The following is a 57,671-nucleotide window of genomic DNA, read 5'->3' on the forward strand; positions in this document are numbered from 1 at the left end:
CCGCGCCTTGTTATCCAGACTCGCGCTGCCTTCTTCAAAACGGAAATTCACTGTCAGACGCTGGGCGTGACGGCTGAGGGATTGATAACCCTCGGGCATCAGCGCATTCGGCGCGACGCTCATGGCATGCACGGTCTGGCTGATAAAACCGTTTGCCGCGACAATCGCCTGGCCCTGACGACTTTGCGCAAACGTCACCAAGGCCTGCGCCCATGGATTGCTGCTGGCGGGTGGCAGATAGAAGAACAAGCGCCGCGACAGTGGATAGTCTTCTGTGGCGATCAGGCTGTTCAGCGGCAACATCGATTGCGACGCGCCATCGGCGATGGCCACGGCTTTGGCCTGACGCACGTAAGGCAAACCGATGAAACCGATGCCCTGCGGATCCGCGCTGACGGCGTCGGACAATTGCTCGCTGGACTCAAACCTTTTCGCCGCGCTGTTCAGACTTTTCCCACGCCGGCTAAGGACCAGTTCTTTAAACGTGTCGTAGGTGCCGGATTGATCATCGCGCGCATATAAATGAATCGCACCGCCACGCCCGCCGAGGTCTTCCCAGGTTTTCACCTCGCCGGCGAAGATCCGCGCCAGTTGCTCGGTGTCGAGTTGCTGCAGTGGATTGTCGGGATGAAGAATGATCGCCAGGCCATCAATGGCGATGACTTGTTCGGCGGCAGGACTTTTCAGATCGCCCAGTGATTGCAAGGTCTGCAACTCGCTGTCCTTGATCTCGCGGGAAGAGGCGGCCAGGTCGGCGCTGGCATTTTTCAACGCGGTGAAACCGGTGCTGGAACCGTGCGCGGCCACCTCCACGACCACGCGTTTGCCTTGGGCGGTCTGGCCGACGATGCGCAGTTCGTTGGCGGTGTCCGGGGTTTCGCGGTGGATTTTCAGCAAGCCCTGTTCTTGCAGCAATCCTTCGACCAGCGCCGGGCCGAGTTCGGCGCCGATGGTGTTGGAACCTTGAATGCGCAGCGCGGGGCCGTTTTCAGGAAGGGGCAGGGCAGCGGCCGAAACCGTCAGCCACGCACTCAAGAGAAAAACGCACAGAACACGCAGGGTCATGCCGGCACCGAATCAAGCCAAGGGGATTGCCGGGGAGATTAAGTCAGGCGCATGACCAAAAGATGACAACTAACCCATGTAGGAGTGAGCCTGCTCGCGATAGCGGTGTACCGGTCAAATTTATGTCGACTGATTCACCGCAATCGCGAGCAGGCTCACTCCTACAGGTATTGCGTAAGGCTTGGGATCAGGCCAATTCAAGCCAGATCGGTGCGTGATCGGACGGCTTCTCCATCCCGCGCAATTCATAATCCACACCGGCAGCCTTCACCCGTGGCAACAAACCATGCGACGCCAGAATCACGTCAATGCGCAGGCCACGCTTCGGCTCATCTTCAAAGCCACGGCTACGATAGTCGAACCAGCTGAACATGTCGGTCACGTCCGGATTCAGGTGACGATAACTGTCAGTCAAACCCCAGTTCTTCAGGCGTGCCATCCACTCACGCTCTTCCGGCAGGAAGCTGCATTTACCGGTTTTCAGCCAGCGCTTCATGTTGTCCGGGCCGATGCCGATGTCGCAGTCTTCCGGGGAAATGTTCACATCGCCCATCACCACCACGGGCTGTTCATTGTGAAACTGGCTTTCCAGCAGCGCTTGCAGATCGTTGTAGAAACGCTGCTTGGCCGGGAACTTGGTTGGATGGTCGCGGCTTTCACCCTGGGGGAAATAGCCGTTCATGATCGTCACCGGCACGCCATTGGCGTCGGCGAACGTGCCCCAGATAAAGCGGCGCTGGGCGTCTTCTTCGTCAGTGGCGAAACCTTTGTGGATCGCAATCGGTTCCTGACGCGAGAGCATCGCCACGCCGTAATGACCTTTCTGGCCGTGGAAGTACACGTGGTAGCCGAGGGCGCGGACTTCTTCGAGCGGGAACTGGTCGTCGTGGACTTTGGTTTCCTGCAGGCCGATCACGTCGGGCTGGTGTTTTTCGATCAGCGCTGCCAGCTGATGCGGACGGGCGCGCAGTCCGTTGATGTTGAAGGAAACGATCTTCATGGTCGGCAGTCCTGGCAAAAGGGCGATGCTAGCTGACATGGGGGAGATGGGCCAGTGTGGGAGAAATCATTTTGGTCTGTGGGATTTATGTTGCCTGTAAGTGCCTCTTCGCGAGCAAGCTCGCTCCCACAGGGGAATGCGTTCCAAATGTGGGAGCGAGCTTGCTCGCGAAGGCGGTCGCCCAGTCGATGAAGATCACGACTTGGTCTATACCTGTGGGGAACCACGCCACCCGCAAAAGGTTCGTACCAACAAGAGCGCCGCCATTTGAACGCGCCCCGGGGAGAGTCACCGTCATGCCTGAAACCCAGACCGCCATCGCCGACATTCATATGCTCGACCGCGGTTATTCCCGCGAAGCCCGCTCGCTGCTCTATCAGGCCTATCGCCACGAGCCGACCTTCGGCTATCTGTTCGAAGCCGAACGCCCCGGCTACGAACAACGCGTGCGGGCGACGGTGCGCGAGCTGGTCAAACAACACTTTCTGCAGGATCTGCCGGCCATCGGCCTGCTGGTCAACGACCGCCTGATCGGCATCGCGTTGATCGCGCCGCCACAGCGCCGTCTGGGTATTACCGAAAGTTGGGCGTGGCGTTTGCGCATGGTGCTCAGCACCGGCTTCCGCTGCACCCGCCGTTATCTGGAATACCACGATGCCGTTGCTGCCTGCGTACCCAGCGATTCGGTGCACATGCTGCCGCTGCTGGGCATTCACCCACAATTTCAGGGCAAGCACTTCGGCGAGCAACTGCTGACCGCCGTGCACAACTGGTGCGCGGTGGATGAAACCTCGCAGGGCGTGGTGCTCGACACCGGCAACCCGCGTTACCTGGAATTCTATAAAAGGCAGGGTTACGAGGAGATCGGCGAGGTTGCCGTCGGGCCCGTACGTGAACACGTGTTTTTCCACGCCAATCCGCAGGTGTTACAAACTGCAACAGCATAACAATCGAACTTCTTGGGAAATTTCCTGTTCTATCACGCTCCCAAGCCCGTGATAGCATCCGCGCCTATGAAGTTTCCAGGAAGATTTACCAGTGGCGTGCTCGTGCTGTTAACCAGCTGCGCGGCGCTGGCGCAAAGTGAATTGGATGTGCGGATCAAACCGTCCAACGATGAACTCAAGGCCAATATAGAAGGCTATATCGGCAGCCTCGGCGACCGTGACGAAGAAGCTCTGCAACGCTTCAGTCGCGGTGCCGAAGAGCAGGCGCGCAAGGCGGCCCAGGCGTTGGGCTACTACCAGCCGCAGATCGAAAGCGACGTCAAGGGCGGCGAAAAACCGCGCCTGATACTGAAGATCGATCCCGGCGAGCCGATTCACCTGCGCAACGTCACCCTCCGTGTCGACGGCCCGGCTGCCTCCCTCAAATCCTTTCGAGTCCCGAAAAGCGACGCGCTCAAGTCCGGTGCGGTGCTCAACCATGGCCGTTACGAAGACGCCAAAAGACTTATTCAGAATCAGGCCTCGCGCTTCGGTTTTTTCAGTGGCCACTTTACTAGCCAAAAACTCATGGTCGACCCGCGCGCCGGTGTTGCCGACATCGAACTGATCTACGAAAGCGGCCCGCGTTATGCGTTGGGCAAAGTCAAATTCGAAGGCGACACGCCGTTCGACGAAGATCTGCTGCAACGCATGGTGCCGTTCAAGGAAGGCGAGCCGTACGACTCCGAGCTGATCGCTGAGCTCAATCGCGATCTGCAATCGAGCGGTTATTTCGAAGGCGTGCGTGTCGATGCCGCACCGACCACGGCGAAAAATGACGTGATCCCGGTGGAGGTCAAACTCGACACGCGCAAGCCACGGACCATGGGCCTGGGCCTCGGTTATTCGACCGACGTCGGCCCGCGCATCAAGGCCAACTGGACGCGCCATTGGGTCAACCCGCAGGGCGACAGCTATGGCTGGGAAGCCGAACTGTCGGCGCCACGACAAAACGTCGGGCTGTTCTACGACATCCCGCTCGACCCGCCGCTGACCGACAAACTGCGTTGGGCCGGCGGTTATCAATTCGAAGACATCGACGGTTCCGACACCTTGAGCAAACTGCTCACTTTCGGCCCGGAATGGCACAGCAAATTACCGAGCGGCTGGCAGCGGGTGATCTCGCTGAAATGGCAGCGTGAAGAATACGAACTCGGCGACGATTCGGGCCTGAGTACCTTGCTGATGCCCGGCATCAGTTACTCGTACCTGAAAAGCGACAACCGCATCGACCCGCACAACGGCTATCGCCTGAGCTTCGAAAGCAAAGTGGCGAAGGAAGGCCTCGGTTCCGATAACAACCTTCTATATGGCACCGCACTGGTCAAAGGCCTGACCACAGTATTCGACAAACACCGCTTCCTCGGTCGCGTGCAGGTCGGCGGCAGCGCCACCAACGGCTACAACTCGGTGCCGCCGTCGCTGCGTTTCTTCGCCGGTGGCGATCAGAGCGTGCGCGGTTACGACTATCAGAGCCTGTCGCCGAAAAACTCCGATGGCGATCGCATCGGCGGCCGTTACATGGTCGCCGGTAGCGTCGAATATCAATACTCGATCGCCGAGAAATGGCGCGTGGCGACCTTTGTCGATCAGGGTAATTCCTTCAACAAACTCGAACTGCCGAACCTCAAGACCGGGGTCGGGATTGGTGTGCGCTGGGTCTCGCCGGTGGGGCCGATCCGCCTCGACCTGGCCCACGCACTCGACGACGATGGCGGCATCCGGCTGCACTTTTCCATGGGGCCTGAGCTGTGAAGCGTGGTTTGAAAATTACGGCGCTGGCGTTGTTGGCGCTGGTGTTGTTGATTGTATTGAGTGTCACCGCTGTGCTTGGCACGGCGACTGGCAGCCGCTGGGTGCTGGGCCTCGTACCGGGCTTGAGCGTGGAAAATTTCCAGGGTCGTCTCGGCGGGCAGTGGAGCGCCGATCATCTGCTGTGGCAGCAGGACAGCAGCCGCGTCGAGCTGAACAAGGCGATTTTCGCTTGGTCGCCGCTATGCCTGACGCGCATGACCCTGTGCATCGACCAGCTCAAGGCTGATCAGGTCATTCTGCAATTCCCGCCGAGCGAAGAGACCACCGAAAGCGGCCCGATCAAACTGCCGGATCTGCAATTGCCGGTGGCCATCGAACTGGGCGACGTGCAGGTCGGCAGCCTGTTGTTCAACGGCAGCGAACAGCTCAAGGGTTTGCAACTGGCAGCGCACTGGACTGCCCAGGGCATGCAGATTGAAAGCATCAAATTGCAGCGCGATGACCTCAGCCTGAACCTGTCCGGCACGCTCGCACCGAGCGGCAACTGGCCGCTGAACATTGCCGGTGACCTGACGTTGCCATCGCCGGGTACTGGGCCGTGGACACTGGCGTTGAAGATCGACGGCGACCTGTTGAAAACCCTCAACCTGCACGCCGACAGCCGGGGTTACCTTGACGGCCAGTTGAGCGGCGAGCTGCAACCGCTGGCGGAAAACCTGCCGGCCAAGGTGCGTATCACCAGCGATGCGTTCAAACCGAGCGCTGACCTGCCGGACACGCTGCAACTCAATCAACTGCTGCTGACCGGCGAAGGCGACCTGAAAAACGGTTATCAGCTCAACGGCAACGCCACGCTGCCCGCCGACAAAGGCCCGGTGGCGCTGTTGCTCAAAGGTAAAGTCGACGCCAGCGGCGCGCAGATTGCCGGTCTCGACCTGACGGCCAACGACAAACAAAGCCTGAAACTCACTGGCAGCGTTGACTGGAGCAAAGGCCTCAGCGCCCAAGCCAATATCAACTGGCAGGATTTCCCGTGGCACCGGCTCTATAACGAAATCGACGAGCCGCAAGTCGCCCTGCGTACTTTCAGTGGCGAAGTCTCCTACACCGATGGGCAATACCTCGGTAACTTCGACGCCGCACTGGATGGTCCGGCCGGCGCATTTACCCTGAGCAGTCCGTTCAGCGGCAGCCTTAAACAGATCGCTTTGCCGCAACTGAAGATGCAAGCCGGGCAGGGCAAGGCTGAAGGGCACGTCAATGTACAGTTTGCCGACGGTATCGCCTGGGACACCGCACTGGAGTTGTCAGCACTCAACCCGGCGTACTGGGTCGCCGAGCTGCCGGGCACTTTGGCCGGATCGCTGAAAAGCCAGGGCGAAATGAAAAACGAACGCCTGAGCCTGACCGCCGACCTCGACTTGAAAGGCAAACTGCGCGGGCAACCGGCGATCCTCCAGGCCAAGGCGGACGGCGCTGGCGAGCAATGGAATCTCAACGCCCTGCAAGTCCGCCTCGGCGACAACAGCATCAACGGCAAGGGCAGCCTGCAACAGAAACTCACCGGGCAGATCGACATCAAGCTGTCGCGGCTGGCCCAGCTCTGGCCGCAGCTGCGCGGGCAGGTCAACGGTCAGGTCAATGTGGCCGGCACGTTGAAGGCGCCGCAGGGCAAGCTCGACCTGCAAGGTTCGCAACTGGCGTTCCAGGACAATCGCCTGCAAAGCCTCAACCTCGATGCAACTCTCGACAGCGCACAGCGGGCGAAAATCGATTTGAAGGGCGCGGGCATTCAGGCCGGCGACACCGCGTTGGGCACGCTGACCGCCAGCGCCCAAGGTGATATCAAAAAGCAGAAACTCGACCTCGACCTGATCGGGCCGAAGCTGAAACTGGCCCTCGGTCTGGACGGCAATCTGGACAAGGGCAACTGGCGTGGACGCCTGGCCAGTGGCGATATTCAGGCCGGTGGCCAGGACTGGAAACTGCAAAGCCCGGCCAGACTCGAACGTCTGGCTGACGGCAAAATCAACTTTGGCGCGCATTGCTGGATGTCCGGCGACGCTAGCCTGTGCGGTGAAGATCAACGGCTGATGCCGGAGCCGAAACTGCGCTACCACCTCAAGCAGTTCCCGATCGAAAGCCTGGCGCAATGGTTGCCGAAAGACTTTGCCTGGAAGGGTAAGCTCAACGCCGATCTGCAACTGGATCTGCCGGCGAGTGGCCCGAACGGCGTGGTCAGCATTGACGCCAGCGGCGGCACCTTGCGCATGAAGGAAAAGGATCAGTGGCTGGACTTCCCGTACCAGACCCTGAAACTCACCAGCAAACTCACGCCAAAACGCGTCGACACCGAGCTGAATTTCGTCGGCGGCAAACTCGGCGAGTTGATGGTGCAGGCACAGCTCAATCCACTGCCGAAAAACAAACCGCTGAGCGGCTCGTTCCGTCTCTCCGGGCTGGACTTGTCGGTGGCACGGCCGTTTGTGCCGATGGTCGAGAAACTCACCGGGCGCCTCAACGGCAGCGGCACGATTTCCGGCGGATTGCTGGCGCCGCTGGTCAACGGCACCGTACAGCTCAGTGACGGCGAAGTGTCCGGTGCCGAGTTGCCGATGGAGCTGCAAAATCTGCAACTTACCGCCCTGATTGCCGGCGAGTCGGTACGCCTCGACGGCGGCTGGAAAAGCGGCAAAAGCGGGCAGGGCAGCCTCAACGGCAACGTCGCCTGGGGGCAGGCGCTGGTGGTCGATCTGGCGTTGAAAGGCACGCAATTGCCGGTCACCGTCGAGCCGTACGCCAAGCTCGAAGTGGCGCCGGACTTGAAGATTTCCATGGCCGGCGACGAGCTGAAAATCGCCGGCAAAGTGCAGGTGCCCAGAGGCGAAATCACCGTGCGAGAGCTGCCGCCATCCACGGTGAAAGTCTCCGATGACACGATCATCGTCGGTGCGCAGACCGAAGAGGGCAAACCACCGCTGGCGATGAAAATGGACATCGACGTGGTGGTCGGTGAAGACAAACTGGCCTTCGCCGGTTTTGGTCTGACCGCCAACGTGCAAGGTCATGTGCACATCGGCGACAACATGGATACCCGTGGCGAACTGTGGCTCAACGACGGCCGCTACAGTGCCTACGGTCAGCGCCTGCAAGTGCGCCGTGCGCGTCTGTTGTTCGCCGGCCCCCTCGATCAGCCGTATCTGGACATCGAAGCGATCCGCCAGACCGACGACGTGATCGCCGGTATTCGCCTGAGCGGTAGCGCCGAGCAGCCGACCACGCAGATCTTCTCGGAACCGGCGATGAGTCAGGAACAGGCGTTGTCCTATCTGGTCCTCGGTCGTCCGCTGAGCACCAACGGCGAAGACAACAACATGCTTGCGCAAGCGGCGTTGGGGCTGGGCTTGATGGGCAGTTCCGGGGTCACCAGCAGTCTGGCCAAGGATCTGGGGATTCAGGACTTTCAGCTCGACACGGCGGGCAGCGGAGATGCCACCAGTGTTGTGGCCAGCGGCAATATTACCGAGAAGCTCAGTTTGCGTTATGGCGTTGGCGTGTTTGAACCGGCCAGCACCATTGCGCTGCGCTATAAGCTGAGCAAGAAGGTTTATGTCGAGGCTGCGAGTGGCGTCGCGAGTTCGCTGGATATCTTCTACAAACGCGATTTCTAACGCGCGTTTCCCCTGGCCGGGTCGCGTCGCTGCGATCCGGCTTTTACAGAATGAATTAGACTCAGCGCTACTTGAATGCTGCGCGGTTGGCGGCTGCCCGAAAACAACAGAGACGCCTATGGTCCGCTTGAGTATGGTCTTGCTCGGTCACGAATTCGTCCGCAAGCGTTGGTCGGCGCTGGCGCTGACGGGCATTGTCTGGGGCGCGGCCGGTGTGGGCATCTTCATTGATGCGCTGGACGGGGTTTTGTATTTCCCGCTGCATCTCTTCGGCTACCTGTTGTTGCTCGAAGCCCTGATTCTGCTGCTGGTGCCGGCACCGCAAGCCGGGACCGCTGCTGCCTTGCGCAGAGCGCGAGGGTTGGCTTTTCTCTTGCTGGGACTGCTGATCGTCGACCGGCAACATGCCGCCGGGCTGATTCTGGCGGTGCTGTTTGGCGGGGCTTTCATCATTGATGGTGGCTTTCGGCTGGCGGCGGCGCTGGTGGTGCGCTTTGTCGGTTGGCAAGTGTCGCTGCTGGCGGGGTTGTTCGAAATCGGCTTTGGCGTGTTTATCCTTGAGCCGTATCCGACGCTGTATAAGGGCACGGTGCCGTTTTGCATTGGCATGAGCCTTTTCCTGACCGGTTGCGCCTTGTTGCGGCAAGCCGTGCGCTTCAAAAACCAGCTGCCGCTGACGAGTCCTGCTGCAGTGAGTGCGCCGGCAAGCAGCGACGCGTTGGTGATTCACGTCTGGACCCCCAGCGGCACCGTGGATGACACCTTGGTGCGCAATCGCCTGCTCAACCGCTACATCGCGGCGGTCGACATCAACGGCGTGATTTCCGCCGGCCATGCGGCGCTGGAATGCGGGCCGGACATCTACATCAGCCATTACCCGCAGGACGACATTGATCGTTCGGCGGGGGATTTCGTGCGATTGCTGCGGGCGACGCCGAACAACGATGTCGCCGGCCGGTTTTTGCCTGACTATGCCGGCGAGGTGGCGGACTGGTGTCCGTCTTCGGTGCAGGTCAGTTTTGCCCACTACGACGCTCGGCGACTGCATGCGTTCTGGACGGAGTATCGGCAGAACAGCACGTACAACCTCACCAGTCGCAATTGTTCCAGTGCTGTCGCCCATAGCCTCGAAGCGGCGCTGGAAGGGGCGATGAACCGAGGCCATTCGAGCATGCTGGATTTCGCCCGGGTCGTCTTCAGCCCCGAGTTCTGGGTTGCCGCGCAAGTGCGCAAACGCGCCGAGGCGATGGCCTGGACGCCCGGGCTGGTGCTTGATTATGCGCGAGCGTTGCATGCTGCCATCGAGCCGGCACCGCCGGGCTGGCACAGCATTTACGCGGTGAGCAAGCGTGCGTTTGGGTATGTGGCCACTGCGTTGCGCGGGCGTGAGGTGCATCCTGTGCAGCCGCCTGTACATCCTTCCGACGAATCCTGACCGGCTTCACACCGAGTCGCGGCCTTCGCGAGCAAGCTCGCTCCCACAGGTTTTGTGTCGTTGCCAATATTGTTTGGCTGACCCATGACCCTGTGGGAGCGAGCTTGCTCGCGAAGGCGTCAGCGCGGGCGCCACAAAAACCCAGCCCACTGGTCAACTAATTACCAAGCAACCTAACTATTGCGTTGACATTCGCTGCCTAGGCAGTAACATCTCGACATACATTCACTGCCTAGGCAGTTATTAGGTGAGCAAATGAAGCATTTCACCCCGGACGAATTCAAACATTGCCATCTCGGCCTGTTGCTTGGCCGTGCTGCGCTGCTCAAGGACCGGATCATCGACACCCACATGGAACCCCACGGCATCACCGCCGCGCAGTTCAAGGTGTTGATCATCATGGCTCAGTTCGGCGTCGATACCCCGGCCGAGCTGTGCCGGCACCTGTCGCTCGACAGCGGTTCGATGACACGCATGCTCGATCGTCTGGAGCAGAAAGGCTTTCTCGCTCGCCAGCGCAGCGAAGGCGATCGTCGTCAGGTGCAGCTCAAGCTGACCGAACAAGGCCAGCAACTGGCCGATCGCCTGCCGCACATCGGCGCCGATGCGATGAATGAACTGGCCGGCGCCGTCACTCCGGACGAGTTGAAGACCCTGGAATACATCCTCAAGAAAATCCTGCTGGCAGCCGGTGACCCGATCACCATCCAGCGCTTAGGTGAACACAATGAGCGGTAAAACCTTGCGCAGCAGCCTGACGCTGGTGCTGTCGGCGATGATCCTCGCTGGCTGCGCCAATTACAGCGGCCTCGACACTCAAGGCAAAAGCCTTGATGCGAAAAGCCTCAACGCCAGCCAATCCCTCAACGGCGTGACCCTGTCGCCGGCCGCGTGGCCGAAAAGCGATTGGTGGACCAGCCTCGGCGACCCGCAACTCGACGGTCTGATCCGCGAAGCGCTGCACGACAGCCCGGACATGCAGATCGCCGAAGCTCGCGCGCATCAGGCCAATGCCGCTGCGTACGCCGCCGATGCCGAACGTTATCCAACCCTCAACGCCAGCGCCGGCATCAGCCGTTCGCGTCTGGCCAAGGATCAGGACCCGCGAGGGCAGGGCGATGCCTACGCCACCGTGCGGAACGTCAGCGCCGGTTTCAATTACAACTTCGACCTCTGGGGCGGCCAGCGTGATGCCTGGGAAGCCGCACTCGGTCAGGCCCGCGCCGCTGAAGTTGATCGTCAGGCCGCACAGCTGACCCTCGCCGCCGATGTCGCTCGTGCCTACAGCGATCTCGGTCAGGCGCACATCGTTTATGACCTGGCGAACGAAGACCTCAAACGCACCAAACAAATGCTCGACCTGAGCCAGCGTCGCCTGAGTTCCGGGATCGACAGTCAGTACCAGTTCCAGCAAACGCAAAGTCTGGAAGCCAGCTCCGAAGCCAGCCTGATCGACGCGGAAAAACGCCTGAACAGCGCCAAAATCGCTTTGGCCGTGCTGCTCGGCAAAGGCCCGGATCGCGGCAACGAAATCGCCCGACCGAAAGTCCTGCAAGCCAGCGCTGTCGCTGTGCCGTCGGTGTTGCCGGCGGAACTGCTCGGCCGTCGCCCGGATCTGGTCGCTGCGCGCTGGCGTGTAGAAGCGGCGAGCAAGGACATCGACTCGGCGAAAACCCGCTTCTATCCCAACTTGAACCTCACCGCTTCGGCCGGTGCCGAGTCCTTGTTGGGTGATGCGATGTTCGGTTCGGCCAGTCGCTTCTTCAACATTGCCCCGACCATTTCGCTGCCGATCTTCGACGGCGGACGCCTGCGCGCCAACCTCGATGCTCGCGACGCCGATTACGACCTGGCGGTGGCGCAGTACAACAAAAGCCTGGTGAAAGCACTGGGCGATGTCAGCGACACGATCAACCAGTTGCGTGACATCGGCCGGCAGATCGGTGCGCAGCAACACGCCACTGACATTGCCCAGGATTCTTACAACACCGTCGTCCAGCGTTACGGTTCCGGCATCGGCAACTACCTGGACGTGCTCAGCATCGAGCAGCAATTGCTCCAGGCCCAGCGTCAACTGGCCAACCTCAATGCCGAGCAGATCGACCTGTCGATTCAACTGATGCAAGCGCTGGGCGGCGGCTTCCAGGGTGACACCCTGACCGCAGCCAACGCCGTCCCAGCCACGCCGCACAACTAATTCAAGGTACTTGTCATGGCCACTGCCGAAAACACCCAAGCTCAAGGCAACACCCCGGACACCGGCAACCCGCGCAAACGCAAAGTCATGCTGTTGCTGCTGGCTGTTGTGGTTGCACTCGCCTGCGCCGGCGTCTGGGCGTATCACGAATTCATCGGGCGCTTTAACGAAAGCACCGACGACGCCTACGTCAACGGTAACGTCGTCGAAATCACCCCTTTGGTGACTGGCACCGTGGTCAGCATTGGTGCTGACGATGGTGATCTGGTTCACGAAGGTCAGGTGCTGATCAACTTCGACCCGAACGACGCTGAAGTCGGTCTGCAAAGCGCGCAGGCAAAACTGGCGCGCACCGTGCGTCAGGTGCGCGGTCTGTACAGCAACGTTGATGGCATGAAAGCCCAGGTCAACGCGCAACAGGCCGAAGTGCAGAAAGCCCAGGACAATTACAACCGCCGGAAAAATCTGGCGCAGGGCGGGGCGATTTCCCAGGAAGAACTGTCCCACGCTCGCGATGATCTGACCTCGGCGCAGAACGCTCTGGCCAACGCCAAGCAGCAACTGAAAACCACCAGCGCACTGGTCGATGACACCGTGGTGTCGTCGCATCCGGACGTGATGTCGGCCGCTGCCGATCTGCGTCAGGCCTACCTGACCAATGCCCGCAGCACCTTGATTGCGCCGGTCACCGGTTACGTCGCCAAGCGCACCGTGCAACTCGGTCAGCGTGTGCAGCCGGGCACGGCGTTGATGGCGGTGATTCCGCTGGATCAACTGTGGATCGACGCCAACTTCAAGGAAACCCAACTGCGTGACATGCGCATCGGTCAGCCGGTCGATATCGAATCCGACATCTACGGCAGCGACGTGAAATACAGCGGCACCGTCGACAGCCTCGGCGCCGGTACCGGTAGCGCGTTTGCTCTGCTGCCGGCGCAGAACGCCACCGGTAACTGGATCAAGATTGTTCAGCGTGTGCCGGTGCGCATTCACATCAACGCCGAAGAACTGGCCAAGCACCCGCTGCGCGTTGGTCTGTCGACCAATGTTGAAGTGAACCTGCACGACCGGAGCGGCCCGGTATTGGCGCAGCAGCCTCCACAAAAGGCCTCGTTCAGCACCAACGTCTACGACCGCCAACTGGCCGAAGCCGACGCGATGATTGCGCAGCTGATCCACGACAACAGCGCTGCGGTGAGCAAAACCGCGCAACGCTGAGATCACACCTGACCCTGTGGGAGCGAGCTTGCTCGCGAAAGCGGTGTGTCATTCAGCATTGTTTTGTCTGACAGGCCGCCTTCGCGAGCAAGCTCGCTCCCACAAGAGGGCGGCGTCAACCTGGTTTCATAGGATTCACAATGAGCAATAACGCCTCTTTCACGCCGCCCAGCCTGTTGCTCAGCACCATCGGCCTGTCGCTGGCGACGTTCATGCAAGTGCTCGACACCACCATCGCCAACGTGGCGCTGCCGACGATTTCCGGCAACCTCGGGGTGAGTTCGGAGCAGGGCACCTGGGTGATCACTTCGTTCGCCGTGAGCAACGCGATTGCGCTGCCGCTGACCGGTTGGCTCAGCCGCCGTTTCGGCGAGGTGAAGCTGTTTCTCTGGGCCACCATTCTGTTTGTGCTGGCCTCGTTTCTCTGCGGTATCTCCACATCGATGCCGGAACTGATTGGCTTCCGTGTGCTGCAAGGTCTGGTGGCCGGGCCGCTGTATCCGATGACGCAAACCCTGTTGATCGCGGTGTATCCGCCGGCGAGGCGCGGCATGGCCCTGGCGTTACTGGCGATGGTCACGGTGGTCGCGCCGATTGCCGGGCCGATTCTCGGTGGCTGGATTACCGACAGCTACAGCTGGCCTTGGATCTTCTTTATCAACGTGCCGATCGGCATCTTTGCGGTGATGGTGGTGCGTTCGCAACTGGCCAAACGTCCGGTGGAAACCAGCCGTCAGCCGATGGATTACGTCGGTCTGATCACGCTGATCATCGGTGTCGGCGCCTTGCAGGTGATCCTCGACAAGGGCAATGACCTGGATTGGTTCGAGTCGAACTTCATCATCATCGGCGCGGCGATTTCGGTGATCGCGCTGGCGGTGTTCGTTATCTGGGAAATGACCGATCAGCATCCGGTGGTGAATCTGCGGCTGTTCGCCTACCGCAACTTCCGCATCGGCACGCTGGTGTTGGTGCTGGGTTACGCCGGATTCTTCGGCATCAACCTGATCCTGCCGCAATGGTTGCAGACGCAGATGGGCTACACCGCGACCTGGGCCGGTCTGGCCGTGGCGCCGATCGGCATTTTGCCGGTGCTGCTGTCGCCATTTGTCGGCAAGTACGCGAACAAGTTCGACCTGCGCTTGCTGGCCGGGCTGGCGTTTCTGGCGATTGGCTTGAGCTGCTTCATGCGCGCCGGATTCACCAATGAAGTGGATTTCCAGCACATTGCGCTGGTGCAGTTGTTCATGGGCATTGGTGTGGCGCTGTTCTTTATGCCGACACTGAGCATTCTGATGTCGGACTTGCCGCCGAGCCAGATTGCCGATGGCGCGGGTCTGGCGACTTTCCTGCGGACGCTGGGTGGTAGCTTTGCGGCCTCGTTGACCACGTGGATCTGGATTCGCCGCGCGGATCAGCATCATGCGTATATGAGTGAGAGCATCAGCACCTTCGAGCCGGCGACGCGCGAGACCTTGAATCACTTGGGCGGGGCGAGCCAATCGGCGTATGCGCAGATGGATCAGATCCTCACCAGTCAGGCGTATATGCTCTCCACCGTGGATTACTTCACGTTGTTGGGCTGGGGGTTTATGGGGTTGATTCTGATTGTGTGGCTGGCGAAACCGCCGTTTGCTGCCAAGGCAGGGCCGGCTGCTTCTGGGCATTAAGGTCAAAAGCCCCTCACCCTAACCCTCTCCCGGAGGGAGAGGGGACTGACCGTGGTTTTCTTTCGAGGTACGCCGACCTGAGCCACCGAGTTGAACTCCGGTTTGGGGAAAGCATGATTTGAGATCGTGAGCCGAACTCAGGTTTTGAAAAGCATAGAGATCGGCTCCCTTTCCCCCTCGCCCCCCTGGGGGAGAGGGCTGGGGTGAGGGGGTAAAGCTTTTAGCCGTGCGGCAAAGCCAGTGGCGGGGCGAAGTCGAACGGCGCCAAGGCATACCCGCTCTCATCCACTTGCAACGCCCAACCCTGCCGATCCCAATCCCCCAGCACAATCCGCTTCGCCGCTTGCTCACCGAGCTGCAACTTGTGAATCGCCGGGCGGTGGGTATGTCCGTGAATCAAGGTTTTCACGCCAAATTCCTGCATGATCCGCGGAATCTCTTCCGGCGTGACATCAACGATGTCATTGGCCTTCATCCGCGTCTGTGCCTTGCTTTCACTGCGCAGTTTACGCGCCAGCTTATGACGGCTGCTCAGCGGCAGGTTACGCAGGATAAACAGCGTGATCGGGTTACGCAGATAGCGCCGCAGTTTCATATAGCCGACGTCGCGGGTACAGAGGCTGTCGCCGTGCATCAACAGCACGGGCTCGCCGTAGAACTGCACGACACTCGGGTCCTTCAACAACGTACAGCCGGCCTGCTTGCAGAAGGCCTTGCCGAGCATGAAGTCGCGATTGCCGTGCATCAGAAAAATCGCCGTGCCGCTGTCGCTCAATTCGCGCAGGGCCTGGCAGATGGAACGCTGGAAAGGTGTCATGGCGTCGTCGCCAATCCACGCTTCGAAGAAGTCGCCGAGAATGTACAACGCACTCGCCGAGCGGGCGCGTCCGGCGAGCAAATCCAGAAACGCCCGGGTTATGTCCGGGCGCTCCTCTTCCAGATGCAAGTCTGAAATAAGCAATATCACGCTTCGATGATCTCGGCTTTCTCGATGATCACGTCGTCTGCTGGTACGTCCTGGTGGCCGGACTTGGAGGTGGTCGAAACACCTTTGATCTTGTCGACAACGTCGGTGCCAGCGGTCACTTTACCGAATACTGCGTAGCCCCAGCCTTGCACGTTCTTGCCGCTGTGGTTGAGGAAGGTGTTGTCGGCAACGTTGATGAAGAACTGCGCGGAAGCCGAATGCGGCTCCATGGTGCGGGCCATGGCAACGGTGTATTTCTCGTTGGAAAGACCGTTGTCAGCTTCGTTCTGGATGCTTGGACGCTTGTCTTTCTTTTCTTTCATGCCCGGCTCGAAACCGCCGCCCTGGATCATGAAGTTACCGATGACGCGGTGGAAAACAGTGTTTTCGTAGTGACCGGCGTTGACGTACTCGATGAAGTTGGCGACGGTGATCGGCGCCTTTTCAGCGTTCAGTTCGATGACGATGTCGCCATGATTGGTGGTCAATTTAACTTGAGTCATGATCGGTGCTCTTTTTCAATGAAGCGTTTTATAAGGAATTCGTGGGCAATGGGACATTTGCGCCCGTTACCGGTTCAGCCCGTGGGCCAAGGTGCGCAGTTTAGCGTGACAGGCGCGAATTTCGAGGCTGTTTTTCAATTCCCGGCGATTAAATGCGCTCCTTTATAGGCCGTGCTCTGTCAGCCCCTTGACAGCATCGGCTATGATAGCGGCTTTGTTTTGTCTGGCCCCCTCTGCGGCCGCGCACATGTAAGTCAAGGATCCTATGAGCAAGCCCACTGTCGACCCTACCTCGAATGCCAAGTCCGGCCCTGCCGTGCCGGTCAATTTCCTGCGGCCGATCATCCAGGCAGACCTGGACTCGGGCAAGCACACCCAGATCGTCACCCGTTTTCCGCCTGAGCCCAACGGCTACCTGCACATCGGCCACGCCAAGTCGATCTGCGTGAACTTCGGCCTGGCCCAGGAGTTCGGCGGCGTCACGCACCTGCGTTTCGACGACACCAACCCGGCCAAGGAAGACCAGGAATACATCGACGCGATCGAGAGCGACGTCAAATGGCTGGGCTTCGAATGGTCCGGCGAAGTGCGCTACGCCTCGCAGTATTTCGACCAGTTGCACGATTGGGCCGTTGAACTGATCAAGGCCGGCAAGGCCTACGTCGACGACCTGACCCCGGAGCAGGCCAAGGAATACCGTGGCAGCCTGACCGAGCCGGGCAAGAACAGCCCGTTCCGTGACCGTTCGGTTGAAGAGAACCTCGACTGGTTTGCGCGCATGCGTGCCGGTGAATTCCCGGACGGCGCCCGCGTGCTGCGCGCGAAGATCGACATGGCCTCGCCGAACATGAACCTGCGCGACCCGATCATGTATCGCATCCGCCACGCGCATCACCACCAGACCGGTGACAAGTGGTGCATTTACCCGAACTACGATTTCACCCACGGTCAGTCGGACGCCATCGAAGGCATCACCCACTCGATCTGCACCCTCGAATTCGAAAGCCATCGTCCGCTGTACGAGTGGTTCCTCGACGCACTGCCAGTGCCGGCGCACCCGCGTCAGTACGAGTTCAGCCGTCTGAACCTCAACTACACCATCACCAGCAAGCGCAAGCTCAAGCAACTGGTCGATGAAAAGCACGTGCATGGCTGGGACGACCCGCGCATGTCCACGCTGTCGGGCTTTCGCCGCCGTGGCTACACGCCGAAATCGATCCGCAACTTCTGCGAAATGATCGGCACCAACCGTTCCGACGGCGTAGTCGACTTCGGCATGCTCGAGTTCAGCATCCGTGACGACCTCGATCACACCGCGCCACGCGCCATGTGCGTGCTGCGTCCGTTGAAAGTGGTCATCACCAACTACCCGGAAGGCCAGGTCGAAAACCTCGAACTGCCGCGCCACCCGAAAGAAGACATGGGCGTGCGCGCGCTGCCATTCGCCCGGGAAATCTACATCGACCGTGACGACTTCATGGAAGAGCCGCCAAAAGGCTACAAGCGCCTGGAACCGGCCGGTGAAGTGCGTCTGCGCGGCAGCTACGTGATCCGTGCCGACGAAGCGATCAAGGACGCCGATGGCAACATCGTCGAACTGCGTTGCTCGTACGACCCGGAAACTCTGGGTAAAAACCCTGAAGGCCGCAAGGTCAAAGGCGTGATCCACTGGGTGCCGGCCGCGGCCAGCGTCGAGTGCGAAGTGCGTCTGTACGATCGTCTGTTCCGTTCGGCCAACCCAGAGAAGGCTGAAGACAGCGCGAGTTTCCTCGACAACATCAACCCTGATTCGCTGCAGGTACTGACCGGTTGTCGTGCTGAGCCATCGCTTGGCAATGCACAGCCGGAAGACCGTTTCCAGTTCGAGCGCGAAGGTTACTTCGTTGCGGATTTGAAGGACTCGAAACCAGGTCAGCCGGTATTCAACCGTACCGTGACCCTGCGTGATTCGTGGGGCCAGTGATTCAGCGTCAAAGGAAATAACGTGCTAACGATCTACAACACGCTCACCAAGAGCAAAGAAGTCTTCAAGCCGCTCGATGGCAACAAGGTGCGCATGTACGTCTGCGGGATGACCGTGTACGACTACTGCCACCTTGGCCACGGCCGCAGCATGGTCGCGTTCGACCTGGTGACCCGCTGGTTGCGGTTCAGCGGTTACGACCTGACCTACGTGCGCAACATCACCGACATCGACGACAAGATCATCAACCGCGCCAACGAGAACGGTGAATCGTTCGAAGCGTTGACCGAGCGTATGATCGCCGCGATGCACGAAGACGAAGCGCGCCTGAACATCAAGAAGCCGGACATGGAACCGCGTGCCACGGATCACATTCCGGGCATGCACGCGATGATCCAGACCTTGATCGACAAGGGTTACGCCTACGCCCCGGGCAACGGCGACGTGTACTACCGCGTCGCCAAGTTCATGGGCTACGGCAAGCTGTCGCGCAAGAAAATCGAAGACCTGCGCATCGGCGCCCGCATCGAAGTCGACGAGTCGAAACAGGACCCGCTGGACTTCGTGCTGTGGAAAGCCGCCAAACCGGGCGAGCCGAGCTGGGAATCGCCATGGGGCGCCGGGCGTCCGGGCTGGCACATCGAGTGCTCGGTGATGTCCACCTGCTGCCTCGGTGAGACCTTCGACATTCATGGCGGCGGAAGCGATCTGGAGTTCCCGCACCACGAAAACGAAATCGCCCAGAGCGAAGCAGCCACCGGCAAGACCTACGCCAACGCGTGGATGCATTGCGGGATGATTCGCATCAATGGCGAGAAGATGTCCAAGTCCTTGAACAACTTCTTCACCATCCGCGACGTGCTGGAAAAGTACCACCCGGAAGTCGTGCGTTACCTGCTGGTGTCGAGCCACTACCGCAGCGCGATCAACTACTCGGAAGACAACCTCAAGGACGCCAAAGGCGCACTCGAGCGTTTCTACCACGCGTTGAAAGGTTTGCCGACTGTGGCGCCGGCCGGCGGCGAAGCGTTTGTCGAGCGTTTCACCACGGTGATGAACGACGACTTCGGTACGCCGGAAGCCTGCGCGGTGCTGTTCGAGATGGTGCGTGAGATCAACCGTCTGCGTGAGAGCGATCTTGATGCGGCGGCCGGTCTGGCGGCGCGTCTGAAAGAGCTGGCCAGCGTGTTGGGTGTGTTGCAGCTCGAAGCGGATGACTTCTTGCAGGCGGGCGCTGAAGGGCGTGTCGATGCGGCTGAGGTTGATGCGCTGATTGCGGCGCGTCTGGCGGCGCGGGCGGGGAAGGATTGGGCTGAGTCCGATCGTATTCGTGATCAGCTCACGGCGATGGGGGTTGTGCTGGAAGACGGCAAGGGTGGGACTACCTGGCGTCTGGCTGACTGAGAGCCGTACCTGTTACAGACAAAACCCGCCTTGTGCGGGTTTTTGTTTGGCTGCGAGAAAAGCCCCTCACCCTAACCCTCTCCCAGAGGGAGAGGGGACCGAATGGGGGATGCTCAAGTAATACGCCGACCTGAACGTGCTGCACCGAATCCATAATCGACTGGTTCTTTCAGGTCGCTGCATCACGTCAGACACCTCGGTCAGCTCCCTCTCCCTCCGGGAGAGGGCTGGGGTGAGGGGAATGGTCTCAAGGAGATCCACCGACCTCAACGCTCCGTACTAAATCCATAATCGACTGGTTTTTTCAGGTCGCTGCATCACGTCAGACATCTCGGTCAGCTCCCTCTCCCTCCGGGAGAGGGCTGGGGTGAGGGTTGCTTTTGACGTTCGCGTAGGTCTTGATGTCGGCAACGCGTTCAGCCGGATGCTGAGCGGCGACGATTATCGAAGGGAAACACCATGGCCAATCACTACCGCGAACTGCTAACGACCCCCGGTGCCACCGGGCTAGTGCTCGCGAGTTCCATCGCACGCTTGCCGCAAGCAATGATCGGCATCGGCATCATCACCATGCTGGTGCAGCAAACCGGGGTTTACTGGCTGGCCGGTGCCGTCGCCGGGACGTTCACCCTGGCCAATGCGCTGCTTGGCCCGCACATCTCGAGACTGGTCGATCAACATGGCCAGAGTCGCGTACTGCCCGTCGTCACCGGGTTCAGCATTGCCATGTTGCTGGCGCTGATCACCGCCGTTTACCTGAGAGCGCCCGCCGCGGTGTTCTTTGTACTGGCAGCATTGGCGGGGACGATGCCGAGCATGCCGTCGATGATCCGTGCGCGATGGACGCAGTTGTTCCGGGGCAAACCGCAGTTACACACGGCGTTCTCGCTGGACACGGTCCTCACCGAAATGGCCTACATCGTCGGCCCGCCATTGGCGATCGGTTTGAGCGTGAGTTTTTTTGCCGAGGCCGGGCCGCTGGTCGCGGTCGGGCTGCTGGCCGTCGGGGTCACGGCGTTTCTGCTACAACGCCAGACTGAGCCGAAGGTTGTCGCTGGCCACGCCAGCGATGGCGGCTCAACCCTGCTGATTCCCGGCGTGCGCACCATTGTTCTGGCGTTGTTGGCGATGGGTGTCATTGGTGGAGCAATCGATGTGGCTGTTGTGGCTTTCGCCAATGCACAAGGCTGGCCAGCGTCGGCGACTTTCATCCTTGCTGCCTATGCGTTCGGTTCACTGGTGGCGGGCCTGACGTTCGGTGCGATGAGGGTTTCGCTGGCGATCGAAAAACAGTTCCTGATCGGGATATTGGTCACGGCGTTCACCGGTGTGTTGCCGATTTTTGCTACGGACGTTTATGTCCTGTCAGCGACGCTGTTTATTGCCGGGATTTCGTTTGCGCCAACGATGGTCGTGGTGATGAAGCTGGGGACGATCATCATCCCGCCATCGAGGATTACTGAAGGGCTGACGTGGATGACCACGGGTATCAGCATTGGCGTTGCGCTGGGCGGCATGCTCGCGGGGTTGGTCATTGATGGCTGGGGTGCACGGGCCGGGTTCGGCGTGGCGATTGGGGCAGGGTTGATGATGGTGGTGGTTGTGCTGGTCGGGGTGCGCACGCTCGGTGCAGCGTCAGCTGCACATGTTGAGCCAGCCTTTTCGCCCTCACCCTAGCCCTCTCCCGCAGGAGAGGGGACTGATTGGGGGATGCTCACGAGATACGCCGACCTGATCGATTTGCGCCGAATCCATAATCGCCACGATGTTTCAGGTCGATGTACAACGCCAGACACCTCGTTCAGCTCCCTCTCCTGGGGGAGAGGGCTGGGGTGAGGGGAAGGGCGGTTGACTCAACCTTCAATCTGCCGCAACCGCTTGTAGAGAGTATTGCGGCTCACCCCAAGCCTGCGTGCCAGATGAGAAATATTCCCCCCAGCCGCTTTCAACTCCCGGTTCAACGCCTCCACATCATTCAGATCAACCCCCAACGGCGCCGCGCTCTCCACCGGCTCCATCTCCAGATCAACAAAAAAATCATCCGGCAAATGCTCCAGCCTCACCGGCTGCTCCTCAGCCATCGCCAAAGCTACCTGCATCACACTACTCACCTGACGCAAATTCCCCGGCCACGGATGACGGCTGAACAGTTCCAGCACCTCTTGGCTCAACCCCGCCCACTGCGTCGGTTCACGATGCTGCTCCCACAACCGCTTGAACAACGCCTCCTTGTCACTGCGCTCCCGCAGCGGCGGCAGCTCCAGCGTCAGGCCACCAATGCGGTAATACAAATCCTCACGAAACCGCCCCAACTGCACTTGTTCTCGCAGAGATCGGTTAGTCGCCGAGATAATCCGCAAATCCACCGCAAACAACTCGCTACTGCCCACTGGCTGCACGCAACGCTCCTGCAACACCCGCAGCAACCGGGCCTGCGTCGGCAACGGCATGTCGCCGATTTCATCGAGGAACAACGTGCCTTTGTCCGCCTTGCGAATCAGGCCGATGCTGCCTTTCTGGTTGGCGCCGGTGAACGCGCCTTTCTCGTAGCCGAACAGTTCTGATTCGACCAGTTCGGCGGGGATCGCCGCGCAGTTGACGGCGATAAACGCCTGTTTGCTGCGAGAGCTGGCCTGATGCAGGGCTTTGACGAACACCTCTTTGCCGACGCCGGTTTCGCCATGGATCAGCAACGGAATGTCTTTCTCCAGCAAACGCTCTGCCTGCCGCACGGCTTTCTCCACGCGACTGTCGCCGAAGTGCAGAGTGTTAAGGCTGATGACGGTGGGCGCGGCGGTTTTCGGTTCAGCAGCAAACACGCGCGGCTGAATCGACGCCTGCTTCGGCCGCTTCAACAAACACTGAAAACGGTTACGCCCGGAGGTCTGCAAGGCAAACGGCAACCCGTCCGGCTGGTTGATCAACTCCAGCAGCGAGACCTTGAACAGACTTTCAACGCTCACCCGCGACAAGCGCACACCGAGCAGATTGTCGGCCCGACGGTTGGCAGACAACACCTGACCGCTCTCATCGAAGATCAATAGCCCGGCCCACTGACTGTCGAGGTTGTTCAACCCGGTGTTGAAAGTCAGTTGAAAATGCTGGCCATGGAACAGGTTGAGGATCAGCCGGTTCTCCACGGTCTGGCTCATCATCTTGACCATGCCCAAGGTGTGCGAGGGCGGCAGGTAGCTGTCGCTGGACACATCAAGCACGGCAATGACCTTGCGCTCGGCATCGAAAATCGGCGCGGCAGAACCGGTCATGAAACGGTTGGCCTTGAGAAAGTGTTCGTCGTGTTCGATATGCACCGCTTGCTCGCAGGCCAGCGCCGTGCCAATCGCATTGGTGCCGCTGCAGCGCTCCATCCAACTCGCCCCGGCCTGAAACCCCCGCGCCAGATTCGGCTCGATAAAGCGTTGCGTGCCCCACGAGGTCAGCACCTGGCCCTGATTGTCGGCGAGCATGATCAGGCAGTTGGAGTTGCTGAGGATGTTTTCGTAATAGGGCAGGACTTCCTGATGCGTGGTCTGGACGAGCGAGTGATGACTGTCGAGCAACTGCGCGATGCCGGCGGCAGGCAACTGATCGAAGGCGGGCGTGCTTTGGTGGTCGAGACCGAACGCGCGGCAACGTTGCCAGGAAGTCTGGACGATCGCGTCGTGGGACAGCGGCGGGGCAGGTGCGGCCATGGCAGTGGGCCTCTGATGCAGCGATTTTTATTGTTGTTATGAACCCAAATCCTGAGAACAACACAGATCAACTGTGGGAGCGAGCTTGCTCGCGAAAGCGTCGTATCAGTCACCGAATCGGTTGAATGACACACCGCATTCGCGAGCAAGCTCGCTCCCACAGGATCTCCGGTGTTCACCGAAATGAGTCCATAGAGTGTTGTTCACTATTGTTCATTGTCAATCGCCCAACTGTTCAAATGTGTTCAGCAATGAACGCCCATTCCCCGTGCTTTCAGCGATTTTCACGACAAATCAACCACTTGCCATTTCTGGCACGAAACTCGCTCCCGTGCACAGGTCGCTTGACTCCAATAATAAAAAGGCCGAGCCATGTCACTCACCCTGGAGCACGTCAGCCGTACCGTCGAGGGCCAGACCTGGATCGACGATGCGTGCCTGAAATTCGAACCCGGTTCGTTCAACGTTTTGCTTGGTCGCACGCTGTCCGGCAAAACCAGCCTCATGCGTTTGATGGCCGGGCTGGACAAGCCCGACAGCGGCCGCATTCTGATGAACGGCGTCGACGTCACCCAACGCCCGGTGCGCCTGCGCAACGTGTCGATGGTCTATCAGCAGTTCATCAATTACCCAACCATGACCGTGTTCGAGAACATCGCCTCGCCGCTGCGCCAGGCCGGTGTGTCCAAAGAGATCATTCACAGCAAAGTGCAGGAAACCGCGAAGATGCTGCGCATCGAGAAGTTTCTGCAGCGCTATCCGCTGGAACTGTCCGGCGGTCAGCAGCAGCGCACGGCCATGGCTCGCGCACTGGTCAAGGACGCCGAGCTGATCCTCTTCGATGAGCCGCTGGTCAACCTCGACTACAAACTGCGCGAAGAGCTGCGTCAGGAAATGCGCGAGCTGTTCAAGGCGCGTCACACCATTGCGATCTACGCCACCACCGAACCCAACGAAGCGCTGGCACTCGGCGGCACCACGACCATTCTTCACGAAGGCCGGGTGATTCAGAGCGGGCCGTCGACTTCGGTGTATCACCAGCCGCAAACCGTACTCGCTGCTGAGCTGTTCTCCGAACCACCGATCAACCTGATGCCCGGGCGCATTGCCGGTAACGAAGTGAGTTTTGCCAACTTCGTGCACTTCCCGTTAAACGTCGATCTGCGTCCGGTGGGCGAGGGTGAGTTCCGTTTTGGCGTGCGGCCCAGCCATATCTCGCTGGTGCCGAGCAACGATGACGATCTGGAATTGGCAGTGACCGTCGAAGTCGCCGAGATCAGCGGTTCGGAAACCTTCCTGCACGTGCGCAACGAGCATTTCCTGTTGGTGCTGCACCTGCCCGGCGTTCACGAATACGACGTCGATGCGCCGATCCGCATTTACATCCCGACCCACAAACTGTTCGTTTTCGATGCGCAGGGCCGTCTGGTGCAAGCACCGGGCCGGCGTGTCGCGAGGGTTGCCTGATGGCCGAAATCCGTTTGCAGCACCTCGCCCACAGCTACAGCAAAACCCCTAGCGGCGCCGAGGATTATGCAATCCGCGAAATGGATCACGTCTGGGAGCAGGGCGGTGCTTACGCCTTGCTCGGGCCGTCGGGTTGTGGCAAGTCGACTTTGCTCAACATCATTTCCGGCCTGCTCAGCCCCTCGCAGGGCCATGTGTTGTTCGACGGCAAAGCGGTCAACGACCTCACGCCGGAGAAGCGCAACATTGCCCAGGTTTTCCAGTTTCCGGTGGTCTACGACACCATGACCGTGTTCGATAACTTGGCTTTCCCCTTGCGCAATCAGGGCATGGCCGAGGCGAAAGTGCACAGCAAGGTGCAGGAAATTGCCGAAGTGCTCGACCTGCAAAACCTGCTGAGCAAGAAGGCACGCAACCTCACCGCCGACGAAAAACAGAAAGTCTCGATGGGCCGTGGTCTGGTCCGCGACGACGTTTCCGCAATCCTGTTCGACGAGCCGCTGACGGTGATCGACCCGCACCTGAAGTGGAAACTGCGGCGCAAGCTCAAGCAGATCCACGAGCAGTTCAACATCACCATGGTCTACGTCACCCACGATCAACTGGAGGCTTCGACTTTCGCCGACAAGATTGCGGTGATGTACGGCGGTCAGATTGTGCAGTTCGGCACGCCACGGGAATTGTTCGAACGGCCGAGCCACACCTTTGTCGGCTATTTCATCGGCAGCCCGGGGATGAACCTGATCGAGGTACAGCCGCAACCCGGCGGCGTCGGTTTCGCCTCGACGCACTTGCCGTTGTCCGACGCCATGCAGCGACATATCGAACACGGTCAGTGGAAAAATCTGAAGGTCGGCATCCGTCCGGAGTTTATTCATGTCTGGGACGAGCCGTTTGATGACGCGATGCAGGCAAACGTCGTACACGTCGAAGACCTCGGCACCTACAAGATCATGACCCTCGACCTCGATGGCGCACCGCTGAAAGTGCGTCTGGCCGAAGACAAACCGGTGCCGCAGGGCACGGCGTACATCAGTTTTCCGGCGCAGTGGCTGATGGTCTATGCCGATGAGTTTTTGCTTGAAGCCGGCGATGAGGTGCAGCCATGAACAAGGTGCAGAACAATAAGGCCTGGTGGCTGGTGTTGCCGGTGTTTCTGCTGGTGGCGTTCAGTGCGGTGATCCCGATGATGACCGTGGTCAACTATTCGGTGCAGGACATCTTCGACCAGTCCAGCCGCTACTTCGTCGGCGCCGACTGGTACAAACAAGTGCTGCTCGATCCGCGTTTGCACGACTCATTACTGCGCCAGTTCATCTACTCGGCCTGCGTGTTGCTGATCGAAATTCCGCTGGGCATCGCCGTCGCCCTGACCATGCCGACCAAGGGCCGCTGGTCGTCGGTGGTGCTGATCATTCTGGCGATTCCGCTGCTGATCCCATGGAACGTGGTCGGTACGATCTGGCAGATTTTCGGCCGTGCCGACATTGGTCTGCTCGGCTCCAGCCTTAACGCGATGGGCGTCAGCTACAACTACGCGGCCAACACCATGGACGCCTGGGTGACGGTGCTGGTGATGGATGTCTGGCACTGGACTTCATTGGTGGCGCTGCTGTGTTTCTCCGGTTTGCGCGCAATTCCCGACGTGTATTACCAGGCCGCGCGCATCGACCGCGCCTCGGCCTGGGCGGTGTTCAGGCACATTCAGTTGCCCAAGCTGAAGAGCGTGCTGCTGATCGCGGTGATGCTGCGCTTCATGGACAGTTTCATGATCTACACCGAGCCATTCGTGCTTACCGGCGGCGGGCCGGGTAACGCCACGACCTTCTTGAGTCAGACGTTGACCCAGATGGCTGTAGGGCAATTCGACCTCGGTCCGGCAGCGGCGTTTTCGCTGGTGTACTTCCTGATCATCCTGTTGGTGTCCTGGCTGTTCTACACCGCCATGACGCACTCCGACGCCAACCGCTGAGGCCCGGCCATGAGCAAGAGAAAGATTATTCCGTTGCTGGTGTACATCCTGTTCCTGCTGGTGCCGATCTATTGGCTGCTGAACATGTCGTTCAAGAGCAACACCGAAATCCTTGGCGGTCTGACACTTTTCCCACAGGACTTCACGCTGGCGAACTACAAAGTGATCTTCACCGACCCGAGCTGGTACACCGGTTATCTCAACTCGCTGTATTACGTGAGTTTGAACACGGTGATCTCGCTGAGCGTGGCGTTGCCGGCGGCCTATGCGTTTTCCCGCTATCGTTTTCTCGGCGACAAGCACTTGTTCTTCTGGCTGCTGACCAACCGCATGGCACCGCCGGCGGTGTTTCTGCTGCCGTTCTTTCAGCTGTATTCGTCGATCGGTCTGTTCGATACGCACATCGCCGTGGCCTTGGCGCATTGCCTGTTTAACGTGCCGCTGGCGGTGTGGATTCTCGAAGGTTTCATGTCCGGGGTGCCGAAGGAAATCGACGAAACCGCCTACATCGATGGCTACAGTTTCCCCAAGTTCTTCGTGAAGATTTTCATCCCGCTGATTGGCTCGGGCATCGGTGTCACGGCGTTTTTCTGCTTCATGTTTTCCTGGGTCGAACTGCTGCTCGCGCGCACCCTGACCTCGGTAAACGCCAAGCCAATCGCTGCCGTCATGACGCGCACGGTGTCGGCGTCGGGTATCGATTGGGGCGTACTGGCAGCGGCGGGGGTGTTGACTATTCTGCCGGGCATGCTGGTGATCTGGTTTGTTCGCAACCACGTGGCCAAGGGCTTTGCCCTCGGTCGGGTCTGAGGAGCTGATGATGGAATGGATGAGCTGGACCACGCCTACCGCAGCATTCTTCATCGTCATCGGCCTGATTCTGGTCGGCATGACCACTTGGGAACTGCGTTCGCCGAGCATCCTGCGGCGAGGTTTTCTGCCGATTGCCACCACCCGTGGCGATCGCTTGTTTATCGGTCTTCTCGGCAGCGCCTACCTGCATTTGCTGGTGATCGGCGCCACCGACTGGAGCATCTGGGTGGCGTCCGCGTTGTCCCTGGTGTGGCTGTTGGCTGTGATGCGTTGGGGCTAGTCGAGTCAATCGGCAACCGTGCTCCGAAATCCTAAACAGGAGGTCTCTATGTTCGACAAAAACAATAAGCTGCGACATAGCATTTCATTGGCAGCCATGCTGGCACTCAGCGGTTTGAGCGCCGCCGCGTGGGCGGATGCCTACGAAGACGCGGCGAAAAAATGGATCGGCAGTGAATTCAAACCGTCGACCCTGACGGCCGAGCAGCAACTCGAAGAATTGAAGTGGTTCATCAAGGCCGCCGAGCCGTTTCGCGGCATGGACATCAAGGTCGTTTCCGAGACCCTGACCACCCACGAATACGAGTCGAAAGTGCTCGCCAAGGCGTTCAGCGAAATCACCGGGATCAAGCTCACCCACGACCTGCTGCAGGAAGGCGACGTGGTGGAAAAAATGCAGACGGTGATGCAGTCCGACAAAAACATCTATGACGGCTGGGTCAACGACTCGGACCTGATCGGTACGCACTTTCGCTACGGCAAGACCGAATCGATCACTGACCTGATGGCCAACGAAGGCAAGAACTTCACCTCGCCGACCCTCGACATCAAGGACTTCATCGGCATCTCGTTCACCACCGCGCCGGACGGCAAGATCTATCAACTGCCCGACCAGCAATTCGCCAACCTGTACTGGTTCCGTGCTGACTGGTTTGAACGCGCCGATCTGAAAGCCAAGTTCAAGGAAAAGTACGGCTACGAATTGGGCGTGCCGGTGAACTGGTCGGCCTATGAAGACATCGCCAAATTCTTCAGCGAAGACGTCAAGGAAATCGACGGCAAACGCGTTTACGGGCACATGGACTACGGCAAGAAAGACCCGTCGCTGGGCTGGCGTTTCACCGATGCCTGGTTCTCCATGGCCGGTGGCGGCGACAAAGGTTTGCCCAACGGTTTGCCGGTGGACGAGTGGGGGATTCGTGTCGAGGATTGCCATCCAGTCGGTTCCAGCGTGACTCGCGGCGGCGACACCAATGGCCCAGCGGCGGTGTTCGCCACCACCAAGTATGTCGACTGGCTGAAGAAGTACGCGCCACCGGAAGCGGCGGGCATGACCTTCTCCGAGTCCGGTCCGGTGCCGTCGCAGGGCAACATTGCTCAGCAGATCTTCTGGTACACCGCGTTCACCGCCGACATGACCAAACCGGGCCTGCCGGTGGTCAACGCCGACGGCACGCCGAAATGGCGCATGGCGCCGTCGCCGCGTGGGCCGTATTGGGAGGAGGGCATGAAGCTCGGGTATCAGGACGTGGGTTCGTGGACGTTCATGAAATCCACGCCTGAAAAACAGAAGCTGGCGGCGTGGTTGTATGCGCAGTTCGTGACCTCGAAAACCGTGTCGCTGAAGAAAACCATCGTCGGCCTGACGCCGATTCGCGAGTCGGACATCAACTCGCAGGCGATGACTGATCTGGCGCCGAAACTCGGTGGCCTGGTCGAGTTCTACCGCAGCCCGGCCCGCGTGCAATGGACCCCGACCGGGACCAACGTGCCGGACTATCCGCGGCTGGCGCAACTGTGGTGGAGCCATATCGCCGAAGCGGCGAGCGGCGAGAAGACCCCGCAACAGGCGCTCGACGGTTTGGCCAAGGATCAGGACGCGATCATGACGCGCCTCGAACGCTCCAAGGCCCAAGCTGTTTGTGCGCCGAAGATGAATCCAGAGCGCGACGCGCAATACTGGTTCGATCAACCGGGCGCACCGAAACCGAAACTGGCCAACGAGAAGCCGAAGGGCGAGACCGTGAGCTACAACGAACTGCTGAAATCCTGGGCGGATGCACGCAAGTGATAGGGGAAGTGTGAAAGGCGAACGGCACCGGAAGGTGCCGTTTTTGTTGGTGCCTGATTTACCGCTTTCGCGAGCAAGCTCGCTCCCACAGGTTCTGGCGGTGTCCACATATTTTGTGAATGACTACGGTCCCTGTGGGAGCGAGCTTGCTCGCGAAGGCTGAGTATCAGGCAGTGCAGATTTTGCAGGACCCACCGCCATCGCGAACAGGCGAAGGCCTACAGGTTTCAGTGGTGTCCACAAACCTGAGTACCCCGCAAATCACTGTGGGAGCTTGCCTGCAAGCGAAGGGGCCGTTGGTGTCGCCGCAGGAAACCCAAGCCGGAACACGGTCATCGCCCCCGGCAAACTCTTAACCTCCGCCACACCCTGATGCAGGCTCATGATCGAGCGCACGATCGCCAGCCCCAATCCGGTGCTGCCCTGTGAGCGTGAGCGGCTGCTGTCGACGCGGTAGAAGCGGTCGAACAGATGCGGCAGATGCTGCGCCTCAATCCCGGCGCCGGGGTTGCTGACCAGGAGGGAGGCCTGAGTCGCACTCTGTTCAATCAGCAGCGTCACGGTTTTCCCGTTCGGGCAATGGCGCAGCGCGTTGGACAGCAGATTGGAAATAGCCCGCTGAATCATTAACCGATCGCCCATCACCGCCGCGCTACCAACAACATTCAAATGGATCTGCTTATCCTGCGCCGACAACGAAAACATCTCGGCCACTTTCGCGACTTCAACCTCCAGCGCCACCGCTTCAAACGGCGCCAGCGCCGATGGATGACTGACCTGTGCCAGAAACAGCATGTCCGAGACAATCCGCGCCACGCGCTCCAGTTCCTCGGTGCATGACACCAACACATCTTTGTACTCATCCACCGAGCGCTCGCGCGAAAGGGTCACCTGCGCCTTGCCCATCAGGTTATTGATCGGCGTACGCAGCTCATGCGCCAAGTCATCAGAGAACTGCGACAACTGCTGCACCCCGGCATCCAGCCGATGCAGCATGAAGTTGATGCCCTGCGCCAGTTCACTCAACTCTTGCGGCATGTTTACCACCGACAGCCGGTGTTCCAGATCCTGGGTAGAGACCATCGCCGCCACTTTGCGGAACTCGCGCAGCGGCGCCAAACCACGCTGCACCGCGCCCCAAGCGGTCAGGCCGATAAACACCAGCAACAACGGCAAGGCAATCAGCGTCGAGCGCAGATACGCGCTGAGGAGGGCCTGATCGTGGGCGTTGTCCATCGACAGCAGCACCGGCACGCGATTGCCGTCCTTGAGACGAATCAGCTTCGAAGCGGTGAGGAACTTTGCGCTTTCAGCATCCAGGCTGTCGGAGTAAGTCAATTGATCTGTGGTCGCCCGCACCGCTTTCAATTCAACCCGTGGATCAGTCAAACCGCTACCGGATTTGAGCAGCGGCGAGCGCAAATTCAAACGGTCATAAATCGTCAAAGTGAGGTTGTCATGGCCCATGACCTGATCGAGCAAAATGTGCGGCTTGCCGCTGATCTCATTGGCATCGACGTACAGCGACAAGCTGTGTTCGACCTGCGCCATCTTCTTCTCGAGACTGTCGCGCGACAGCGCATTGAGCTCATGGGTCAACGCGAAATAGGCAAGGATCGCCAGAAACACCACCAGCAGCGCACCGAGAATACTCACCGTCAAACCGAGGCGCATCGACAGGCTGGCCGGCTTCATTCCCGCGCCTCCAGCACATAGCCGACACCGCGCAGGGTGTGGATCAGTTTGCTGTCGAACGGGTCGTCGATCTTCGCCCGCAAGCGGCGGATCGACACTTCGACCACGTTGGTGTCGCAGTCGAAATTCATGTCCCACACCAACGAGATGATTTGTGTGCGCGTCAGCACTTCGCCGGACTGGCGCATCAGCAGATGCAGCAGAGCGAATTCCTTGGTGGTCAGGTCGATCCGCTGTTGCCCGCGAAACGCGCGATGGCGGCCCGGATCGAGCTCCAGATCGGCCACTTTCAAAACTTGCGGCACCGGGATGTTTTCGCTGCGGCGCATCAAGGTGCGCACCCGCGCCAGCAGTTCGGGAAACTCGAACGGCTTGACCAGATAATCGTCGGCGCCCAGATCCAGGCCACGAATCTTGTCGGCCAGGCGCCCGCGCGCGGTGAGCATCATCACCCGTGTGGCGTGGGTGCGACGCAGTTGTTCCAGCACGCCCCAACCGTCGAGTTCCGGCAGGTTCACGTCGAGAATAATCAGGTCATAGGCGTGCTGTTGCGCCAGATGCAGGCCATCGGCACCGGTGGCGGCGTGGTCAACGACATAACCACTTTCGGTCAAACCCTGATGCAAGTATTCGGCAGCTTTAAGCTCGTCCTCGACGACAAGGATTCGCATGATCTTTCACCACTTTTAATTAATGGGTATCTAATTTAAAACACCCTCACCCTAACCCTCTCCCAGAGGGAGAGGGGACTGAATGCGGGATATTTCAGAACTACGCCGACGTGAAAAAAATTTACTGAATCCATAATCGACTAGATGTAACAGGTCGATATATAACGCCAGACATCTCGGTCGGCTCCCTCTCCCCCCGGGAGAGGGCTGGAGTGAGGGGAAGTCCGGACGATAAAGGTTGTAGTGGCTATAGGGTCAACCGCCAAGCGCTTTAAAACGGTGCTCTGCGACAGTCGGTCGCAGCACAAGCAACAAAATCCCCATGAGTTTGATTCCGGCAAGTGCAATTCAGCAGATAACTAGCGTGTTTTTGTTTCGATGTATTTCGATAACGCCGCTAGCACTTCGCATCCTAGAACAAAACAACTTCCCCAAACCGTGGATAACGGATTTGTAATGTTCCAGTCACCTTGTCGATAAGTTCAAAACCCTACCGTGGCGGCATCCGAGATACTTGAATAAAGGAAGTCTTCCATTGCCCGGTTTAATAGAACTGACGGCGCGATCACGCCTGAAAAAAACCGCCAGCGGCATCCTGTTGCTGGCCTGTACCAGCCTTGCAAACGCAGCGCCCCTGACGCTGGATCAAGCCCTGCAAAGTGCCTTCGCCGGCAACCCGGAGCTGGCCGCTGCGCAGTGGGAAATCGGCATCGCCCAAGGTGATCGTCAGCAGGCTGGCCTGATCCCTAATCCCGAGATTTCCTGGGAAGCCGAAGACACTCGCCGCAATTCGCGCACAACCACGGTGATGCTCAGTCAGCCGATCGAACTGGGCGGCAAACGCGGCGCACGCATCGACGTCGCCAGCCGCGCGCAGGACGCTGCCGGCATCGAACTGGAGCGCAAGCGCAATGCCTTGCGTGCCGATGTGATTCAGGCGTTCAACAGCGCGCAAACCGCGCAGCAGCGTTTGCAGCTGGCCCGGCAATCCCTGCAATTGGCCGAGCACGGTGTGCGCGTGGCGCAAGGACGGATCGAGGCGGGTAAATCGTCGCCGGTCGAAGGCACGCGGGCGCAAGTGCAACTCTCGGAAGTGCGCCTTGAACTGAGCCGGGCAGAGCGCGATCAGGCCACCGCGTACCAACAATTGGCGCAAGTCATGGGCGCGCCGTTGCCGACATCGACCAAGGTGCAGGCACCCACGCAAAGCATGCCGGACGTTCCTCCACCGACACGATTGCTCGAACGTCTGAACGAGACCGCCGAACTGCGTCTGGCCAAACTGCAGATCGATCAACGCGAAGCGTCATTGGGCCTGGAAAAATCCCAGCGCATTCCCGACCTGACCGTGAGCATCGGCAGCCAGTACAGCGAAACCGAGCGCGAGCGGGTCAACGTGGTCGGGCTGTCGATGCCGATTCCGCTGTTCAATCGCAATCAAGGCAACGTGCTCGCCGCAGCGCGCCGAACCGATCAGGCGCGGGATCTGCGCAACGCCACCGAGCTGCGATTGCGCACGGAAATCCAGACCAGCCTCGAGCAATGGCAGACCGCCAACGGCGAAGTCACAGCGTTCAACCAGACCATCCTGCCCGCCGCGCAAAGTGCGGTCGACAGTGCAACGCGCGGTTTCGAAATGGGCAAGTTCGGCTTCCTCGATGTGCTCGATGCGCAACGCACCTTGATCGCTGCGCGAAGCCAGTACATCCAGGCCGTCAGCGAGGCGACCGACGCCCGTGTACGCATCGAACGGATCTTCGGCGACCTCAGCGTCCGCCCTTGAATTTCACTTTTCAGACAACTGCGCGCAGGCACGGCGCAGAGGAGTTTTCATGGATAAAAAACTGATGGTGGTCGCGGTGGCGACATTGGCACTGGGCATTGGTATCGGCTCGCAGTGGGCGGGTAACGCAAGCATCGACGCCCATGCCGATGAGGCCGCTGAACACGCCGATCACGCGCAAGAAGGTGCAGCGGCTGAGCATGCCGAAGAGGGGCACATCGAGTTAAGCGCCGAGCAGATCACCGCTGCCGGCATTCAACTCACCGAAGCAAAGCCGCAAAACATCAGCCTCGGCCTGCCGTTCCCCGGCGAAGTGCGCTTCGACGAAGACCGCACCGCTCACGTGGTGCCGCGCGTCCCGGGTGTGGTCGAGTCGGTGGCAGTCAACCTCGGGCAGACAGTGAAGAAGGGCCAGTTGCTGGCGGTGATCGCCAGTCAGCAAATCTCTGATCAGCGCAGCGAGCAAGCCGCCGCGCAACGTCGTTTGGCCTTGGCGCGCACCACTTATGAACGGGAGAAAAAACTCTGGCAGGACAAGATCTCCGCCGAGCAGGATTTCCTCCAGGCGCGTCAGGCTTTGCAAGAGGCGGAAATCGCCGTGAGCAATGCCCGGCAGAAAATTAGCGCGCTCAGCGGCAGCGTGGTTGCTACCGGCGGCAATCGCTATGAATTGCGCGCGCCGTTCGATGGTGTGGTGGTGGAAAAACACCTGACGCCGGGCGAGGTGGTCGATGAAACCACGGCGGCGTTCACCCTCTCGGATTTGTCGCGAGTGTGGGTGACGTTCGGTGTGTCGCCGAAGGACTTGAACAAGGTGCAAGTGGGTAAAACGGTCACTGTCAGCGCGCCCGAACTGAACGCTGAAGTGGTCGGCAGCGTGGCTTATGTCGGCAGCTTGCTCGGCGAACAAACCCGCACTGCGACCGTTCGCGTCACCCTGGAAAACCCGCAAGGCTCATGGCGCCCCGGTCTGTTTGTCACCGCGTTGGTGGCGACCGACAGCCGTGAAGCGAAAGTCGCCGTGCCGGAAACCGCGATCCAGACCGTCGAGGACAAACCCACGGTGTTCGTGCGCACCGACGACGGTTTCGAAGCGCGCCCGGTTGAGCTGGGCAGTCGCGCAGCCGGTCACGTGGAAATCATCCAGGGCCTGGAACCGGGCGTGCAAGTCGCCAGCGCCGGCAGTTTCGTCCTCAAATCGGAACTGGGCAAAGCCTCAGCCGAGCACAGCCACTGATCCGGAAGACTCCCATGTTCGAACGCCTGATCCAGTTTGCCATCGAGCAGCGCATCATCGTCCTGCTCGCCGTTCTGCTCATGGCCGGCCTCGGCATCGCCAGTTATCAAAAGCTGCCGATCGACGCCGTGCCCGACATTACCAACGTCCAGGTGCAGATCAACACCGGCGCCGCCGGGTTCTCGCCGCTGGAAACCGAGCAGCGCATCACCTTCCCGATTGAAACCGCGATGGCCGGTCTGCCGGCGCTGGAGCAGACCCGTTCGCTGTCGCGCTCGGGGCTGTCGCAAGTCACGGTGATCTTCAAGGACGGCACCGACCTGTTCTTCGCCCGCCAACTGGTCAACGAGCGTTTGCAGATCGCCAAGGAGCAATTGCCCGAAGGCGCGGAGGCGGTGATGGGGCCGATTTCCACCGGTCTCGGCGAGATCTTTTTGTGGACGGTCGAGGCGAAGGAGGGCGCACTCAAGGACGATGGCAGTGCGTACACACCGACCGATCTGCGGGTGATTCAGGACTGGATCATCAAGCCGCAATTGCGCAACGTACCCGGTGTCGCCGAGATCAACACCATCGGCGGCTTCGCCAAGGAATACCAGATTGCGCCGGACCCGAAACGCCTTGCCGCTTATAAGCTGACGCTGACCGATCTGGTCACCGCGCTGGAGCGCAACAATGCCAACGTCGGCGCCGGTTACAACGAGCGCAGCGGCGAGCAATTGCTGATCCGCGCGCCGGGGCAAGTGGCGAGCACCGAGGACATCGCCAACATTGTCATGGCCAATGTCGACGGCACACCGATCCGGGTGAAGAACGTCGCCACCGTGGAAATCGGTCGCGAATTGCGCAGCGGTGCGGCCACGGAAAACGGTCGCGAAGTGGTGCTCGGCACCGTGTTTATGCTGATCGGCGAGAACAGCCGCACGGTCTCCCAAGCAGTGGCCAGCAAGCTGGAGCAGATCAACAAGTCCTTACCGCAAGGCGTGATCGCGGTGCCGGTGTACGACCGTACGCACCTGGTCGACAAAGCCATCGCCACGGTGAAAAAGAACCTCATCGAAGGCGCGATTCTGGTGATCGCGATTCTGTTCCTGTTCCTCGGCAACATCCGCGCGGCACTGATTACCGCGATGGTGATTCCGCTGTCGATGCTGTTCACCTTCACCGGGATGTTCAGCAACAAGGTCAGCGCCAACCTGATGAGCCTCGGCGCGCTGGACTTCGGCATCATCGTCGACGGTGCGGTGGTGATTGTCGAAAACACCCTGCGCCGACTCGCCCATGCGCAGCAGCATCACGGACGTTTGTTGACCCGCGCCGAACGCTTCAAAGAAGTCTTTGCGGCGGCAAAAGAGGCGCGGCGACCGCTGATTTTCGGGCAGTTGATCATCATGGTGGTGTACCTGCCGATCTTCGCGCTCAGCGGCGTCGAAGGAAAAATGTTCCACCCGATGGCGTTCACCGTAGTGATTGCGTTGCTTGGTGCGATGCTGTTGTCGGTGACCTTTGTACCGGCGGCCATTGCTTTGTTCGTGACCGGCAAGGTCAAGGAAGAAGAGGGCGCGGTGATGCGCGGCGCGCGTCGTGTGTATGCGCCGGCGCTGGCGTGGGTGATGTCCAATCGCGCGGTGGCCGTGAGCGCGGCGTTGGGTGTGATCGTGCTCAGCGGCGTGCTCACCAGTCGCATGGGCAGCGAGTTTGTGCCAAGCCTCAGCGAAGGTGATTTTGCCCTGCAAGCGCTGCGCGTGCCGGGCACCAGCCTGACGCAATCGGTGGATATGCAGCAGCGACTGGAGACGTTGATTCTGGCGAAGGTGCCGGAAGTCGAGCGCGTGTTTGCCCGCACCGGTACCGCCGAAATCGCTTCCGATCCGATGCCGCCGAATATCTCCGACAGCTATGTGATGCTCAAGCCGAAAGAGCAGTGGCCGGATCCGGGCAAGTCCCGCGAAACTTTGATGGCCGAGCTGCAAGCCGCCGCCGCGACACTGCCGGGCAGCAACTATGAACTGTCGCAGCCGATTCAATTGCGCTTCAACGAACTGATTTCCGGCGTGCGCAGTGATGTCGCGGTGAAGGTGTTCGGCGATGACATGGGCGTGCTCAATGCCACGGCGGCGAAAATCGCCGCTGCCATGCAGAAGGTCAACGGCGCATCCGAAGTGAAGGTCGAGCAGACTACCGGGTTGCCGGTGCTGACCATCAACATCGATCGCGATAAAGCCGCGCGTTACGGACTCAACGTCGGTGATGTGCAGGACACCATTGCCGTTGCGGTCGGTGGTCGTCAGGCCGGGACGTTGTATGAGGGTGATCGGCGTTTCGATATGGTCGTGCGCCTGTCCGATGCCATGCGCAAGGACATCGACGGCTTGTCGGCGCTGCTGATTCCGGTGCCTGCGGTGAATGGCGCGGCCAATCAGATCGGTTTCATCGCGCTGCAAGACGTCGCCAGCCTCGATTTGGTGCTCGGGCCGAATCAGGTCAGCCGCGAGAACGGCAAGCGTCTGGTGATCGTCAGCGCCAACGTGCGCGGGCGTGATATCGGTTCATTCGTCAGCGAGGCCGGCGAAGTGATCGAACGTGACGTGCAGGTCCCTGCCGGTTACTGGACCAGTTGGGGCGGGCAGTTCGAGCAACTGCAATCGGCGGCCAAGCGCTTGCAGATCGTGGTGCCGGTGGCGCTGCTGCTGGTGTTCGGGTTGTTGTTCATGATGTTCAACAACCTGAAGGACGGCTTGCTGGTGTTTACCGGGATTCCGTTTGCCTTGACCGGTGGGGTCATGGCGCTGTGGCTGCGCGATATTCCGCTGTCGATTTCCGCTGGTGTCGGGTTTATCGCGTTGTCCGGTGTGGCGGTGTTGAACGGGTTGGTGATGATTGCGTTTATTCGTAATTTGCGCGAGGAGGGGCGGCCGCTTTCGGACGCGATCCATGAGGGTGCGTTGACGCGTTTGCGGCCGGTGTTGATGACAGCGCTGGTGGCGTCGCTGGGGTTTATTCCGATGGCGCTGGCGACCGGCACGGGTGCGGAGGTGCAGCGGCCACTGGCGACCGTGGTGATCGGCGGTATTTTGTCCTCCACGATCCTGACGCTGCTGATCTTGCCGGCGCTCTATCAACTCGCCCATCGCCGGGATGAGGACGCTGTTCCAATTCAATAGTTAATCCCCCTGTGGGAGCGAGCTTGCTCGCGAAGGCGTTGTGTCATTCGACTAATCAGTCGACTGATACGGCCTCTTCGCGAGCAAGCTCGCTCCCACAGTAGTTTTGCGGCCATCCAGACGATTGGGCAGGCACATAACGGATATGTAATTTCCCCGCCACCGTCACGAAAGGTGCGCCTTGTTACTTTGATCCCGTCAGTTACTTAAACGAGGAATCAAAGATGAAACTTACCCGACTCACGGCCTTCGCTGCCGCTCTGGCGATCTCTTCCGTGGCCCTGGCCGAAGGCGGCGGTGACCGCACATTCGAGCGGATGATGAGCAGCAACGACCGCTCCATGGAGTTGTTCGTCGCCAAGGAAAAAGCCGCCGGCAACCCGGTTGTCGTCACTGACAAGAAAGACGACAAGACCCGCGACCTGTAAGCCTGCTGCCTTTATAGAAGCCCGATATCGCGCATCGATGCCGGGCTTTTTTTACGCCCGGACGGGAAGGAAATGGACATGAAAGTACTCAAGTTGATCGCATTCGCCGCGGTCATGGCGATGTCGGTGAATGTGCTGGCCGAAGGCGGTGGTGACCGCACCTTTGAACGCGCGTTCAGCGCCAACGGCAAAGCCATGGAACAGTACGCCGCCAACCAGGGCAAAGCGCCGCCGGTGGTGAAGGATTACGAATACGGAATGAAGCTGGACGTGGTCAAAGTGGTGAGCGTGGTGAAGCCACAGCCTGCGTGCAAAGTCGTGCCGACCGCCATGACTTATGAGGACTCCAAGGGGCAGCTCAACACCATCAAGTACAACGTGATGGGCGTGTGTCGGAACGGCGGGAGCTGATGGCGCACGTTGTGTATTTCAATTCGTGATGTTTAAAGGTTGTGTGGGAATTGCGGAACCTTCCCACAATGTTTTCAGGTTGTCCGTCGGACGTTGGCTCTCTAGTGTGTGTGGGTCGCTGCCAATTCAGCGATCGGGATTGGAACCCCGGGACCCAAGAAGCGCAAAAGTGGCTTTCATGACGTATGCTTGCGCACCTTCATGGTGTGCACTCTGTTATGGCGGCTGTGCGCGGGAGACTTCGAGTCTGCCGGGTTTTCTCTGGTCCCCGGGTTCCAACCTGCGTACAGCTGCCACCCCTCGCGTGGAACCGAAAGGGCCAGCTCCACCGCAAGACTGGAGATACACCATGAAAAAGCCAACCCCTAATCCCCCCGAAACAGACGCCATCCCCGACGCCAACTCAACATCCCCCTACGTTTCCATTGAGACTAGAAAACTCCACGAAGCCGCCGACCGCGCCCTCGATTTCTACCTCAAACCCTCAGCCGCCATCATGTCCGCGCCATACATCCCCAACCAGATGTTCCTGGTCAATCCCAAAGCCGACACCGAATCATTACTGGCCAACGCCAGCGAATCGCTGTCGTCGGCCACAGTGATGCTCGGCGACTTCGCGGCGATGCTGGAAGGCACCCACCGCAAGACGCTGTTGGGGATTGCGCAGGTCGTCATGCTTGGCGAGCTGGCGGTGAACAAAGCGCTGGATAACGTGGAGGTCACGACGTAGGCGAAGGTCCTTTGGCGAGGATCTTTTTCTCGTAATAGGTAAACAAAACGACCGTGTATCTGAAAGCTATACGCGTATATGCATTGGCTACACGGTCGGTATAGAATCGACTCCGAAGCCGCTCTCATGGTTTCGCACCTCAAACGTTAGATCTCACGTTAAGAGCATGGCCTAAACCTCTCCGGGCCACTCAAGGAGTCAGAAAATGAAAAATAAACAAAATCTGATGTGCTAACGCCATAAGGAGGCTCCAGTTCCAGCATCACCTACCCAGATGGGAAACAGAACAATGTCCACAACTGAAAGTGTTGAAAAATCCAAACCCGTTCCAATCAACATGAGAGCGGACGAAAAGAAACGTAATCTGATCGATCTGGCGGCTGCCATGTCTGGTCGTGATCGCACAAGTTTTATCCTGGAAGCTGCCTGCCAAAAAGCTGAAGAGGTGATTCTGGATAAACGACTGTTCCTTCTCGACGACGGCGCATTTGACGCATTCGAACAGGCTATTGAAGCCAATCCGGCTCGAGGTAACGAATGCCTGCACCAACTGCTCGCACGTCCAAAACGTTGGAGTTGACCGCCCCCGAGAAGCTGAACGACCGACACGAACTCGATGCCTTCGATTCTGGTGAGGTGACCATTGACCAATACCTGCTGAGGAGGGCGCGAAAAGCCCAATCCACCAAGCAGGCTGTTGTTTACGTCAGCTGCCTCAAAGGCACGTCGAATCTGATGGCCTACTACACGCTTTCCAGCGGATCAGTCGCCCGTGCCAGCGTCATGCCGAAAAGCCGTCAACGCAACTCGCCCAGTGTCCATCCGGTCACTCTATTGGGGCGTATGGGGGTAACGCGCGAAGCTCAGGGCCAAGGTTTCGCTGTCGATTTACTGCAAGATGCGATTGAAAGAGCCCTCAACGCGTCCCAGTCGATCGGATCCAGCGCAATAATTGTTCATCCCTTGAATGATCGGCTGTCGAGCTTTTATATCAAGTACGCGGGATTCATTCCGTGCCCCGACATTTCGCCTATAACCCTGATGCTGCCTTTACGCTAAAGCTTGGCTTAATCAGCTACCCGCTAGGTTGTCTCGATAGCGGGTTGATTATGTCGCGACCGCAGAGCAAAAAAAGCGCCCCGAAGGACGCCAAAAGATTCACCTCTTACCAAAGGAGCAAGGAGCTTCTAAAGGTGAATTTGCATCAACCGCGCAATCAAAGAATCGCCAGCGGATACTCGACAATCACCCGCACTTCATCCAGATCCGACTCGAACGCCGTGGCGCGGGTGGTGGCCTGGCGCAAGCGCAGTGACAGGTCTTTCATCGAACCGCTCTGAACCACGTATTTGACTTCCACATCGCGCTCCCAACGCTTCTGATCAGTCAGCGGATTACCCTCGGCATCACGGCGCATGTACACGGCGTTGGCGTTGGAATAATCAGCGTCGGTGCCACGCGCGTAGCGAGTCATGAACGACAAACCCGGCACGCCGTAAGTGCTCATGTCGAGGTCATAACGCACCATCCACGAACGCTCTTTCGGCGAGTTGAAATCGCTGTACTGAATCGAGTTGTCGAGGAAGATCGAGTCGGACTGGCGCAGGTAATCGAAGTCGTCATTGCCGTTGTTGCGCTGGTGGGAGAGGGCGACGGAGTGGGCGCCGAGTTTTACGCCAACGCGGCCGCTCCAGATGTTGTTGTCGAACTCGCCGAGCAGTTGTTTGCCTTCATCGACGGCCTTGTAATAGTTCAGCCCACCGAACAGCGACAGATCATCGGACAGCGGATAGGTCCAGGCGGTACCGGCGTAATACTGATTCCACGCATCCTTGAGACGGCTGGAATACAAGCTGAAACTGAGGTTTTTGTTCAGCACGTAATCGCCGCCGCCATACGCGATCCACGGCGAATTGACCGGGCCTGCGTAGAAGGTCGCGAAGTTCTCGCGCATGTCGCTGGACACCGGTTGGCTCATTGCATGCAACCGGCCACCCTGCACCGACAGACCTTCGATGCTGGTGTTGGTCGCCGTCACGCCGCGAAAACTTTCCGGCAGCAAGCGCGAATCACCGGCCGCGACCATCGGGTTGGCCGGGAACACATCACCGACCCTGACCACCGTATCGAACGCCCGGATTTTCGCAGCGCCACCGACCTTGGTGTATTCGTCCCGCGCCTCGCCGTCACTGTTGACCGGCAACACATCAAACGAACTGCGCCCACCGTTGCGCCCGTCACCGGTATCGAGTTTCAGCCCGATCATCGCAAACGCATCGACACCGACGCCGACGGTGCCCTGGGTGAAACCGGATTCGAACTTGCTGATCACGGCATGCGCCCAGGCTTCGGAATAACCGTTGCCGGTGGGGCTGGACTGGCCATTGCGATGATCACGATTGAAGTAGAAATTGCGGTTTAGCACCGTCAGGCTGCTGCCTTCGACAAAGCCTTCGGGCTTGTCTTCTGCAAACACCACGGACGGCCCTGAGCCGACCACTACCGCTAAAGCGGCCATCGATATTTTTCTAGGGTTAACCATCAAACACTCCTTGGGTTCGGCAGAACGGGAACGTGCTTCGGCGTGGGTTTTGTTGTGCGACAGGCAAGGGCCCGCCGGCATTGGTCGCCGGGTCACATCGTTGCAAGCTGCGGATAACGCCAAGGTGATGAGGGAATTACAATTTCGTCATGTGCGTGAAGCGTCAGGGGCCGCGCACCTTTGTAGGAGTGAGCCTGCTCGCGATGGCGCAGTGGCAGCCACGGAAGATGCTGATTGTGTCGACGCTTTCGCGGTCAGTCTCGCTTTCAGGGGGATTTTTTCGAGAACGCAATGAAGCTGCCTGTCGATCGATTTGGATTGCCTGGGGCGCCCGCATCCATAAACAAGAAACCCGATCGGCTCAACACACCCAGCGCAGTGGAGTCCCCGCCGTCCAGATTAAACGACTCGCCTGGTACTTTATTCAAACGGTCGATTCTGGCCATGACGTCTGACCACTCTGGCATGGTGAATCCGGAAGAATCATCTTTGCGACGGGAGTCGCCGATTCCAATCACCAGTCGTGTGCGGTCTTTGACTTCGCTTTCTTTGTTCAGAAGGCTGATTGCCGAGCGATTGTTGGGTTGATCGGCGTGCCCAAGCTCACCTGGAAGATTGGCCTTTGCATTGAATTTGAATCTGGCCTCTTGAAGACGCATCTCGGTAAATTGCGCTTCACCGTTTTTGGCAAGCAAGGGGGCCGTCTGAATGAGCGAGCCATTGCTCATTTTCAAATCGACATACGCGTCAGCGTAGGCAGCAGGAAGGGGCAGTGATGGTCGGTATTGCCCATCGACGAAGCTGGTACCAATCGAAGCCCATTTAGGTGCTTGCCTGGAAGCTCGCTGCTGGAGATTGTAAAAACCGCCATTGAGGTAGGCGCTCCACCTGGCGTCCGCTTTGTTGATCGCCGCATTCAAATGGCTAGCTGATCCCGATTTCAGGCGCACAGGCTGGTCGCCACCAGCTATTTTGCCTTCGTAACTCGAATCGATCGAAAGATACATAAGTGTCCTCTTGCCGATGAATCTGCGAGATTGGTCAAATCCCCTCGCTTGGAAATAATCGGCGTCTCCCTCAAGAGAGACAGCGATAATGCCGGGAACCATTGTGACGATGTCTCGCTTCTCATTGACAACACTGTGGCGGAGTAACCGCCATAGATCTTGCGCTCTTTCTGAATTCAGTCCGTCAGGGTCAATATTCATGACCGGATTGCCGTCGACAAAGCGAAAGTAATTCAACCCGGCGGCGTCTGCGGCGGGATCAGGATTTAACCACCGCTGCAACCACGCCACGTAATACCTGAACCCATAGTAATAAAGCCCCGTCGCATCCCGCTCCTTGCCCGAATAGCGGAGGATTTTGTAACTCGCCTCGATCTCTTCGCGCCCGGCAAACCACGCGGTGGTGCCAAACGGGTGATAGCGCTCATGACTGATTACCAGGCCCTCCCTGTCGAGTTCCAGCGCGCACGAACCCAAATGGTCGCTGAGGCTGTAACGCAGTTGATCGTTGTTGATGTCGTTGGGCGGTTCGGATTCCCAGTGCAACACCTGCACACTGCTGCGCCCGGCCTGAACGCTGATGATCTGCAACGTTTCGCCCGTGCCGCTGTGGGTGCGGATTTGCAGGTTAGGCAGATAACGGGTTTCGGCGATCAGCGTCCGGGCATTGGTTTGCGTTTGCCGGATTTTGCGCAGGCGCATGCCGTCGGCGCCGTAGACGTAGCGCTCGCTGTCGTCAGCCGCGCCGTCACGCTCAACCGCTCTGACTTCGCGCAACTGGTTGCGCAGATCCCAGTGCAAAGATTGGCCGGGTTGCAGTGCGAGCAGATTGCCGTTGGCATCGAAGCCGTTGCGAAAATCTTCCTCGTCCGGCTCCACGTCATTCAACACGGGGAGACAGCGGTTGCTTTGGGCGGCGGCGAGCAGGCGATGGCCGTGTTTTTGCTCGCCTTCGTGAGTCAGTTCCAGGAGATTGCCAGCGCGATCATAGCGATAGGTCTGGGTGTACCGGGTGACTGCGGCCGGATCGTTGAAAGGCGACCATAGCGGGCCTTGATTGGCGCTGCCGGCCTCCCATCCGGTTGCCTTGATCAGTTGATAAAGGCTGTCATACCCATAGCGGTTGATCGGCTCGATGCGCTGGTTGGCGAAATAACGGATCGGCAGGGCGGCGTCTTCGATGCTGATGACATTGCCGACCGGGTCATAGGCATAGTGCACGTCTTGCAGGCGTTCGTCGTTGCGTCTGGCTTGCAGTCGGGTCAGGCGACTATCCTCGGGCGCATAGTGCAGTGCGGTGATGACGCCGTTGCCGGCGGTTTCCTGTTCGGTCTGGCCGTGGGCGTTGTACTGGATGGCGTGGACCAGAGTTTTCGGCAGGGTTTGTTTATCCAGTTGCAGGCGTACTTCGTGCAACTGTCCGGCGAGGTTTTGTGCGAAGAACTGGCGGTGACCTTTGGCATCAGTCTGTTCAATGGTTTCGCCCAGGGCATTGAACACCGAACGGCTTGTAGCCCCGGCGTCGGTTTCGAGCAATACGTCGCGGTCGGGCAGCGGTTCGGGCCAGTCGGGGGAATCGAGGGCGCGTAGAAAATGTCGAGTCTGCTGCATGACGCCACCGCTCAACCCGAACTGTTCGAACAACTGCGTGCCGGCCGGATCATCATGGCGAATCAGTTGCCCGCACTGGTTGCGCGTGGCAAATGCCGGCTCGCTGCTGCCATAACCATAACGTTCCGTGCACAACGGCTCGCCATCCACCGCCTGCTCGAAGAGCGCAAGCGGTCGTATCAGTTTGTCGTATTCCATCCGCCGCTCACTGCCTCGGCCATCCCGGTTCAGTACCGATTGATGCGCCTCACCCAACAGGCTGACACGCCATCCGGCATCGACGCTGCTGGTGCTCAACACCTGACCGGACAGCGAATAAAGCGTGGTGAGGTTGGCAGGCGTCAGCTGGCGTGGATCACGCTGTGCGCGCAACCGTCCGGCAGCGTCATGCAACTGACGGGTGATTCGAGCCTCGGTCTCGACAGCCTCGCGCCAGTACGCAACCTGCCGCACCGGCAGGCCACGGCCGTCGATGGCGGACAAGCGCGGGGTGTCAGTCGTCATGTTTGCGGGCTCTTCCACCAGTTGCTTCGTCGTTGTTCTGGCGGTGGCTCAAACAGGTCGTTTTCGTCGAACGCTACATTGCACCAGATCCAGTACCACACCTGGCGTCGCAACGGTTTGAGTTGCGGCGGATCGCCTTGCAGCATTTTTCTGGCCAGCACCGTTTCGCTCGGACGGCCCGCCGCGTCGTAGAACTGTTGATCGAAAATGGCATGCTGACGCATCGACCGATCATTGATGTAACGCGGCTGATCGGCAAAGTAGGGACGATAAATCCGTACTGTTTTGCCCTTGTTGTTGTATTCCACCGGTTCGCTGACGCGCCAGCGTCGCGGTACTTCGGACTCCTCCGGGGTGCCATCGGAGTTGAGGATCAGCTCACCGTTTGCATCGACCCGCCAGGATTTGCCCGGCTCGACTTCCTGTTTGGTTTGCAGTGTGCGGCCGAAGCCGTCCCAGCAGACGATGCTGATCCGTACTTGCATCGCTTCGTCGCCGGGATAGCGGTCGGCCAGCAGGGCCGCTGAAAACACCGGCTCACGCTGTGCCGCGTCGATCTGCTGTTTGAGCAGGGCCTCGTCAGGGGTAAGGTTTTCCAGCCCGGCCAGGTGCTGCCGCGCTCGGTCGCAGAGGTGCCCGTCGGGCAGCACAAACCCTTCGTCCCTGGCCCATGCCAGCCATGCCGGGGCGGGGGGCGAGGTGCGGGAAATCCGTCCCATCCAGCTGAACGGGTCGCTGAAACCGACGCTGGCAAAGTTGCCGATGGCTTTTTTCGGATCGGCAATGGCGATGGCCGGGTCGCGATCCGGTGGCGGGACGTAGGTGTCCAACCTGTCAAACCCCACGGGTTGCCCTAGCTCGGTACCTTGGAAACTGATCACCAGCGGCTCGCCGAAGGCGTTATACCGTGCCTCGTGGACATTACGATTGGCATCCTCGACGGCCGCCGGCAGGAAGGTCCGGTAATCGACCCCAAGGGTGCGTGTGGTGCAACCGTCGGGCAACGTCACGGCGGTGGTCAGGCAAGCGTAGGCGTCGTAGGTGATCTGTGTCTCGCCGTGACTGCGGGTTTCCCGGTACTTGCAGACGTTATAAAACCCGTCGAGCTGGTAGATGGGGAACCCTCGGTGTACCGACCACAGGTAGTTCTTCGCGTCGCCCGCGTCCTTAATCACTTGCCCGGCCGCCTCGGGCAAAAACAGCGCCATGATGTGGTAGCCCACCTCAGGCGATTCGAGTTTGTCTTTAAGGTTGAACGGCATGTTGCCATGCTCATCCTTGAGTTTGTCATAAGCGCTCAGGGCGACTTCATCCAGTTCCGCTATTTCGACATGAGCGGGCAGGCCTTCGAAGCTCGCCTGACCCGGAGCAAGTGGGGTTTCGCCGTCCTTGGGGTTCATGTAGTGCTGCAAGGACAGCCCTGTCAGCACCGATTGTGCTGCCCACTCGCCGTCGTCCTTGCTCTGTTCAAGGAAATGCGCGTAATTGATCGTGGCCGGGGTCAGTGCCTGCTTCGGCAGAACCAGGGCGTTGCTGCGAATCTGGAAGGGCAGGTTCAAACGCCACGCCTCGCGATCCGGCAAATGCAGCGGCAGGGTTTTGGTTTGCGTCAGGTACCAGTTTTGTTGTGCGTCGTCATGGGCGTCCCTCCACCAGGTCTTCTGATAATCGTCACTGAAGGGCGGCGTATCCTCGACGGTTTTGCGCCGTGCGTAATGCACAGTGAACTCATGGAGACACATGCCGAATTCGTCCCACTCAAGTTTGATCTGATGTTGGCATGACGGGTCGTCATCAATCGAGGGCTCGTACTGGTAGCTGATCGACTCAAGGTCCATCGGTTGCAGCACCGCGTAGCGCTGGTGTACCCCTTTGGGACGCAGCACCCGCACCTGTGCGCGATTTTCCTGTACGACGTAGGGCACGGCAGTTTTCGGGTCGTCGTCGGCTGCAAAGACTTCCGAACGCAGCACCCGGCCGCTCAGGGCGCGGGCTATTTCATGGGCCGTGTTTTCGTCCGGGTCGGTGAAGGGTTGCGTTGCCCGATCGTTGAAGTGGTAGTGGTGCAGCAGCGTGGGTTGCAAGTCCTCGGCCGAGGTATCGCGATCGTAATAGCCGTCCCTGGCAGGATCGATCGTGTCACCGGTGTGGAACCAGGTCTTGCTCAGGATCGGGGCGGTGAAACCGGCGGATGCACGCTCCGCCACGCTGGCTTCGGTATCGGTCTGTTGCAGCAAACGAAAGCCGCGAAACTCGCGCTCACGTCGGTCGTAATGGCCACCACGGTAGGTAAAACACTGTGTCAGTCGATTACCGGTGATGTCGTCGAACTGTGTTTGCCGACTGACCAGGTGCATGGCAAACGGTAGTCGGGACACCGGATTGTCTATGCCGATCGCGTGTTGCTCGCGTTTTTCATCCAGCCATTCCTGTGCCGAACTGCGATAGGTCACGCCGGTGCTGGCGCCCATGTTGTTGCAGGTGCGGCTGGCCAGATAGGGCTTGGCTTTGACAAAGTCATAGCGCCAGTGGCGTGGCGTCATGTGCGGCACCGTCAGGACGATGCTGGAACAACCCAGCCCTTGCAGGTCGGCGGTGCTGACCTGGCAGAGTCGGTCGTACTGCACGCCTTCGGGCCAGGGCAGATTGGTCGACGTCTGCTCGTAACGCTGGCCGCAACGGTTCATGAATATGCGCAGGCGGTCAGTTTCGAGGAAGATCAGATCGGCGGCCCCCGAGCCGTCAAGATCGGCCAGCAATACCTGGGCGGCGTTGAATTCGTGGGCGGCAAACGGCAGAGCACTCAGCACAAAGCCCTTGCCGAAACGCCCGCGTCCCAGGTTGGGCCAGCATTTGACTTCGTTGTGGCGGATGCGCACCAGATGTTGCTGGCCGCTGCCGAGCACATCGGCGAATGCCACCAGTTCGAGCGGGGTGTTGCTCAGCGTCGGCAGTTCATCGTCATCACCCTCGACGGTTTTTTTCTCATGAGGTACGTCGATACCATCGGCGAACCCTTGCGCGCGACGGTTGGCATACAAGCGCACGCTGCGGGTGCCGATCAGTGCCATGTCGCTCAGGCCGTCGCCCATCAGGTCGGTGATTTGCGCCATGGGATGCAGAAATTCATTGGGGAAGGCATCGAAGGGCACAAAATCAGACCAGTTGCGTTCTGGATCGAGGGTGAAGAAACCGCACACCCCCGGCATGGCGAGTACCCAGTCGAGCTTACCATCGCCGGTCAGGTCGGTGAGCGACTGGTGAAAGGGTTTGCTGCTATCGGCCACTGGAATGTGCTCCAGGCGTTTCCAGTCGCTGTAGCACACGTTGTCGCCACCGCTTTCGCAGCGCAGCGGCTCGCGGTAATACCAGGCTTGATCGTAACGGCACAGCACCCCCGGCATGCCTTCGCCGTACAGGTCGGCCAATTGATAACGCTGACCGTCGTTGAGCCCGGGCATGTCGGGGAATTGCGCCCAGCCCTGATCCTTCGAATCAAGGTCGAAGGCGTTATAGCTGAACTCCGTTGGCGGCCGGCTTTCCACCTGGCCCAGCGCGTCGTAGGCCTGAATATGGGCAGCGGTCAGGTGTTGGTAGCCCAATGGACTTGACCGGTGTTCCAGCAGCAGGCGCTGAACCAGAACCGGTTTATCGCCCAGTTCCTCGGGGAAGTCATGAAACATCAACACCTGCTTGCACAGGTGGCGGGTACCCAGCTCGAAACCGTAGCTGTAGATCCAGTACGTGTCGCTGCGACCCGGCCAGAGTTGTTGTTCATCGAAGGTAGGCACCTGTTCAAGATCGGTGCTGCGTTCGCCGTAATCGAACACCAGGTGAAAATGCCACTGTTGTGCTTTCCAGCTGTCGGCGTTCCACGCGTAAAGATGTGGGTGGGCCTTGGCGTTGCCATAACACACGCGTTTTATGTAGCGCTGGGCCCGGTAGTCGCGCAATTGCGGTGGCGCGGGTGAATCCGTGTCGGCCTTGTATTCGTAAACAATGTGCTCGCCGCGGGTGTTGAGGCTTTCCTCGATCAACCAGACGCCGACACGTTGCGGGTCGGCCGGATCGACCCGGCGCGAGCTTTCGCTTGTGCCATACACATGCAGGCTGCCGTCGGCGCCGTGGATCAGCCAGAATCCCGCGGCATCCGTCGCAGTGGACCAATGCTCGATCAAGGCGAACGCGCCCTCGACCCGTGGCCAGTGGCGCACCACCGTGTAGGTTTTTCCCAGCGGCTCGCCGTTGTAGGTGCTCGCGATGCGGGAAATCAAGGTGCCGTCGCTTTCACTGCGTTCGGGCATCCACACATCACCGCCAGGCCCCATGACTGGATCCGTGCCATCGTAGGCCGGGACACCTTTGGAGGTCTGCAGGGTGATGGCATCGACCATCATTTGCCAGCCGATCCCGAACGGGCTGTTGCCCACGTCGCTTTTGTAATTCAAGCCCAGCGATGGGGCAAAGCCGCGTCCGGGGGAAATCGGCAGCGGTAACTCCAGCGACGCTGCACCGTTGGTGCCGACGGCTCCCCAGCCCTTGCCGATGCTTTGGATGGCGCCGCCCATTTTCGGGAGCGCGGGGGTGTTGATTTGCATCGTCGACTGTTGCTGCTGTTGTTCGTTCATAGCGAACCGCCCTCGCGTCTGGCCGTGTAGCACACGTGCACGATGATGTCGGTGAGGGATTTGATCTGGGCCGGCCGATCCGCGAGGTTGGTGAGGGCCAGACTCCACCTTGAAATGGCCCCGGTGCATTCGAACGGCAGATAGCGCTCATCCTGAAAGTTAAGCTGGAACATGCCGTTGTCGTCGGTGCCGTGGGAGAGGGCGATCTGTTGGCTGACGCGCAGGTTTTCCTTGGCGGTGCCGGCGGTGGCGGCCATTTCGACCTTGCTGTAATTCTGCGTCAGCACGGCGCAGATATCTTTATAGGGCCCGATGCTGATCGGCAGGGTCACGCTGATGGTCTTGATCCGGCGCAAGTAGTGTTTTTGGTCCTTGTAGTCATCGTCGAACATTGGTTGCGTCAGTTCGAACTCACAGGTTCCGGTAGCCGTCAGGCTGAGCTTGATGGCGTCCCAGTCTTTATTGACGGTTGAGGCTGGATCCTTGGCCTTCAGGCCCTTGAGCGACACTGTTTTGCGGATTTCCAGGTCGCGCCTGTTGTTTTTCAGGTAATCGGCATGCATCCGTTGCAGGCTCATTTTCAGCTCTTCGCCGGCACCGAGACCGCGGTAGCTGGCGTTCCATGCACCGGGGCGGATAAAGGTTTGAGTGAAATCACCCATTTCGTACTGCCAGCAGGCTTCGGCTGCCTGACACAGCGATTGGGCGGTGGTGAAGGCCGTGTTGTAGAAACCGGCAAACTTGCTGTTGAGCCAGTCGTAGGTCTGGGACCGGCTGAAGCGGTTGCCACTGAGCAGGAAATCGTGGGTCGCCCGGGCCTGGTTCAGCGCGGTTTGCGCCTGGCGCAATTGCAGTTCGGTGGCCTTGTGTTGTTCTTCGTAAAGGGCGAGTTGCGCCTCGATTTGTTTGGCTTCGAGTTTTGCCTGCTCGTGGGCCTGGTTCCACTCCTGTTGACGGCGGCGGTATTGTTCGAGGCGATCCAAGACCTGGCCAGCGGTGGAATACATGTGAGCGTTTGCCTGTAGCCCGGCCATGACCGCCAAAGTCGGTGCTTCAATGCGTTGTCCACCCACAGCAAAGCCGACGATGTTGGGCGCAATTTTTTGCGCTTCGCCGACTCCCTGCATCACGTCGGCTCCGACTTGAGCCAGACCGCTTATCAAGTGAGCAGCTCCGGCGGCTATTTCCATGGGGCTGACACCGTCTTTCACCAATTTCTCGTAATACTTGACCCGGCCATCGATGACGGCCTTACTGGCATCAAGAGCTGCCTTGTTTTTTTCATCGATCTCCTTGGCCTGGGACTGAATATCCACAGCGATTTTCGCCAGGTTCCACGCCTGCTGTTGTTGCAGCTCCAGGTACTGCGCCGACTCTTTGCGCTCGATCAATGACAACAGCGTTGAGCCGAACTGGATCACGCTGTCCACGGCGTTCTGGGCAAGGGCGAACATGAACGTAAAGCGGTAATGCGGAATTTGCGGACTCAACAGGCCACTCAGCGCGGCGCCCGACAGCCCCTGGCCCCAGGCGGCGAGCAAGGCGCGCGGATCCAGCGGCGCGGCGAACAAGGGCAGGTTCAACGGATTGCCCGCCATGTCGAGGTTGTGGCGCAAGTTGTACAGCCGGCTATCGGCCCGATCCCAGCACCGGATCAAGTTTGGATTGAAAGGGCGGCGCAAATACGGGTTGTCGTCGCCGGACAGCGATGAGTCGTTTTGGCAGGGGCGCAGACACAGCAACGGTGCGGCTTCGGAGTCCGGCGTTTTGCCGATGCGCAACGGTGGCTGTGCCTGAAGCTGGCGTTGAGCACTGATCAATTGTTTTTCGAATTCGCGCAGGTCGTCATTCTTCGCCGAACTCAATTTGCCCAGTGCGGTGCAGATCCAGTCGTCGAACTGGCGAACGTCCGGGCGCGGTCCCAGCAAGTCGAGAATGCGCACATAACGCAACTTGGCTTCGGCCAGACCGTCCGGGGTCAGTTCCCGATAGGCCTGGTCTGCCCGATTGCTTTCGATATCGATATAGAGCGCGTACAACGCCTTGCGAAAGTGCACCGGATAACTCAGGGCAATCTGGTGTGGATCGTCCGGGTACAGAATGGCCTGGCTTGGATCGTGAGGGGTGGGCCATACCTCGTGCTCCAGTGGCACCGATTGCCAGTAACCGGAGTGGCCGGAGTCGCTGCTCTGGCGTGAAGGATCGAAGACAAACGACAGCCAGTGCGTGGCCTCGTCGTATTGTTGTTCTTCGTTCAAGCGGTGCGCGATCAACCATGGCAGGTACAGGAACAGTTCGAGGAAATACCGATAGTAGGCTCCCGCGAAATCCATCGATTGTGCGCCGAGGCCATCGGGGATGGGTGGTTCTGTTTGCTGCGTCTGGGTATCCCAGCTCAGCAGTGGTTCCATGCCTTCTTCGCCAAGTTTGATCAACTGGCGGGCGAACAGGGTATTCATTCGGATAGGCGCCCGAGCCGACGCGTGGGGTGGCGGTAATTCGCTGAGCGCTATACTTGAACCCGTGAAGTCAATGAATTGTGCTTTGCCCAAGGAAGTACTGTCCCCCAGGGTATTGATACTTGGAGCAATCTGTATTTCGTTTTCCGGTACTTCCGACCAGCCGACGGTTACCGCCTTCAGCGCACCTCCCAAAAGGGTGTTCATGATAGGGGTCTGTTGGTAGACCATCACGCCATAGATAAGAGGGATTTTCATCTTTTTCGGATCGGTGGGCCACTCGACTGGCCAACCTTCGGGCTGAAGAGTCGTCTGGTTGATATTGAACCGATACCAGGCTTTTGAGTCCTTGGGCAAGCTGTCGACGATCTGGAAGTTATTGAGCCTGCGCATTTTATCGGGTTTATCTGGAAACTTGTCGGATTCCACATTCAGAGGGTGTCCGAGGAAAAGTTGATAGCCCAATCTCTCAGTCCAATAACGAGATAAGTCTGGTCTGAGTGGCATCCAGGATCTTCCGACGCCCGAAGTGAAGCGCCAAAAGTCAGCAAATTTTATCTGAAAGGGATTATCCCGAAGTAAAGAAAGTATGAATGAGGAGGCGAGTTTTCCCGCGAGAGATGCCGTCTCCCCGTTCATAATTGGAGGAATAGAGAATTGCGTTCGGCTAGTGGACTCGGGATCGCAAATGAGACTTCTGATGTCATCTGGAGAACCTCTGAAACAATAAACTGTATCCGGGCTCTCCATAAAGCCGCTGTAGGATTCTATGGTTGAGCCCGCCAGCAATGTCAGCCACTTGCTTTGCTGGTTCGGCTGACTGAACACTAGATTCAATTTAACGGCGGCAGCGCCGAGTCTGTCGAAGACGGTGAAACGAATAGTCTGGAGGTCATCAAATCCCTCGTTAAGCGTAACGCCAAACTTGATCTCGGAAGTGGTTCGATCATAGATAAGATCAATGTCTCTCTCGCCGCTCTTGATTCGTGATTGCAAATCGTTAAAGTTCCAAGTTTCCTTCTCTATCTCAGGCGCTGAGTAGTCTACCGCGCCAAATACAAGTTGGGCTGTTGGAAGCCAGTATTGAAAACGGCCTTCGCCGATGTTGGCGAAGATGTACCCGATCAACAATACATGACCTCTACGCTGTTCGTCGGACTCGGGTGATGGCGCCGTCGCTCCTGATTTCTCATTGGGTACAACGCCCAGAGATGGGAACAATGACGTCACATTAAAGTTTTTGTCGACTTGTACCGTCCTTAGAAAATCGTACTTGTCTTTATCGCCGGTTATATCTGGCGGAGTGGACGGATCAGGAATGTAATTAGAGTAGAGAGCCAGAAACATGGATTCCGGCGATGTCGAATGGTCCCACACCGCAATGGTCTGAGTCTCCCGTTGAATCACTTCCAGTGGTTTTGCAATCAGCGCAGGCGTCTGGCAATAATTTTCGATATAGACCCGGGGCGTGCTCCAGTTGTCATCGTATTTCTTGTAGCTGGCGTATAACCGGAACCGCGGATACAGAATGACGGTATCAGCTCTTGTTTCGTCCTTGATTGCATCCATGTCCTGAAGCTCGACCTCGGCCCAGATCACGAACAAACGGTTATTGAACCAGCAGGGGCGGATGGTGTGTTCCAGGGCTTTTTCCGAAATTGGCACATTGGCTTTTTGCCAGTCGGTCCAGGCGTTGGGCAGGGGCTTGTCATATTTGGCAGGCGTAGTGGCCAGTGTCGCTTCGGGGTTCTTCACCGGCCGTTGGCTCATATCCAGCGAGCGCCAGTAGTACGCGTTTTCCGCCGGGGATTTACCAATGAAGTAATAGGTGCTGTTGGCGAAGTCCTCGCCATGAATGTAGCCGTTGCAGACCTTCAAATTGGCGACTTCTTCAAAGCGACCCAAGTACGCCAGTACCGCCGCCTGTACGGTGTCGGGTTGAATCTGCGCCTGGTTGAGGTCGTTTTCGAACTGCTCGAAACTGGCGGTCTTGGTCAACCGTAGCGTCGGGTCCAGATAGATGTCCGGAAAGTAGTGCAGTTGCTGGATCGCGGCCCAGATCGGGTAACGGTTCAGGCCGCCGTGCCAGGTTTTGATCTGTTCAGACGTCAGGCTGTCATTGCCGTAACCGGGTTCGATGTTCAGCATTATGCTGTTGGTATGTTGCTGCACACTGGCAATGGCGCAGGCTACTGGGCTGGTCGGCACATTCTGGCTGACCAGCACGTCCAGCAGCCAATATTCATAGAGGTCGTTGGCCGTCTTGATTTGCGCGGCGAGTCCCAGCTCGATCAGGTAGGGATCGTTGGGCACGGCTTCGTGCAGATAGAGTGCGAGCATCGCGTCACGCAATGACTCATTCAGGGGCGCGTCGAACGCAGTCGTCATGATCATTCCTCAACCATTGGCAAGTGTGGCGTCAGAGCCAGTGCTGGCGGCCGTGACCGCATCACCGACGGTTTTCCAGGCCTCCAGCGGGCTCTGGTCATGCAGCCCGGTCGCTTGCAGCAGTGCAGCGGCGGAGAGCCCGCTGGCGCGGCAGGTCGCCTGACAACGACGTACCCAATCCACCTCTGCCATCGAGCGGGCACGTTTTACGGTAAGGGTCTCGGTCAGCGCGCTCACTTCTTTTTCGGACCACTCCAGCAGCCGGGCCAGCGCGCTGTTGGCCGATTCGCCGACGGCCTTGCGCAGGGCTTTGTTCTTCAGTTTGTCCGCAGGTGGGTTGGCAAGGCTGAAGTAGCTCAGCAGGCTGTCTTCCGATTGGCTTTGGTTGTGGAACCAATGACTGAAGCGTTCGAACAGATATAGGTCGCTCAGCGAGGGCTCGCTGCCGCCGCTGTACAGATCACCGTCGAGCATGTGCGGATTGACCACGAACAGACGCAATGCACTGTTGCTCAAGCGCAGTTGCACGGCGATCTCGGCATGGCGCGCTACGCGCTGGAAGTGTTCGATCAGCCGGGAGGTGACTTCATCTTCGAGGGCCTCGAGCAACACGCTGTAAACCGAAGAGTGCGCCCAGTGGATCACCGCGACGCAGCGCTCCGTCGGCAGCTTGGCGGTTTCCTGGAGCAACCCTTCAAGCAACTGTGTTTGCCGGTCGTGCGCGGCGAGCAAGAGTTCGACGATTTTGTCTTCGCAGAGCTCTTTGACCGGTTGTGTCAGCTTGAGGTCTTTGACCAGGTCAGCAACGCCTGCCTGCAGCCAGGTGATGGGCTCGTCCATCAGCGTCAGTGGTTGATCGAGCCCGGGTAACAGGCCGTCTTCATCGAGCAGATCGTGGTTGACCAATAAGAAGGGCCAGTCGATTTCCAACGGATTGGGGGTGCTATTGTCATAGCGGGGCAAGCCCAGTGCGGCAATCTGTTGCGCCGTAACACGGCTTCGCTGGGTGTCGGTCTGCAATCGGGCGAGGCGCTCGAGCAGGTCGTCGGGCAGGGGAGCGGACGCAGCCCTTCTGGCTTTCAGGTCATCCTCGCCCTGGTCTGCCGCCAGCGGTACATCGGGCCCAAGACGTTGCTGCAATTGCGCGACGGTCTGCTGGCTGTCCTTGAGCCAGTCGACGGCCCAGTCCAGTTGCATCAGCACATCGAGGATGTCCGCATCTGGCGTTGCTGGCGTTGCTGGCGTTGCTGTCTGCGGACTCAACCGGCCATTCGCCAGCGCCGTTTTGTAGGCGCCGCCACCGAGCAATCCCGCCAATGTCAGCAAGTCGGCGACGGAGTAGCCGAAAAGCCGGGCAATTCGCGCCTGACGGTAAAGCGAAGAAACGGTGGGCAGGTCACGTTTCAAGGGTTTCAGATAACTGTTGGTCTGTTTGGCAATCAACAGCAATGAATCTTCGGTCGGTTGTACACCGAGGCCGGCGCACAGTTGCAGCAGGGTTTTCTGCGTAGCGGCATCGGTGGCGGCCAGGTCAATGGGCGTTTGATCGAGAATCAGCGGTGTGTCGAACAGTTGCACCCGATTGAACACCTGATCGAACAACGGCACCTCGTCCTTGCCGCTGGCGTAGGGCGAGAGGTCGTGCATCAGCGCCGCGAACTCTTCGGGCTCGATGCCGTAACGCTGGTTCAGATAGCGATAGACCCCCAGAGCGCGCAGGGTGTTTTCATTGAGTTCCATGCCCAGGTTGGTTTCGCCCTCGGCGCGGATGGCGCTGATGATCAATGTGTCCAGTTTGGCAAAGGGAATGCCGCTCCAGCGCTGCAGACGGATCATGCGTTGCAGACGGTCGAGACGCTCAAGTGAGGTCTTGGTCATACGCCAGCGCTTGTTATCGCCCAGCGTGTCTCGCTCCAGCCCCATGGCATTGTCGAACTGGTCACGAATGATCGATTCGGGAGTGGGTGCCAGTTCGCTGTCGTAAAGATCCGCCCCGGTGCCAGTGCCGTTGACGTAGCAGGCGCCATAGTGGTTCGCGTGGGGAAAGGCCAATACCTTACCGGTAATGCCCGGGATCGTTACGCCGGTGTGTTGCGCATTGCTGCTCGGGCAGTTGGCTGACAAACGCACCGCATATTGGCGTCGGCACAGCAGTCTTTCCACTTGCTCGGCGTGCAGGCCGGTGTGCGCCATGAAGTCGGTGAGCAGGGTCAACTGCCACAGCGGCGAGCTTTGCGTGACTTCGACCCCATAGGCTTTTTTGAAGAATTCCCGCTCCGGGTCACTCAGGTTGTATTCCTCATCAAGGGTGAGGGTGAAGCGTTGGCGGGCCAGGTTCACCGGTTCAGCAACGGTGCCGGTGGCAGTCAGCAGATCGAATCTGGCCGTGTATCCATCCTCAGCGGGTTGGGGTAACGCCGGATCGACCGTGAGGTAGGTGGTCAGTGTGTTGACTGAGGGCGCGTGCAGGCAGTTGAGTAACCAGCCTTTTTCTGAAGTAAAAGTTATGGATCTGAACCCGACAATACCGTTCTCGGTTTGATCCGCTTTGCGAAAGGTGACGT

General features: G+C 59.2%; 37 protein-coding genes (2 of these 37 only partly in view). 25 read left to right on the forward strand and 12 right to left on the reverse strand.

Annotated elements, in window-relative coordinates; translation table 11 throughout:
• Together HUW52_RS12765 and xthA are read right to left on the reverse strand one after the other, a co-directional pair.
• Positions 1 to 1,065 carry the 5' portion of a substrate-binding domain-containing protein gene (locus HUW52_RS12765; RefSeq protein ID WP_175553827.1) on the reverse strand. The gene continues 270 nt to the left of window position 1, outside the view, so only the first 1,065 of its 1,335 coding nucleotides appear in the window; the start codon lies at positions 1,063 to 1,065; the stop codon falls past the left edge of the window.
• A 187-nt stretch (positions 1,066 to 1,252) separates the two neighbouring features.
• Positions 1,253 to 2,065 carry an exodeoxyribonuclease III gene (xthA, locus tag HUW52_RS12770; protein ID WP_016986547.1) on the reverse strand — a complete coding sequence of 271 codons (813 nt, stop codon included), beginning with the start codon at positions 2,063 to 2,065 and terminating at the stop codon, positions 1,253 to 1,255.
• 296 nt (positions 2,066 to 2,361) lie between these two features.
• Here xthA and HUW52_RS12775 point away from each other — a divergent pair, with 296 nt between their 5' ends.
• The 8 genes from HUW52_RS12775 to HUW52_RS12810 all read left to right on the forward strand — a co-directional run bounded on the left by HUW52_RS12775 (position 2,362) and on the right by HUW52_RS12810 (position 14,997).
• Positions 2,362 to 3,012 carry an N-acetyltransferase gene (locus HUW52_RS12775; RefSeq protein ID WP_007912451.1) on the forward strand — a complete coding sequence of 217 codons (651 nt, stop codon included), beginning with the start codon at positions 2,362 to 2,364 and terminating at the stop codon, positions 3,010 to 3,012.
• Positions 3,013 to 3,078: 66 nt separating this feature from the next.
• Positions 3,079 to 4,806, forward strand: a complete 1,728-nt coding sequence (locus HUW52_RS12780) for an autotransporter assembly complex family protein (protein ID WP_175553828.1) — start codon at positions 3,079 to 3,081, stop codon at positions 4,804 to 4,806.
• Entirely contained in the window at positions 4,803 to 8,477 is a 3,675-nt protein-coding gene (locus HUW52_RS12785) for a translocation/assembly module TamB domain-containing protein (protein WP_175553829.1), read from the forward strand. The genes HUW52_RS12780 and HUW52_RS12785 overlap by 4 nt, the downstream gene beginning before the upstream one ends.
• Positions 8,478 to 8,595: 118 nt before the next feature.
• Positions 8,596 to 9,912, forward strand: a complete 1,317-nt coding sequence (locus tag HUW52_RS12790) for a DUF308 domain-containing protein (RefSeq protein WP_175553830.1) — start codon at positions 8,596 to 8,598, stop codon at positions 9,910 to 9,912.
• Between the two features lie 255 nt (positions 9,913 to 10,167).
• Entirely contained in the window at positions 10,168 to 10,650 is a 483-nt protein-coding gene (locus HUW52_RS12795) for a MarR family winged helix-turn-helix transcriptional regulator (RefSeq protein ID WP_077573642.1), read from the forward strand.
• Positions 10,640 to 12,109, forward strand: a complete 1,470-nt coding sequence (locus tag HUW52_RS12800) for an efflux transporter outer membrane subunit (protein WP_175553831.1) — start codon at positions 10,640 to 10,642, stop codon at positions 12,107 to 12,109. Before HUW52_RS12795 ends, HUW52_RS12800 begins: the two co-directional genes overlap by 11 nt.
• 15 nt (positions 12,110 to 12,124) lie before the next feature.
• On the forward strand, positions 12,125 to 13,327 hold the full coding sequence (locus HUW52_RS12805) for an efflux RND transporter periplasmic adaptor subunit (protein WP_175553832.1): 1,203 nt from the start codon (positions 12,125 to 12,127) through the stop codon (positions 13,325 to 13,327).
• 140 nt (positions 13,328 to 13,467) lie between these two features.
• Positions 13,468 to 14,997, forward strand: a complete 1,530-nt coding sequence (locus tag HUW52_RS12810) for a DHA2 family efflux MFS transporter permease subunit (protein ID WP_016986555.1) — start codon at positions 13,468 to 13,470, stop codon at positions 14,995 to 14,997.
• A 220-nt stretch (positions 14,998 to 15,217) separates the two neighbouring features.
• Here the strand turns inward: HUW52_RS12810 and lpxH are convergent, their stop codons facing one another.
• Together lpxH and HUW52_RS12820 are read right to left on the reverse strand one after the other, a co-directional pair.
• Positions 15,218 to 15,964 carry a UDP-2,3-diacylglucosamine diphosphatase gene (gene lpxH / locus HUW52_RS12815; protein WP_007912467.1) on the reverse strand — a complete coding sequence of 249 codons (747 nt, stop codon included), beginning with the start codon at positions 15,962 to 15,964 and terminating at the stop codon, positions 15,218 to 15,220.
• Positions 15,961 to 16,467, reverse strand: coding sequence for a peptidylprolyl isomerase (locus HUW52_RS12820; RefSeq protein ID WP_016986556.1), 507 nt, complete (start codon positions 16,465 to 16,467; stop codon positions 15,961 to 15,963). The genes lpxH and HUW52_RS12820 overlap by 4 nt, the downstream gene beginning before the upstream one ends.
• Positions 16,468 to 16,732: 265 nt before the next feature.
• On the opposite strand from HUW52_RS12820, the gene HUW52_RS12825 reads away from it, so the two are divergent.
• The 3 genes from HUW52_RS12825 to HUW52_RS12835 all read left to right on the forward strand — a co-directional run bounded on the left by HUW52_RS12825 (position 16,733) and on the right by HUW52_RS12835 (position 21,511).
• Positions 16,733 to 18,430, forward strand: a complete 1,698-nt coding sequence (locus HUW52_RS12825) for a glutamine--tRNA ligase/YqeY domain fusion protein (RefSeq protein WP_175553833.1) — start codon at positions 16,733 to 16,735, stop codon at positions 18,428 to 18,430.
• A 21-nt stretch (positions 18,431 to 18,451) separates the two neighbouring features.
• A complete protein-coding gene (gene cysS, locus HUW52_RS12830; RefSeq protein WP_016986558.1) occupies positions 18,452 to 19,834 on the forward strand; it encodes a cysteine--tRNA ligase in 1,383 nt (460 codons plus the stop codon).
• 459 nt (positions 19,835 to 20,293) lie between these two features.
• On the forward strand, positions 20,294 to 21,511 hold the full coding sequence (locus HUW52_RS12835; RefSeq protein ID WP_175553834.1) for an MFS transporter: 1,218 nt from the start codon (positions 20,294 to 20,296) through the stop codon (positions 21,509 to 21,511).
• 176 nt (positions 21,512 to 21,687) lie between these two features.
• On the opposite strand, the gene HUW52_RS12840 is transcribed toward HUW52_RS12835, so the two are convergent.
• Positions 21,688 to 23,526: a sigma-54-dependent Fis family transcriptional regulator gene (locus tag HUW52_RS12840; protein ID WP_175553835.1), complete on the reverse strand. Its 1,839-nt coding sequence runs from the start codon at positions 23,524 to 23,526 to the stop codon at positions 21,688 to 21,690.
• Between the two features lie 372 nt (positions 23,527 to 23,898).
• On the opposite strand from HUW52_RS12840, the gene HUW52_RS12845 reads away from it, so the two are divergent.
• The 6 genes from HUW52_RS12845 to HUW52_RS12870 are packed head-to-tail and all read left to right on the forward strand — an operon-like array spanning position 23,899 to position 29,849.
• Positions 23,899 to 24,993 carry an ABC transporter ATP-binding protein gene (locus tag HUW52_RS12845; RefSeq protein ID WP_007912480.1) on the forward strand — a complete coding sequence of 365 codons (1,095 nt, stop codon included), beginning with the start codon at positions 23,899 to 23,901 and terminating at the stop codon, positions 24,991 to 24,993.
• Positions 24,993 to 26,102, forward strand: coding sequence for an ABC transporter ATP-binding protein (locus tag HUW52_RS12850; protein ID WP_175553836.1), 1,110 nt, complete (start codon positions 24,993 to 24,995; stop codon positions 26,100 to 26,102). Before HUW52_RS12845 ends, HUW52_RS12850 begins: the two co-directional genes overlap by 1 nt.
• Positions 26,099 to 26,965: a carbohydrate ABC transporter permease gene (locus HUW52_RS12855; RefSeq protein ID WP_175553837.1), complete on the forward strand. Its 867-nt coding sequence runs from the start codon at positions 26,099 to 26,101 to the stop codon at positions 26,963 to 26,965. The genes HUW52_RS12850 and HUW52_RS12855 overlap by 4 nt, the downstream gene beginning before the upstream one ends.
• A 9-nt stretch (positions 26,966 to 26,974) precedes the next feature.
• The gene (locus HUW52_RS12860) at positions 26,975 to 27,775 is read left to right on the forward strand and encodes a carbohydrate ABC transporter permease (protein ID WP_016986562.1); all 801 of its coding nucleotides are present in this window, start codon (positions 26,975 to 26,977) and stop codon (positions 27,773 to 27,775) included.
• A 10-nt stretch (positions 27,776 to 27,785) separates the two neighbouring features.
• Positions 27,786 to 28,058, forward strand: a complete 273-nt coding sequence (locus HUW52_RS12865) for a DUF2160 domain-containing protein (RefSeq protein ID WP_007912485.1) — start codon at positions 27,786 to 27,788, stop codon at positions 28,056 to 28,058.
• A gap of 48 nt (positions 28,059 to 28,106) precedes the next feature.
• On the forward strand, positions 28,107 to 29,849 hold the full coding sequence (locus tag HUW52_RS12870) for an ABC transporter substrate-binding protein (protein WP_016986564.1): 1,743 nt from the start codon (positions 28,107 to 28,109) through the stop codon (positions 29,847 to 29,849).
• Positions 29,850 to 30,110: 261 nt separating this feature from the next.
• On the opposite strand, the gene HUW52_RS12875 is transcribed toward HUW52_RS12870, so the two are convergent.
• Both HUW52_RS12875 and HUW52_RS12880 read right to left on the reverse strand, forming a co-directional pair.
• Complete coding sequence (locus tag HUW52_RS12875; protein ID WP_175553838.1) at positions 30,111 to 31,544, reverse strand: heavy metal sensor histidine kinase; 1,434 nt, start codon at positions 31,542 to 31,544, stop codon at positions 30,111 to 30,113.
• Entirely contained in the window at positions 31,541 to 32,215 is a 675-nt protein-coding gene (locus tag HUW52_RS12880) for a heavy metal response regulator transcription factor (protein WP_175553839.1), read from the reverse strand. Before HUW52_RS12880 ends, HUW52_RS12875 begins: the two co-directional genes overlap by 4 nt.
• 535 nt (positions 32,216 to 32,750) lie before the next feature.
• On the opposite strand from HUW52_RS12880, the gene HUW52_RS12885 reads away from it, so the two are divergent.
• From HUW52_RS12885 to HUW52_RS12920, 8 genes are all read left to right on the forward strand, one after another.
• The gene (locus HUW52_RS12885; RefSeq protein WP_175553840.1) at positions 32,751 to 33,998 is read left to right on the forward strand and encodes a TolC family protein; all 1,248 of its coding nucleotides are present in this window, start codon (positions 32,751 to 32,753) and stop codon (positions 33,996 to 33,998) included.
• Between the two features lie 49 nt (positions 33,999 to 34,047).
• On the forward strand, positions 34,048 to 35,235 hold the full coding sequence (locus HUW52_RS12890) for an efflux RND transporter periplasmic adaptor subunit (RefSeq protein ID WP_175553841.1): 1,188 nt from the start codon (positions 34,048 to 34,050) through the stop codon (positions 35,233 to 35,235).
• A 14-nt stretch (positions 35,236 to 35,249) separates the two neighbouring features.
• Positions 35,250 to 38,399, forward strand: coding sequence for a CusA/CzcA family heavy metal efflux RND transporter (locus tag HUW52_RS12895; RefSeq protein WP_175553842.1), 3,150 nt, complete (start codon positions 35,250 to 35,252; stop codon positions 38,397 to 38,399).
• A gap of 224 nt (positions 38,400 to 38,623) precedes the next feature.
• Complete coding sequence (locus tag HUW52_RS12900) at positions 38,624 to 38,827, forward strand: co-regulatory protein PtrA N-terminal domain-containing protein (RefSeq protein WP_175553843.1); 204 nt, start codon at positions 38,624 to 38,626, stop codon at positions 38,825 to 38,827.
• 78 nt (positions 38,828 to 38,905) lie between these two features.
• Entirely contained in the window at positions 38,906 to 39,238 is a 333-nt protein-coding gene (locus tag HUW52_RS12905) for a DUF2790 domain-containing protein (protein ID WP_175553844.1), read from the forward strand.
• 349 nt (positions 39,239 to 39,587) lie between these two features.
• Positions 39,588 to 39,968, forward strand: coding sequence for a DUF6124 family protein (locus HUW52_RS12910; protein WP_175553845.1), 381 nt, complete (start codon positions 39,588 to 39,590; stop codon positions 39,966 to 39,968).
• A 289-nt stretch (positions 39,969 to 40,257) separates the two neighbouring features.
• Positions 40,258 to 40,548: a DUF1778 domain-containing protein gene (locus tag HUW52_RS12915; RefSeq protein ID WP_127928950.1), complete on the forward strand. Its 291-nt coding sequence runs from the start codon at positions 40,258 to 40,260 to the stop codon at positions 40,546 to 40,548.
• Positions 40,506 to 41,027, forward strand: a complete 522-nt coding sequence (locus HUW52_RS12920; protein WP_175553846.1) for a hypothetical protein — start codon at positions 40,506 to 40,508, stop codon at positions 41,025 to 41,027. The genes HUW52_RS12915 and HUW52_RS12920 overlap by 43 nt, the downstream gene beginning before the upstream one ends.
• Before the next feature lie 157 nt (positions 41,028 to 41,184).
• Here HUW52_RS12920 and HUW52_RS12925 read toward each other — a convergent pair whose 3' ends face one another.
• The 5 genes from HUW52_RS12925 to HUW52_RS12945 form a co-directional block, all read right to left on the reverse strand.
• Positions 41,185 to 42,510 carry an OprD family porin gene (locus tag HUW52_RS12925; RefSeq protein ID WP_175553847.1) on the reverse strand — a complete coding sequence of 442 codons (1,326 nt, stop codon included), beginning with the start codon at positions 42,508 to 42,510 and terminating at the stop codon, positions 41,185 to 41,187.
• 266 nt (positions 42,511 to 42,776) lie between these two features.
• Positions 42,777 to 45,632: an RHS repeat-associated core domain-containing protein gene (locus HUW52_RS12930; RefSeq protein ID WP_256668253.1), complete on the reverse strand. Its 2,856-nt coding sequence runs from the start codon at positions 45,630 to 45,632 to the stop codon at positions 42,777 to 42,779.
• Positions 45,629 to 50,260: a SpvB/TcaC N-terminal domain-containing protein gene (locus tag HUW52_RS12935; protein WP_175553848.1), complete on the reverse strand. Its 4,632-nt coding sequence runs from the start codon at positions 50,258 to 50,260 to the stop codon at positions 45,629 to 45,631. Before HUW52_RS12935 ends, HUW52_RS12930 begins: the two co-directional genes overlap by 4 nt.
• Entirely contained in the window at positions 50,257 to 55,107 is a 4,851-nt protein-coding gene (locus tag HUW52_RS12940) for a neuraminidase-like domain-containing protein (RefSeq protein WP_175553849.1), read from the reverse strand. Before HUW52_RS12940 ends, HUW52_RS12935 begins: the two co-directional genes overlap by 4 nt.
• Positions 55,108 to 55,116: 9 nt before the next feature.
• On the reverse strand, positions 55,117 to 57,671 hold the 3' portion of the coding sequence (locus HUW52_RS12945; RefSeq protein ID WP_175553850.1) for a Tc toxin subunit A. It continues 1,066 nt past the right edge of the window; the window shows 2,555 of its 3,621 coding nt (coding positions 1,067-3,621); its start codon lies off the right edge, out of view — the gene reads right to left on this strand; it ends in the stop codon at positions 55,117 to 55,119.

Origin of the sequence: Pseudomonas sp. 43A, from assembly GCF_013363935.1 — a bacterium.
GTDB lineage: Bacteria > Pseudomonadota > Gammaproteobacteria > Pseudomonadales > Pseudomonadaceae > Aquipseudomonas > Aquipseudomonas crudilactis.

Excerpts from the sequence above, each read along its gene's own strand:
- xthA (WP_016986547.1), bottom strand. The coding sequence starts at position 2,065 with ATGAAGATCGTTTCCTTCAACATCAACGGACTGCGCGCCCGTCCGCAT.
- HUW52_RS12775 (WP_007912451.1), top strand. The coding sequence starts at position 2,362 with ATGCCTGAAACCCAGACCGCCATCGCCGACATTCATATGCTCGACCGC.
- HUW52_RS12780 (WP_175553828.1), top strand. The coding sequence starts at position 3,079 with ATGAAGTTTCCAGGAAGATTTACCAGTGGCGTGCTCGTGCTGTTAACC.
- HUW52_RS12790 (WP_175553830.1), top strand. The coding sequence starts at position 8,596 with ATGGTCCGCTTGAGTATGGTCTTGCTCGGTCACGAATTCGTCCGCAAG.
- HUW52_RS12795 (WP_077573642.1), top strand. The coding sequence starts at position 10,168 with ATGAAGCATTTCACCCCGGACGAATTCAAACATTGCCATCTCGGCCTG.
- HUW52_RS12800 (WP_175553831.1), top strand. The coding sequence starts at position 10,640 with ATGAGCGGTAAAACCTTGCGCAGCAGCCTGACGCTGGTGCTGTCGGCG.
- HUW52_RS12805 (WP_175553832.1), top strand. The coding sequence starts at position 12,125 with ATGGCCACTGCCGAAAACACCCAAGCTCAAGGCAACACCCCGGACACC.
- HUW52_RS12810 (WP_016986555.1), top strand. The coding sequence starts at position 13,468 with ATGAGCAATAACGCCTCTTTCACGCCGCCCAGCCTGTTGCTCAGCACC.
- HUW52_RS12820 (WP_016986556.1), bottom strand. The coding sequence starts at position 16,467 with ATGACTCAAGTTAAATTGACCACCAATCATGGCGACATCGTCATCGAA.
- HUW52_RS12825 (WP_175553833.1), top strand. The coding sequence starts at position 16,733 with ATGAGCAAGCCCACTGTCGACCCTACCTCGAATGCCAAGTCCGGCCCT.
- HUW52_RS12835 (WP_175553834.1), top strand. The coding sequence starts at position 20,294 with ATGGCCAATCACTACCGCGAACTGCTAACGACCCCCGGTGCCACCGGG.
- HUW52_RS12840 (WP_175553835.1), bottom strand. The coding sequence starts at position 23,526 with ATGGCCGCACCTGCCCCGCCGCTGTCCCACGACGCGATCGTCCAGACT.
- HUW52_RS12845 (WP_007912480.1), top strand. The coding sequence starts at position 23,899 with ATGTCACTCACCCTGGAGCACGTCAGCCGTACCGTCGAGGGCCAGACC.
- HUW52_RS12850 (WP_175553836.1), top strand. The coding sequence starts at position 24,993 with ATGGCCGAAATCCGTTTGCAGCACCTCGCCCACAGCTACAGCAAAACC.
- HUW52_RS12855 (WP_175553837.1), top strand. The coding sequence starts at position 26,099 with ATGAACAAGGTGCAGAACAATAAGGCCTGGTGGCTGGTGTTGCCGGTG.
- HUW52_RS12860 (WP_016986562.1), top strand. The coding sequence starts at position 26,975 with ATGAGCAAGAGAAAGATTATTCCGTTGCTGGTGTACATCCTGTTCCTG.
- HUW52_RS12865 (WP_007912485.1), top strand. The coding sequence starts at position 27,786 with ATGGAATGGATGAGCTGGACCACGCCTACCGCAGCATTCTTCATCGTC.
- HUW52_RS12870 (WP_016986564.1), top strand. The coding sequence starts at position 28,107 with ATGTTCGACAAAAACAATAAGCTGCGACATAGCATTTCATTGGCAGCC.
- HUW52_RS12875 (WP_175553838.1), bottom strand. The coding sequence starts at position 31,544 with ATGAAGCCGGCCAGCCTGTCGATGCGCCTCGGTTTGACGGTGAGTATT.
- HUW52_RS12880 (WP_175553839.1), bottom strand. The coding sequence starts at position 32,215 with ATGCGAATCCTTGTCGTCGAGGACGAGCTTAAAGCTGCCGAATACTTG.
- HUW52_RS12890 (WP_175553841.1), top strand. The coding sequence starts at position 34,048 with ATGGATAAAAAACTGATGGTGGTCGCGGTGGCGACATTGGCACTGGGC.
- HUW52_RS12895 (WP_175553842.1), top strand. The coding sequence starts at position 35,250 with ATGTTCGAACGCCTGATCCAGTTTGCCATCGAGCAGCGCATCATCGTC.
- HUW52_RS12900 (WP_175553843.1), top strand. The coding sequence starts at position 38,624 with ATGAAACTTACCCGACTCACGGCCTTCGCTGCCGCTCTGGCGATCTCT.
- HUW52_RS12905 (WP_175553844.1), top strand. The coding sequence starts at position 38,906 with ATGAAAGTACTCAAGTTGATCGCATTCGCCGCGGTCATGGCGATGTCG.
- HUW52_RS12910 (WP_175553845.1), top strand. The coding sequence starts at position 39,588 with ATGAAAAAGCCAACCCCTAATCCCCCCGAAACAGACGCCATCCCCGAC.
- HUW52_RS12915 (WP_127928950.1), top strand. The coding sequence starts at position 40,258 with ATGTCCACAACTGAAAGTGTTGAAAAATCCAAACCCGTTCCAATCAAC.
- HUW52_RS12920 (WP_175553846.1), top strand. The coding sequence starts at position 40,506 with ATGCCTGCACCAACTGCTCGCACGTCCAAAACGTTGGAGTTGACCGCC.
- HUW52_RS12925 (WP_175553847.1), bottom strand. The coding sequence starts at position 42,510 with ATGGTTAACCCTAGAAAAATATCGATGGCCGCTTTAGCGGTAGTGGTC.
- HUW52_RS12930 (WP_256668253.1), bottom strand. The coding sequence starts at position 45,632 with ATGACGACTGACACCCCGCGCTTGTCCGCCATCGACGGCCGTGGCCTG.
- HUW52_RS12935 (WP_175553848.1), bottom strand. The coding sequence starts at position 50,260 with ATGAACGAACAACAGCAGCAACAGTCGACGATGCAAATCAACACCCCC.
- HUW52_RS12940 (WP_175553849.1), bottom strand. The coding sequence starts at position 55,107 with ATGACGACTGCGTTCGACGCGCCCCTGAATGAGTCATTGCGTGACGCG.